This window comes from Methylomonas sp. LWB, from assembly GCF_001856095.1.
GTDB classification, from domain to species: domain Bacteria; phylum Pseudomonadota; class Gammaproteobacteria; order Methylococcales; family Methylomonadaceae; genus Methylomonas; species Methylomonas koyamae_A.
The window spans coordinates 57,672-115,342 of record NZ_MKMC01000009.1 but is presented as its reverse complement, the minus strand read 5'-3'; the positions used below and the strand labels follow the sequence as shown (position 1 = coordinate 115,342).

Below are 57,671 nucleotides of genomic sequence, written 5' to 3'. Positions count from 1 at the left end.
CACGACCGGTAACGACGGTACCGCGGCCTGAAATCGAGAAGACGTCTTCGATCGGCATCAAGAATTTGCCGTCGATCGCGCGCTCTGGTTCAGGGATATAGCTGTCCAGTGCTTCAACCAGCTTGACGACGGATTGCACGCCGATTTCGCTTTGATCGCCTTCCAACGCTTTCAGTGCGGAGCCGATAATGATAGGGGTGTCGTCGCCGGGGAATTCGTATTGATTCAACAGTTCGCGAATTTCCATTTCAACCAGCTCGATCAGTTCCGCGTCGTCGACCATGTCGGCTTTATTCAGGAACACCACGATGTACGGAACGCCGACCTGACGAGACAGCAGGATATGCTCGCGGGTTTGCGGCATCGGACCGTCGGCGGCCGAGCAAACTAAAATCGCGCCATCCATTTGAGCGGCGCCGGTAATCATGTTTTTGACGTAGTCGGCGTGACCCGGGCAGTCTACGTGTGCGTAGTGGCGTGACGCAGACTCGTATTCAACGTGCGAGGTCGAAATAGTAATACCGCGCGCACGCTCTTCTGGCGCATTGTCAATTTGATCGAAAGCTTTTGCTTCACCGCCTTGCAGTTCCGCCATTACTTTCGTCAACGCGGCGGTCAACGTGGTTTTTCCGTGGTCGACGTGACCAATCGTGCCCACGTTTACGTGCGGTTTCTTTCTTTCAAATTTTTCTTTTGCCATTGTAAAAACACCCTACACAAAACAATCAACCAAACTGGAGCTCATAACCGGATTTGAACCGGTGACCTCTTCCTTACCAAGGAAGTGCTCTACCTACTGAGCTATATGAGCAAAATAAACTTCCAGAAAATGGAGCGGGTGATGGGAATCGAACCCACGCAATCAGCTTGGAAGGCTGGAGTTCTACCATTGAACTACACCCGCGTAGCCTTCTAATTTCAAATGAAGTGGTGGAGGGGGGAGGATTCGAACCTCCGAAGGTAGAACCGGCAGATTTACAGTCTGATCCCTTTGGCCGCTCGGGAACCCCTCCTTTACTTAATCAGTCAATTATCCTCGTTTTAAACCTTTCCGTCAATATCTTTTTAAAGTCCGTAGACAAGCTCTTCACCATTAAGCGTCCCTTCTATTTTGACCGAGACAGCATCAAACAACATAGACTGCCTTGATAACACTTCCTTAGAAGGAGAGCTCAGCACATAATCAGCGACACGCTCTCCTATGTCTGGACGCCCAATGCCGAACCTCAACCTAGCAAACTCGTTTGAACCCAAATGCGCGATAATGTCGCGAAGCCCGTTGTGCCCCGAATGCCCGCCACCCTGCTTGGTTTTAACCACACCCATCGGCAACTCAAGGTCGTCGTGAGCAACCAGCATCGCTTCTCTCGCAAACTTGTAGTACTTTAAAACCTTTGTAACCGAGGACCCGCTTCTGTTCATAAACGTTTGAGGCTTTACCAACACCAGCATCTTATTGCCGATAACCAGCTCACCAATCTCCGCCTCAAACCCACTTACATTTCGCCAACGCCCACCAGAACCAAGCAATAGATGATCGAGAAACAAAAACCCGACATTATGCCGGGTTTTTTCATACTGCCGACCTGGATTACCCAAACCAACCAGCACCTTAATCATCAAAAAACACTGTTATTCCGATTCTTCACCAGAACGAGATTTGACGATTTGCGCAACGGGATGATCATGCTCGGCACCGTGCTGAAGGGCAGCAACCTCAACACCGTTAGGCAATTTGAGATCGGACAAGTGTACGGCCTCGCCAATTTCGACCTTAGCCAAATCGACCTCGATAAACTCAGGCAACGCCGCAGGCAAACAAAGCACCTCAACATCGACCATCGCATGAGTAACAACGCCGCCTTTTTTAACGCCAACGGAAACCGCCTCGTTGACAAAGTGCAACGGCACATGAACTTTCAACTTATGCGTTTCATCGATACGCATAAAATCCATGTGAAGAATTTGCGGCTTGGCAGGATGTCTTTGAATCTGCTTCAAAACGGCTTTTTCAGTTTTACCGTCGATTTTCACATCCAACACATGAGAGTAAACAGCCTCATGCTCCAAATGCTTAACAACTTCATTGTGATCCAGCACCAGCATTTGCGGGGAAGCACCAGCACCATAAATAATCGCCGGAACCTTACCGATGCGACGAACCCCTTTCGAAGCACTACTTCCAGCACTTGAGCGAGATTCCGCTACAAATTCAAATACGTTAGCCATTTATTTCTCCAAAAGCAGCACCCCAAAAGGCACTCGCCCAAAAACTAATAAAACCCTAATCCACATAAAGCGAACTAACCGACTCGCCTACGGCGATCCGCCTGATTGTTTCAGCCAGCATCTCCGCCACACTGAGCTGCCGAATCTTATCAACAGCCACCAACTCGTTACTTAACGGAATCGTGTCTGTTACAACCAACTCGTCCAAGACCGAATTTCTGACATTGTCTACAGCCGCCCCGGATAAAACCGGGTGGGTGCAATAGGCCACCACCTTATTCGCTCCGTGCTTTTTCAAAGCATCCGCAGCATGACAAAGAGTACCGGCCGTATCGACCAAATCATCGACCATCACGCAAGTGCGCCCTTCGACATCGCCGATAATATGCATGATTTCAGACACATTCGGCCTAGGCCTACGCTTATCGATGATGGCCAAATCCGCATCACCTAACCGTTTGGCTATAGCCCTCGCCCGAACAACCCCCCCAACATCTGGAGAGACAACAATCAAATTTTCGTACTCTTGCCGCCAAATATCACCCAGAAGAATGGGAGACGCATAGACGTTATCAACGGGAATTGCAAAAAAACCCATTATCTGATCGGCATGCAAATCCACCGTCAATGCTCGATCTGCTCCGGCATTACCTATCATGTCGGCAACCAGCCGAGCCGTGATAGGCACCCTAGCCGAGCGACTGCGACGGTCTTGTCTCGCATAACCGTAATAAGGCATTACCGCCGTAATTCTTGCCGCCGATGCCCTGCGCAAGGCATCGATCATCACCAACAACTCCATCAGGTTTTCGTTGGCTGGCGCGCAAGTAGGCTGGATTACAAAGACATCCCGCCCCCTTACGTTTTCTTCAATTTCTACAAAAATCTCACCATCGCTGAACCGGCCAACACTGGCCATGCCTAACCGCATATTAAGCTTCTTTACAATACCTTCGGACAACGCCTTGTTGGCATTACCGGAGAATACCATTACCGAAGCTTCGTGCATTGAAGCATACTCCCAAGAGGCTACATACGAGGATTATGGCTGGGCTGCAAGGATTCGAACCTTGGTATGCGAGGATCAAAACCTCGTGCCTTACCGCTTGGCGACAGCCCAAAAATTAGATTAAACAGATCCGTGTCCGAACATCTCATGAAGCGGGGATTTATTTACCCCCTTGGCCAAATAAACCGACCAATCACCCTTCAAAGCAGAATAAACCTTCTCAGCCGAAAACCTGCTTTCAAACCGCGCGAACACGCACGCGCCCGTACCAGTCAACTGAGATTCCGCATAACCCGATAAGGCGTCCAATGCATTCGCCACGGGCAGATACAACTCCCTAACCACAGTGAGACAGTCGTTTACGCTATCCCCTGCAATAAAGTCGCTCATTCTGATTGATTTACTATCTCGTGTCAACCGATCAGCTAAAAAAATTTCCTTCGTGTTCACGTGACAGTCCGGCTTAATGACCACAAACCAGGATTCGGGCAATGTCATTGGCGTTAAGACATCACCCACCCCTTCTCCCCATGCGGAATGCCCAGCAACAAATACCGGCACGTCAGCACCTAAACGCAACCCCAAACACATTAAAGTTTCGGTCGACAAATTCAGCCCCCACAAGGCATTCAGCACCACCAATGTCGTCGCTGCGTCCGAACTGCCTCCACCCAAACCGCCACCCATCGGCAACAGCTTGTCCACCTGAATTCTCACACCGAACTTGCATCCGGTATGATGCTTTAGCAACAAGGCAGCCCTGACGGTGAGATCGTCTTGCGCCGCCACGCCTGGAATCTCGGTAACCAATTCAACCACGTCTTCGTCAAGCGGATGAAATGTTAACCAATCGCACAAATCGATTAATTGAAATACGGTTTGCAGCAAGTGATAACCGTCAGGTCGCCGACCGGTAATTCTCAACATCAGGTTGAGTTTGGCCGGCGCCGGCCAACGCTCACCCCAACGATTTTCTTGAATTCTCGTCACGACAAATCCCACCGATCCACAAATAACTTTATTCGGGTTTTGTCCCGCTGCACACTCATTTTCCTCGGCAAAGCGACTCGCTCCACCTGAAGCATCTCTTGAAAAATCACTAACCACCCCAACTGAAAAAAACCGCTTGGCTGGACGGTAACCGTAGATTCCGGCTGACTCGCGCCCAACACCCAGAACCGCAACGCACTGATCGGCAGGGAAATACCCAGCCCTTCCTCTACCATCGAGTCAACATCCCCCCGAAGTTCGCGACGCGCCTCACCGTCATCGATCGCAACAACGTCGCCGCTCACGGAAATCCTAACGCGCCCTTGCGCCAATGGCCCAACCAATTCGATTTCATCGACTTGGTTGGAGTGACGCCAATTCACACTAGCCGAAACCGACTCCCGCTCGTCGACAAAGGACAAACGCCCCTCGAAATACCAACGATCTAAAGTTTGCGCCGCACCCGCGTCAGCCAGCCGGTATTCGAGAACCGGCCCCTCCGACAGCGTAGTGCAACCGGCCAGCAAACCGAGAACGACTAACCACCAAACACGCTGATTCACTACGGCGTAACCTGGAGAAACCGTTTCTTAAACTCAAGTAAATATTCGTCGTCGGGAAATTTCTTGTAAACGCCTTCAAAAAACTCCTTGGCCTCTTTTTGCTCACCCAACGACCACAACACCTCGGCGATATGAGCGGCTATTTCGTTTTCCGCCTGCTTTTCGTAAGCCTTACGCAAATAAATCAAGGCCTGTTCCGGCTTGCCCAATTTGAACTGTAACCATCCATAACTATCGATCACAACCGCCTCGTCCGGCTGCAAGGCCAGGGCCTTCTCCAAATATTTCTCAGCCTCGCTATAGCGATTTGTCCTGTCTGTTAATGTATAACCCAAGGCATTCAACGCCGCGATATCATCCGGTTTCTTTTCCAAGATCTTTAACAAATCAGCTTCCAGAACATCCAGCTTGTCCAAGCGCTCGGCAACCAGCGCTCTGGCATACAAGACCTCGCGATTGTCAGGCACTTCCTTGAGCGCCTCCGACAACACACCAAACGCTTCGGAGTAATTGCTTTGTTGATTGAAGAGCTCGGCTTTGGCCAGCAACACCCGCAAGCGCCGGTCTGGATACTTGGTCTCCATCCGCCCGATTCGGCTCTCGACTTCATCGAATCGTTTCTGCGCCATCAATAGCGACAAAGCCGCCATGTCGGCGTCAAATGCGTAATTACCCTCACCCACTTTGTCGAACCAGGCAATCGCCTTGTCGGGCCGCTGACGCTCTTGTTCTATCTTTCCCAGATAAAAACTGGCCTGACTTTCCCAATCCGGGTTACTCACGAGTTTTTCTAAATAATTTTCAGCTTTGTCCGATTGATTCTGTTGCAAGTAAATAACCGCCAGCATAAACAGCGTCTCAGGATCGTCAGGCTTATCCTCCAAAACGCTTTGGCATAATTTAATCGCTTCATCGAACCCGCCGGTGTTAATCAACACCTCCAGCAACATTTTCCGCAACTGCTTGTCGTCCGGCGCCTGTTTGACCGCCTTTTCCAAAAACTGCCGGGCTTTGGCCATGTCGCCGGCACGACCGGCTAATTGCGCTTGAAAAATGACTGCTTTATTCCAGTCGGGTTGCAACTCCAGGGCTCTATCGATTTTTTGCTGGGCCAATTCGTTATTCGGCAATAATGAAGCGAACACTGCCTGAACGAACAACAAGCCGGCTTGATCGGGTCGCTGCCTGGCCAATTCGTCCAAAACGTCGTATGCGAACTGTACCCGGCCTTCTTTTTCCAAAATCTTGGCCATTTCCAACATTCCGGCCTCGAAACCGGCCGGATCATCGTTCAGCATCGCATTCAGGTGATCGACAGCCGCACTGCGGTCGCCATTTTTTAACGCCAGCATCACCGCGAATTTTCGGGCACCGAGATTTTTTCCGTCTTTCTCCAGCCAGATCGACAAAGCCTCGCGCGTGCGCCGTTCGTCCTTTAGGAACAAACCGATTTTTACCGCTCGCTCGGCGATTCGCGGATCGTTGACGCGCTTGGCCGCTTGCAGATAGGCATCCATGGCCAAATCGTATTGATTGCGCTGACCGGCCATTTCCGCCGCCATCAGCAAGTACAAGACTTCCTCATCGATCACGGTATTGCGGTTGACTCTAAAATCCAAGCCCTCGGGCTTGACCGCCGCGGCCTCGTTTTCCGCCGGCTGTTCCGGCGCTAACGCGCACCCCGACAAAGCGGAAAGTATTGCGATGCCTATCCATTTATTCATGCAATCATTCGACCCGTTTTTTCAAGAAATATGGCGCCATAGATTACCAGAAAACCGCGCCGAAACGAGGCCGGCTTTGTTTGCATTTGGACAAAAACCGCGCAGTCCTTAAAATAAGATACTTTCAGTGTGCTATTGTTCGCAGCCGATGACATTTCTCGCCGTAGGCATTAACTACAACACCGCGCCGGTAGCCGTCCGGGAACGCCTGTCGTTCCCGACGGACGTCCTGGATTTCACGTTACGGAATCTGCGGAGTCTGCGGGAAATCAACGAGGCAGCCATTCTGTCGACCTGCAACCGTACCGAGTTTTACTGTCAAACCGACAACGATAGCCAAGCACCTTTAATCGAGTGGATCGCCGACACCAAGCAAATTCGGCCGGCGGAGTTTACGCCCTATCTGTACAGCTATAAAGACAGCGAAACCATACGCCACATGTTTCGCGTAGCCTGTGGCCTAGACTCGATGATACTCGGCGAGCCGCAAATTCTCGGCCAAATGAAAACCGCCTACCACGCGGCTTATCAGGCCGGCACGCTGGGCAGGAATCTGAGCAAGTTGTTTCATCACACATTTTCCGCAGCCAAGAAGGTTCGCACCGATACCGCGATCGGCTCCAGTCCGGTGTCGGTCGCGTTTGCCGCCGTGCAACTGGCACAGCAAATCTTCGATAAACTCAGCGAACAAACCGCACTGCTGATCGGCGCCGGCGAAACGATAGAATTGACCGCTAGGCATTTGTATCAGCACGGCATCGGCCGCGTCATCATCGCCAACCGGACCTACGATAAAGCCCATGCGTTGGCCATGCAATTCAACGGCTATGCGATCGCGCTATCGGAACTACCCGACCATCTGGCCGAAGCCGATATCGTCGTCTCATCCACCGCCAGCCAATTGCCGATTCTCGGCAAGGGCCGGGTCGAGAGCGCCATCAAAAAGCGCAAGCACAAGCCGATGTTCATGGTCGATCTCGCGGTACCCCGCGACATTGAAGCCGAAGTGGCGCAATTGCGCGACGTCTATTTGTACACCGTCGACGACCTGCAAAATACCGTCAACCAAAACATGGACTCGCGCCGCCGGGCCGCAGAGCAGGCCGAGGAAATCATCGACACCCAGGTCGAACACTTCCTGGCCTGGCTGCGTTCGCAAGGCGCCCAGGAAACCATTCGCGACTACCGCCGACAAGCTGAATTGGCGCGCGACGAAGCGTTACAAAAAGCCGTTCAGCAGCTCGGCAACGGCGCATCCGCCGAAGAAGTGTTACAGCGCCTGGCCCACACGCTGACCAATAAACTGATCCACACGCCCTGCGCGCAATTGCGCGAAGCCGGCGCCAACGAGCGCCACGATCTTATCGCCGCCTCGCGCGAAATTTTCAAATTACGTTAACTCTTGATGAAACCCTCGATACAAACCAAATTGGAAAACCTCGGCGAGCGCTTCGAGGAGATCACCGCACTGCTCACTCAACCGGAAGTGCAAAGCAACCAAAACCAATTCCGCAGCCTAAGCCAAGAATACGCCCAACTCGAACCCATCGTGGCCTGCTACAACGCTTATCGGGAAAACGAAGCTAATTTCGAATCGGCCAGGGAAATGGCCAAGGACAGCGACCCGGATTTACGGGAGATGGCCAAGGAGGAAATCGCCTCGACCGAACAACTGAGGGAACAACTCGAACAAGAACTGCAAATCCTGTTGCTACCCAAGGACCCCAACGACAACCGCAATATATTTCTCGAGGTTCGCGCCGGCACCGGCGGCGACGAAGCCGCGATCTTTTCCGGCGATCTGGCGCGCATGTACCAACGCTATGCCGAGCGCCAAGGTTGGAGCGTGGAAATCATCAACGAAAATCGCGGCGAGCACGGCGGCTATAAAGAGGTCATCCTGCGCGTAGCCGGCCAGAACGTGTATTCGCAATTGAAATTCGAGTCCGGCACCCATCGGGTGCAACGCGTGCCGGAAACCGAATCGCAAGGCCGGGTACACACATCGGCTTGCACCGTGGCGATCATGCCGGAAGTCGATAGCGTCGACGAAATCGAGATCAATCCGGCCGATTTGCGCATCGACACCTACCGTGCGTCGGGCGCCGGCGGTCAGCACGTCAACCGCACCGATTCGGCGATCCGGATCACTCATATTCCCACCGGCGTGGTGGTGGAATGCCAGGACGAACGTTCGCAACACAAAAACCGCGCCCGCGCGATGTCGGTACTGCAAGCGCGATTGCTGGCCGCCGAGCAGGAAAAGCAACACGCCGAGCAATCGGAAAGCCGCAAGCTGCAAGTCGGCAGCGGCGACCGTTCCGAGCGCATTCGCACTTACAATTATCCGCAAGGCCGACTCACCGACCACCGCATCAACCTGACCCTGTACAAACTCGAAGACATCATGGAAGGCGCCCTGGATCAAGTTATCCAACCCTTGATCCACGAACACCAAGCCGAACTGCTAACCCAACTGGGCAATGCTTGATAGTACCAAACCTGTCGTTGACCCCGGCGCTACCTCGATAGCAACGCTACTCGAGGCCGGCGAGCGGCAACTGACAAAAACCTCCCCGTCCGCGCGACTCGATGCCGAAGTGTTGTTGTGTCATTGCCTGAACAAACCCCGCTCATTTCTGCGCGCCTGGCCGGACCATCGCCCGGATTCGGAGCAAACCAATGAATTTCGGCAAATGCTCGCGCTGAGAAGCCAAGGCCATCCGGTCGCTTATCTACTCGGTCTGCGCGAATTCTGGTCGCGCGAATTTATCGTGACCCCGGACGTGCTGATTCCGCGCCCCGACAGCGAACTGTTGGTGGAACTCAGCCTCGCCGGGCTGGCAAGAGACCGGTCCGCCAAAATACTCGACCTCGGCACCGGCTCGGGAATACTGGCGATCACGCTCGCGGCGGAAAGGCCGTTGAGCACGGTTTTAGCCTGCGACAATTCCAGCCCGGCCTTGGCCGTCGCCGAACGCAACGCGGAACGACTCGCGGTCGACAATGTCCGCTTCGTTGTTTCGGATTGGTTTGCGCAAGTGCCGGAGCGAGACTTCGACCTGATCCTGAGCAATCCACCTTATATCGCCGCGGAAGATCCTCATTTGCAACAAGGCGATGTGCGTTTCGAACCGCGCTCGGCGCTGGTCAGCCAAAAACAGGGTTTGAGCGACATCGAGTCGATCGCCGAACAAGCCGGCCGGCATTTAAAGCCGGGCGGGCGTTTGTTGGTGGAACACGGCTACGACCAAACCGCGCCGGTCCAAGCCATTTTCGACAATCACGGTTACCGGACAGTCGCTACCCATCGCGACCTCGCCGGCAATCCCCGCGTTACTTCAGGCCTATGGCAACCCCTATGAACAGACCGGAAATCCAACTCCCACGCAAACTCACCAATCAACTGCTGCACTTGGCGCAACAGTCGCCCGAGGCGGAAGTTTGCGGTCTAATCGGCGCCGACGCGGACGGCAAACCCATTAGCTGCTACCCGATCGCCAACGATGCCGAAACACCCGGCACCCGCTTTTTGCTCGACAGCCGCCAACAAATTGCCGCGATGAAGCAGATGCGCGATAAAGGCGAAACACTATTCGCTATCTATCATTCTCATCCCAGCGCTCCGGCCGTCCCGTCGCCGGCCGACATCGAGCAAAGCGGATATCCGACGGCCTTGCAATTGATCGTTTCGTTGAATACCAAGGGCGTATTGGAATTGCGCGCTTTTCAAATTCACAACGGCGTCAGCCGGGAAGCGGTGCTGACGATGACCGAATCCTGAACGGATTATTTGCATTTCAGATTGTATTTCTGGACCCGATAGCGCAAGGTTTCGCGCGTCGTGCCCAACATGCGGGCCGCGGCGGTGACATTTTCGTCGGTCCGGTTCAACACTTCCTGGATCACGAATTTCTCGATGTCCTGCAAACTCAAGCTGCCATCCAGCGGCAAATAAATACCGTCGCCGCGCACGCCCGCCGATGTTTGACCGCCGAGATCCGGTAACTGCAACCATTGTTCCGGAAAATTCTCATCGCTGGCCAACAGCACGCAACGCTCCAACACGTTGCGCAATTCGCGGATATTGCCCGGCCAGTCGTAACGCTTGAGCGCCTGCCAGGCCGTTTCGGAAATATTGCGGACGTTTTTGGCCGACTTGCGATTACTGTCGGCGATGAATATCGGCACCAATTCGTCCAAGTCCTGTTTACGCTCGCGTAACGGCGGCACCCGCAGACTCATCACGTTCAGCCGGTGATACAAATCCCGCCGAAACTGCCCGTCCCTGACCTTTTCGGCCAAATCCAGATTGGTTGCGGCGATGATCTGCACGTCAATGTCGATTTCGGACTCGCCGCCCAAGCGACGAATCCGCAAGTCCTCGACGGCTTTCAACAGTTTGGTTTGCAGATCCAGATCCATCTCGCCGATCTCGTCCAGAAACAAGGTGCCGGTATGGGCCTGCTCGAACAGGCCGCGATGGCGCTTCTTGGCGCCGGTAAACGCGCCAGCCTCGTAGCCGAACAACTCCGATTCCAGTAATTCCCTGGGCAAGGCCGCGCAATTGATTTCGATCAACGGCGCGTGGGACCGCGCGCCGGCGCAATGCAGGATACGAGCAATCAAACCCTTGCCGGTACCGGTTTCGCCGCTGACGATCAGACTGGAAAACGGCACTTGGGCAATCTGCGTCATCATGCCGCGCAGCGCCACCGACGCCGGACTGCCGCCGATCAGCGCGTCGACGCTGTAGCGGCGCTGTTGGGCCGTCGCCTGCTGCAATACTCGGCGCTGTGCCCTGGCGCTACGGGCCGCGCCCTCGACCAACAAATTCAAGCGCTCCAATTCGCAGGGCTTTTCGACGAAATCGTAAGCCCCCAAACGCACCGCGCGTACCGAATCCGCGACGCTACCGTAACCGGTCAAAAACACCCATTCGCTGCTGCAAGCGTTTTTATCCTTGATCCGCTCCAGCAAATCCAGAGCGTTGCCGTCGGGCAGATTCATATCCGACAAAACCACGAGCGGATCGATGGCCTGTTTCAACAAATGCTCTTCGGCTTCGCGTATCGATTCGGTCACCGAAACTTCCCAGTTCTTCTTTCGGAAAAATCGGGCCAGCTCCGAGCCGAGCAGGGTTTCGTCCTCGATAATCAGCAACGTGTCGTTCATGTTCGGTCAGTGCTCCCAGGAGGCCAAATCTTCAATCGGTTCCAAATGGGTGTCGATGTCGATATTATCGAAGCAATCCATCAAACGGCTTTCGATTTCCTCCAGCAAATCGTGGCCTTGCTGGACGCTCCAACCACCCGGTACCAAAACGTGTACCGACATGAAACGCCGCGCTCCGGCGTAGCGGGTACGCAAGGCGTGGTAAGCGATACCGCGCTCGACCGCGTAATGCTCCAACACCTGAATAATTTCCCTGACTTCGTCAGGCGCCATCGCCGCGTCCATCAGCCCGGCAACCGTCCGAGTAATCAACTGAAATCCGGCCCAAACGATTTGCACGGCCACCAGAAACGCAATCAGCGGGTCGAGCACGTCCCACCCTGCGAGTCCCAGTTGGTGGGCCAGCGCCAGTTCGCGGTCGTAGCGATTGGCGACCGCGATCAGCGCAATGCCGCCTAAAATGCCGACCGTCGTCCAGACGTCGGTCATCAGATGCTTGCCGTCGGCCTCCAGAGTAATCGATTGACGTGAGCGCCCGACACCAATCAATATGCGCGCCACCGTCAGATTGATCAACGACGCGAACACCGACACCGCGATACCTAAGTCGAGCTGCTGCAAAGCTTGCGGATGCCAAAGCCGTTCCCAGGCGGAAAAAGCGATACTGCAAGCCGCCAACACAATCATGATGCCCTCGGCCCCGCTGGAAAAATACTCGATCTTTTCGTGGCCGTAAGCGTGGCTATCGTCCGGCGGCCGGGCCGATACGCTCAGCACGATCACCATGATGATCGCGGCGACCAAGTTAATCAGCGATTCCAACGCATCGGACAGTAAACCGACCGAATCGGTCAACCAGTAGGCGTAACTTTTCAGCGCTATCGTGCTCAGCGCGGCCGCTATCGATAGCCAGCCGTAAGCCGTCAGCGAATTGGATTGAGACATAGGCGGAAAAACCATGAAAAAAGGCCGACTAGTCTAGCAGTTGCCGGCCGCCAAGCCCAAGCCGATCTAAACGGTCACCGGCAAATTCAGGGTGACGCAAGCGTGACCGTCCGGGCTGTTGCGCAGATCCAGCCGGCCTTGCCTATCCTTGACGAAGCGTTGCACCATCGCCAAGCCCAAACCGCTGCCGCCGTCCTTCAGGCTGACGAAAGGGCGAATGCCGTGCCGCAGGAAATCGCCGCTAAAGCCCGGCCCGCTATCGCTCACCGTCAATAGCAAGCGCCCGTTTTCGACCCTGCCGGTGACTCTGACCGTACCGCTGTTGGGGCCTATCGCCTGTATCGAATTCAACAATAGATTGAGCAACACTTGCCGGAACTCGCTTTCCGGCAGAAACACATGAACATCGGCGTCGATTTCGCAATCGAATCCGATATTTTCCTGAGCCTGATACTTCAGCAAGGTCAGCAATTCGGCGACGACCGGCGCGACCGCTATCCGCTGCGCCGCCGCATCGTTACCGCGCGCCGAAGCCAGTAAATCGTTCAGATTGCGCGTCAGGCGTTGCACTTCGCGATAGACCAACTGCATGCGTTCCGCCAAATCGCCGTCGCGGCATTCCGCCAACATATTTTCCAGCGCCAGTTGGATGCTGGCCAACGGATTGCGCAACTCGTGGGCGGTGCTGGCCGCCAATTCGGCCAGCGCCGCCAAGCGCTCGGCCTTGGCCAATTGCTGACTGCGTTCGAGCAATGCGTGCGTGGTTTGGCGCACCCGATATTCCAGCGACGCGGTATGTTCCAAATGCTCTTGCTCCAATTCGACCAAGCGAGACACCAGATGGTTGTAGCGATCGAATAACGAATGCATCAACGGATCGGAGGTGGTCCGGGTGATCGGCTTCATTTCACCTTCGGCCAGACCGGACAACAAGGCTTTCAAAGCGTCCAACGGCTCCAAGACGTTGTTTCGGAAGAAGTAACTAACCACCCAAAGCAACAGGAAGGGCAAAATGACCGCCAGCTGCATTTCCAATTGGCCGTCGTCCTCGATGTTGATCAACAGCTTTTCTTCCTCCATGGCTTGCTTGTCCAACACCTGCTTGATGACTTGCAATGCCGTCAGCAAATTGGTGCGATCGCCTTGCACCGCCTTGGCGAATATGTCCTGCAATTGCTGCAAATCGACCGGGATCGCCGCGTCGTAATCTTGCAGACTATCCAACAGTTGCGCCTGAATCGCGGCTTTTTGGACCTTCTCGGCGTCGCTGACGCCTTCCTCGGCCGACAAGCTGAGTTGCAAATGCAATAGTTCGAATATCGTTTCTTCCAGATGCCGCCCGCGGCCAATGTCCTGCTCTATGGTATGAATGCGTTGATCGTTCACCCAGGTCAGCCGACCGATGGCGGCCAATTCGCCAACCACCAGGATGCCCAGCACGAAGCTGACGAAAATGACCGGACGGAACAGCAACTGGCGCATCGTGGGGTACATAAACAACTACCTTGCAGTCAATGAATGCCGGCAAATTTACCACGGTACTCGGTCTCACCCAACGCACCATAAAAAAACCGCCTCGTCCTTTTCAGGAATCGAGGCGGCTTTCGGTGATTAGCGGGCATCCTTGCCCAACGGAACGGCAACTACCAGTCAACTTGCGCGCGCAATTCAACCACGTCGAAGTTGGAACTGTTATAGGCGCGAGCACGAGCGTTCGCCGAGCCGTTTGCGGCGTTAATTACGCCGGCAGTGTCGATATTCAACGCATGGACAAAGTTAGCCATCATCCGAATATGCGAGTTCGGATACCAGTTAATACCGAACTTGGCGGTTTGCGCGCGACCGCCGTTGATGCTGCCGTCGATCAAGTTCAAATAATCGTAGCCGGCCGCCAGCTCCCAAGCGCCCCAGCCGCCGCGCGCGCTGAAGTTGCGGTTAGGCTTGATTCTATCCCAAGCGCCGGTAGACGTTTTGTACGCTCTCGATTCGCCGGTCAGGAAGTAGCTGGCGTAACCGTACCAACCGTTCAACATCTCGTCGTGATAACCTTTACCGGAAACGTTGGCCTGAATGTATTCGGCTTGTGCCGAGAACGGACCGTAGACCAACGCGGTTTCGCCGCCGAATCGCGCGATCCGTTGGGCGATTCTCGAACCATTAGTCGCCGTCAAATTGCCGGTGTTTAGAATGTAGGTTCTATCGACATTGGTGTTGATCTGGTTGCCGAAACTGATGCCGCCGTTGCTATACGTCCCGTTCGCCAGGAAATTATTATCGATCTGGCGCTCGGAACCCGACAAACCGACATGCAAAAATTTGGTTTTGTCTTCGAACCAAGGCAGACCGGTCACCCGGCCGGTAACGCCCCAACCAGTGTCGCCGGAACCGTTATTGCGGTTCGTGTTACCCATCGTATTCAAGGAACTGGTGCTGCTCGACGCGCCGCCAGAGCCGACCGATTCGGTCTGCAATGCCATATTCGCGGTCCAACGCGGTTCCGAGTAACCTAAACCCAAGCCGACTTTGTATGCGTTGTCGTTATCCGAAAACGTATTAACCACGTTATTACGCTCGATGAAGGTCAAATAGCGGTTGCTGGTGGCTTCTTCCATGCTGAACGGTTCTTTGAACTGACCAACTTTCACTTGAAACGGCGCGTAGCCGTTCCAAGTCAGGAAGGCATCGGTTAGACCACTCGCCACCGTACCGTTGCCGCGCGCAAAGTCGTATTCGAACTTGTAGCCGAAATCCTTGTAATAACTACCCTCGATACCGATCCTCGCGCGACGGATGCCGGCACCGTCGGCCAATTGATTAGTGGTACTCGCCCCGGTCGGATCGGCGATACCGTGGTTGCTCAAGCCCGAGACATTAGTTTGCGAATCCACTTGCATGCGGCCGTTGATCATCATTTCGAAATTGCCGTCCTTGCTTTCGAACTTGATGCCTTTTTCGTTGATTTGCAACTCGCCGTATTTCTCGTCCTTGACGTGTTCGTCCAACGCTTTCAATTCGTTGTTTTTCAATGCCAATTCTTCCTTAATGTGCGCGATCTCGGCTTTCTGTGCGCTCATCTCGGCTTTTTGGTTTGCACCGTCTTCCACTCGCTCGAACGAGCCCAGCTTGGCCCGGCCCGGACCCGGCTCGGCAAAAATCTGCTGGGTTTTTGTATCCACGTATAAGTCCAATGCCAGTGCTTGACCGGCCGTACCGGCGCCCAACACCGCCGCCACCGCCAAACCCAGTTTAGAAAACTTCATCTCGATGTCTCCGATATTTAATAAAATCAACACATTACCGAGCCGCTTTCGGCTGTTCGGCGAGTTGGGAGGCATTTTAGGCAGGCAATATGACAGCTTTGTGACAGCGTGACGGCAACGCAAAAAAACGTCGTGTTTTTGCGACAAGGTCCACGATGCCGAAAACTAATTCGAGTAGCTATTCGGAGGGCGTTTGGCGGAAGGCGGTTACCAAATGCCTGAAGTTAAACGGCGACAGTCCATGTAAGTCATTGGCTGAGCTGGCAATCCACGCCGCTGGCTGAGCGAAGTCGAAGCCGGCCATTTCGCTTCGACTCCGCTCAGCGAACGGCTTCTTGGACATCAAGGTGTATATCCCCCCGTTTCGAATTCTACTTTGTCGGATATGTTTAAGGCCGCCATGCCAGCCGGGAAACGGGTATCCAGTGCCCGGAAGTTAAACAGCGACCGTCCATGTCAGCCGCTGGCTGAGCGGGCAATGCAAGCCTGTGGCTGGGCGGACAATGTAGCCGGTGGCTAAGCGAGCAATGTAGCCGCTGGCTGAGCGGAGTCGAAGCCAGCCATTTCGCTTCGACTCCGCTCAGCGAACGGCTTCTTGGACATCAAGGTGTTTATCCCCCGTTCCCAATTCTACTTTGTCGGATATGTTCAAGGCCGTCATGCCGGCCGGGAAGCAGGCATCCAGCGCCACGGATGGTTGGCTTAAATCCGTCCATGGCGTCCGGCTCGGAATGGAACCCAAGCGGGTTGACTCCGCCGGCCACCCCACTCGTTATCCGCCCCGTATCGCTAGCGCATACCCGGCTTTTTGTCGCAGTTCCGACAAAGCAAGCCGAATAATCAAGCAATCGCCGAAGGGAATCGCCATTCGGCATACCGCTTTCAACCGAAGACCAAGCGCGCCCCTCAGTAAATTCAAGTGCTAGAGTCCAATAATCGACGACCTAACATCAGACAGCCGAACTGGCATCCAATTTGATAGCCAAATCGAGTGCCCTTAACGATTCCCCTCGGAACGAGACCATGACGATTTATGCGATAGGTAGTATCGACGGCCATTTCAGTGCTTTGCGCAAATGCTTGGAAGGCGTTGGCTTCGATCCCGCAACCGACCGCTTATGGCTGACCGGCAACCTGGTCGGCGCCGGGTTGGAATCGCTGGAGGTTCTGCGTTACGTCAAGGAACTGGGAAAAAGCGCGGTCTGCGTGCTGGGCAACCAAGATCTGGAATTATTGATGCAAGCCGCCGGCTTCTCGGCCGCTCAAGACAGCCACCGCGCGGTGCTGGAAGCCCCGGACCGCGACGAATTACTGAATTGGCTGCGCCGGCGAGGCCTGATCCACCACGACAGCAAGCTTAATTACACCCTGGTTCACAGCGGCATACCGGCCGAATGGACCCGTAGCCAGATGCTGACCTTTGCCTACGAAGTCGAGTCGGTACTGTCGCAAAGCAATTATCTGGCCTTTCTGGAGAACCGCAAACAGGATCAATCGCGCTGGCACGCCAAATTACGCGGTTGGAAACGTTTGAATTACATCGCCAACGCACTCACTCAAATGAAATATTGCACGGAACAGGGCAAGATGGATTTCCAAGCTCGCGGCCCGGTTTCCTCACAAGCCGCCGGCCTGATGCCATGGTACCGCTTGCCGGACCGGCCCACCGCCAGCCAACGCGTCGTGTTTGCCGACGACGCGGATTTTCAGGACGAGCCGTTTAGCGGCGCGGTGCCGCTGCCGGCCGTCGGCGCGCCTTCGGCATTGAGACCGTTGGATGCCGCGGCTTAGCAAGCTAACGCCGTCGCGGATTCCAGCCAAATACAGAAACGCCGATTCTGCTCACCAGCATCGGCACATTTTTGCGGTTCGCACCACGAAGCTTGAGTTTCCTGAATCGACTTTTTGGCTTGGCTCCCCGATAGTTGGCGCCCAAGACTCGCCATGACCCACAGATATTCCGGCGATTTTGAGTGGCGGAACTGCACTGGCAGGTTTCGATTGAAATGCTTGCCGGCTTAGCACTTGTAAGCGGTGACGTATTCATCCGCCTGCGCGAGCTACGCCCTCAAGCGGTTGCCGCACCGAACAGCAAACCGACGCCGGCGGTTACGATCATCGACAACATCCCCCAAAACGAAACCCGTCCGACCGCCAACCATACCGACGCTCCGCCGGCCCTCGCGGACAGTGCGCCCAACGACATCAGCGCCAGCAAGGAAATCGCCCCCACCGCACTAATCATGGGCAATGCATCCGATCCGCCGGCCGCCATCAGCCATCGGCTGACTGGAGCTAACGGCAAATGCGGGAAAATCATCGCCATCGAAAGCGGCAACAAAGCGCCCAGCGAAAATGTCAGAGCGGAGACGATACTCGCCTGCAAGGGCCGGGCGGTGGCGATATCCGTTAGACCCAGTTCATCCCGCGCGTGGGCCGCCAAAGCATCGTGCGCCATCAATTGTTCGGCCACTTGTCGAGCCAGTTCGGGTTGTAGCCCTCTACTCACGTAGATCGTTGTCAATTCGTTTAGCTCGTGATGGCGATTTTCCGCCAACTCCCGCGCTTCCCGCTTTAAATCCGCTTGTTCGGTATCGACTTGCGAGCTTACCGATACGTATTCGCCGGCCGCCATCGACATGGCGCCGGCCATCAGTCCGGCAACGCCACTGACCACTATCGATTGCGGGTCGGCATGGGAAGCCGCCACACCGATAATGAGGCTCGATACCGACACAATGCCGTCGTTGGCGCCTAACACCGCGGCCCGCAACTAGCCGATTCTCCCCGCATTGTGGAATTCCGAATGTTTCAACTTGACTCCTAGCCATCGACAATGTCGTAGCGGCGCTTGCGATTCTATTGATAAGTGTCATCGATGTCTTTTTTACCCGTCAGCATGGCTTTCACCAAGTTTTCTTTGTCGACGCGGCTGGAAACCACAACACCTAAAACATGCAATAACACCAGCAACAATGTCGAATTGGCAAAAAACTCGTGCAACTCTTCCCAAAACTCCTCGCTTTGCTGATCCTCCCGTTGCCTGACATCGGCGCTTACCGAGGATTTGCCGTCCTCATCGTCATCCTTAGCCTCGTCCGCCTTGGCGGCGGCAATAAATCGGAATGACGTTTCCGCGTGCCCTATCGATACCGCGAAAGGTCCTTTATTGTCCTCGACCGCGTATAACTTCATGCCGGTCAACGCGGTTCCGCTCAAACTTAAGAGCAAGGCGATCACCATCGCGCCGCCGGCCGGATTGTGGCCTATATAATGCTGCGGCTTTCCGGCGGCTAAGTTTTTCAGATAAGCGAATACCCTTCCCGGCGAGTAAACAAAACGGTTAAAGCGGGCGTACTTGCCGCCGATCAGCCCCCACGCCAATCGAAACAGCAGGTAGCCGGCAACGCTATAGCCGGCCCAAACGTGCACGGTCATAAGGTCGTCTTCGGTCAAATAGGCGGTAAAGAAGGCAAGCACCAAAGTCCAGTGTCCAATTCGAATCACCGGGTCCCATACGTTCACTACTTGTTTAGCGTTTCTCATGACATGTCTCCAACCGGATGTCCGATACGAATTAAGTTGGAACGAATAGTGGGTTAAACTGCGACTTTTAACATCCGTCATCCGACGGATAAGCGACGATCCGTGGCGTTAATCGACGATAACAAACGTTTCAGCCTGTGGGCCATAGCCGTCAGCCTGCTGGTGTTCGTGCTGATTGCTATCGATCTGTTCGGCGACTATCGCAATGGCGTGTCCTGGACGCACTTGCTGACCGAAGTGGTCATTTTGATGTTGTCGCTGGCGGGACTGGTCTACTTCGGCCGGCTAAGCTACCAACTCGCGCAGTCTAAAATTTCCGGACTGACCCAGGATTTGGCGCTAGCCGAACAACAGGCCCGGCAATGGCGGGAAACCAATCGCGAACTGGTCGCCGGTTTGGCTGCTCAAATTCAAAAGCAATTTGATCTTTGGCATTTGACGCCGGCGGAAGCGGAAGTCGGCTTGTTGATTTTGAAAGGCCTCGGTCTGAGCGATATCGCCGAGCTGCGGCGGACCAGCGAACGCACCATACGCGACCAAGCGCAAGCGGTTTATCGCAAGGCCGGGGTCGCCGGACGCAGCGAACTATCGGCCTTTTTTTTAGAAGACTTACTCCCGCCGCGATAAGCCGCCGACCTCCGCCACGCCGGGTAGCGGCAAGCAAACCTCGGACGATTTGTTCGCCTACAAGCCCGGCCCCGGACTAACGCCTCCGGCCGCTCATGCAATCCAAAGGTCGGTCGCGACGACCGGGCCATGATTGGCTACTAAAGCGATCGGAACCGCCGCCGTGCCACCGGTTCCGTCGGCATCGTAATACAACGTCCCGGAGGATGGATCGTATACCACCCTGTCACTGGCATCGTGGGCGTTAGCGCCCAGGTAAAACCGCTCGTCGTCCATCGCCAATCGACCTAAACCACCCATGTTCTTACAGACGGCATCGTCCAGTTGAATACGGTCGGTTCCGCTAGCGAAATCCAGCATGCTGTCGAGATTGGCCTTCGAAAACTTGGTATCAAAAACGAAGATGTCCTCGCCATCGCCGCCGATCAACACATCCTTACCTTTCAAACCGCGTAGCACGTCGTTGCCGCCGCCGCCGTCCAGGCGATTACCGACGTTGCCACCGCTTAGATAATCCGCTTGATCGCCGCCGATCAGGTTTTCTATTCCGACGAAACGGTCGTTGCCCACGCCGGTCGCTTGCGTGCCGCTGGTCAGCAAACTCACCGATACGGCACTACCGGCCTCGGCAAAGGTGACGGTATCGATACCGGCCCCGCCGTTAAACAGGTCGTCGCCCAAGCTACCGAGCAGCCAATCGTTGCCGGCTCCACCCAACAGGCTATCGTTGCCCAAACCGCCGTCCAGCGTGTCGTCGCCGGCGGCACCGGTCAGTACGTTGCCGCCGCTATTGCCGGTGATCGTATTCGCCAAGCTATTGCCTTTCCCGGCGATGGAGTTGGCGCCGGTCAGTGTGAGATTTTCCAAAAACTTGGTCAGCGTAAAGCTAACGCCGGCTTCCACGGTATCGACGCCCTGCCCGGCAAGTTCCACGATTTTGTCCTTGAGGTTATCGACGATATAGGTGTCGTTACCGGCCCCGCCGATCAGGTTGTCGGCGCCGGTCCCGCCGTCGAGCCAATCGTCGCCGGCCAAGCCGTTCAACGTATCGTTCCCCCCCAAGCCGAAGATCGCATCGGCCCGCTCCCCGCCAAAATAGCTTATCGCGTCATCGTTTCCGACCGTGGTGGCCACGGTATGGATGGTGATTTGAACCGGATTGCTGGTCTGCCCCTCGCCGTCGCTGATCCGAATCGTCAGAACCCGCGACTCCGGGTTATAGGAATTGGCTTGCGGGTCGTTTTGGTAGGCCAAGGCTTGGATTAAGGCCTCGATCGCGGCCGGCGTCGCATAATCGGTCGTAAAGTGGCAAACCAATCGCCCGCCGTGCGCCCCGTTCTCTATCGCATCCAACTCGGCAAATGCATGGCCTTCGAAGGACAGCGTCCGCCCGGACACTTCGATACCGCCCACGCCATCCACGAAAGACAGATTGTCGCTGTATAAGCCCGCGAAATAGGGATCGTAGGAAACCAGCAATTGCCCGCGCACCAAGTTATTGGTAATAGCATCGCTGACAACGACGTCGCCGTCCACGATTTGCGGCGTCCGGCTTTGGAACGGCCCGGCGAAGGTCGCATCGTCCACGCCCGACAGCACCGGCAATTGATTCACCGCGAACGTCAAATGACGGTCATCCTCGACAGTGGCTAGTGCGAGTACGTTTTTCCGCAATTCAGCGGCGACCGCAGCACTATCGCCGCCGTATTGCGAGTCGCCCCAGGTCACTACTGAGCCGTCCGCCCGCAACGCTGCAAACGCCACGCCACTGCTGACCAGTTGCACGACATCGACCGTGCCATCCAATGCGGCGCTCACCGTACGACTGTCTCCGCCGGTGAACGCATAGCCCCACGTCACCACCGAGCCATCGGCCCGCAACGCGGCAAAGGCGCCATTCGTGGCGCAAACGCTCACCACGTCGATAGTCCCGTCGATTTCGTCCGCCACGGCCGAGCTGTCGCCGCCGTATTCCGCATCGCCCCAAGTCACGACCGAACCGTCGGCACGCACCGCGGCAAACGCATTCTCGGTCGCATAGATTTCCGCCACGTCCACCGTGCCGTTCAGCGAGCTTGCCACGGAACGACTGTCGCCACCGTCGGATGCCCGTCCCCAGGTCACCACCGAACCGTCGGAACGCAATGCCGCGAACGCATACAACGAGGAAAAAATCCGCACCACGTCAACAGTGCCGTCCAATTGATCGGCAACCGCGCCGCTGTTACCGCCCCACGTCGATTCGCCCCAAGTCACCACCGAACCATCGGCGCGAATAGCGGCGAAGGATACGAAATTCGCCGCGATGCTCAGCACATCCAGCGAGCCATCGAGTTGACCGGCAACCGTGCTGGCATCGCCGCCGAACGGTGAAAATCCCCAAGTAACGACCGAGCCGTCGGCGCGAAGCGCGGCAAAAGCATAGCCGGTAGAAGAAATGTCCAGGACATCGACCGTACCGTCCAACTGACCGGCCACGCCGCTGCTATCGCCGGCATAATACGACGAACCCCAGGTCACCACCGACCCGTCGACACGTAAGGCGGCGAAATCCTGGCTGGTTGAAAACACTTGTTCCACATCGATCGTGCCGTCCAGTTGCGCCGCGATCGGGTCCGAACTGTTGAAAGCGGCGATGGAACCCCAGGTCACCAACGATCCGTCCGCGCGCAACGCCGCAAACGCGCCGAATTGGGTCGAGAACATTTGTAGCGCCGGCACGCTGCCGTCCAGCGCTTGCATCGCGTCGCGGTAATCGCCGAGGCTTGCGCCCCAAACCGACACGGAACCGTCCGCATGCAAGGCGGCGAAACTGGCGCCGGACGAATACACATGCACGACATCCTTCTCGCCGTTGAGCTGGCTAGCCATCTCCCCGGAATAATCCGTAGTCCCACCCCAGGTTATCACCGCACCATTCGTTTTAATCGCGGCAAAACTAAACGGATTTTGCCATGCACCGGCCGTGTGGCCTGGAAATAACCAGGTATTGGCATCATTGATATTGCTCAGCAAGCCGGAGTCAGACAGGCTGGGCGCCTGTGCCTCGGTCTCTCCTGCTTGCACTTCAAGCAGGCTGTTACCGCCCAAAGCCGACAGGCCGGTCATGTCCGCCGCCGTCAAGTCAGCTAACCGCCCGACAAACTGTCTAGCGTCGCCGCCGTTAAATTCGCTAGCTCCCAAAGACAAAGCAACCTCGCTGCCGCGCGAGTACGGACCGATCGCACTCAGCCGATCGTATCGAGCCAATGCCTTCGAAATTTGTTCCACCCCGTCGCTCGCGGCATCCAAAACAACGGTATCTATCATGCCCGCCAATTGCACGCACGGGGCTTGCCAACCGTCAATCCGCTCGTCGATAAAAGCAATTGGTTTAGCATCCGGATATTTAATGGCGGCGGTTTCCACGCACGGTCCTTTTTTTAGGTTTTAGGCTGAGGTTACTGGAATACGCGCTTCAATCCTGGCTTCGGCGCAACCAACACCACCCTTGCTCCGTGAACACCATAGGCCGCTTGCGAAGCCGCGAATCGAGATTAGATTCGAAACTGTGGCGTAACCAGGCAATAGTAAACGATAGCGCCGGTTGAATGCGAGTTAATAGGGCGGTCGTTATCGACTGTGGCATCGCCCTCCAAACGTAGTCTTTTCAATGGCGTTGCGGCCAAACGACATAACGACAACGAATCCCTCCGATGGGCTCGACCTTTTGATGGCAGATCATCCTTGAAGCAGGTCGTCGAAAAAATTCCAAAACTATTGTTGCTTGCGCGGCGCGAGATAACGTTATTTAAGGGCTAAATGAATAGATCGATCCGCTGGCGGATGCCCTATTCCGCGTCGCCCGATGTAATACCGAAGGTTTCATGCAACACGCCAAGCTCAATAACCGTAAAGTTTACAAGATAAATATTGACGCACTTTACATGCTAGAGCTAAGCTAACTACCAGCCAATTCAAGGAGGCTAACTTATGAATTCACGTTTCTTAAGCTTGTATCTGCTCTGCGCGATTGGCTGTACCGCGTCTTTTTCAACTTTTGCATCGCACACAGCTTGGACCGTATGGGAATCCATGAGCGTTGACAATGTCTCCGGCATCGCCAACGGCGAAATTTTTTTGGATGACAACCCGATTCTGATCACATTTACAGGTGAAGTGAACGGTGGAAGCCATCTTAATGGCGTATCGAACTATTGGCTCCCGCCGTCAACCTACACTAGTGGCGAAGTAGACAATCCTCCAGAGTACCAAGGCCGAATAGATTTCTGGGGAGGTAGCAATAACATCAACACAATCACGTTCTCCAAAACAGTTGCGAATCCGGTAATGGCGATCGTCAGCCTAGGTCAAATTTCCATTCCATCGTCTTTTGTATTCGACAAACCGTTCGTCCTGCTCAATCAAGGTAGCGGATTATTTGGCGGCAGCGACTCTTCCCTAACTCAACCTGCTGAAAATACACTGTATGGCCTGGAAGGGAACGGAATTATCCAATTTATCGGAAATTATACCGAGATCAGTTGGAGCAATCCCCTACATGAACAAGGCGTTGGGTGGACTGTCGGGGTAATTGCCACTCCGCTGCCAAATCCAGCGGCTTTAATGCTGTCGGGATTCGCACTAATAATTTTAATTCGTTCAAAGCCCTTCCTACCGGATCTGGCCAAAACCTAATCAAACTTGGTGACCGCGCATATTCCAGATAAACACGAACACTAACATCGCTTTGAAAACTGAAATTTAGCTGCACATCCAATGAATCCTACAAACGGAGTCCGTAATGAATCAACGCCTACTATCAGGTTTTCTCGGTTTCTTTTTATTTGGAGTCACCCCACTATCACTCGCCGCCACCTATAACCTGGTTTCTGACTTCGAGTTCCCAGATCAAAATGGTCCGTTCCAGTACGGGTACGCGGAAACCGCGACAAGCGCTTTTCAATTGCTCGACCAGCCAATGACCAGTTTGGAGGGTTTTAGCGGAGTCAATGGTTGGATTAGCTCGAACTATGCGAATCAGGAGCCGTTTCCGCAAGTTTCGGTAAATTCCACGGATTCAACCTACTACGCGGGGACCCATTACGTGGCACCTCACGCGGTCTACATGCATCCAGGCGGTTATTTTTCTCCCATCGACTTTGCGATATTGCGGTTTGTCGCGCCTTCTGACGGCAACTATCGAGTACAGGGGGAGTTTTTTAGCGTGGATTTCGGAACCAAGTCTGTCGGAGTAACCGTCAATTCGTCCGCCGGTAATTACAGCATGGAAGCGATACTGGGCGCTTATACCGGCTATTTGAACGGCACCCCGTTCCGCTTCGATTTTACTCGGGATTTAAACGCGGGCGATACCGTGGACTTTTCGGTTGGCCGTTACGACGTAAACCCTACCGGCGATCCCATCGGACTGCGCGGAACCATTTCAACAGTCCCGTTAATGCCGTCTGCAAGCTTATTCTTGTTCGGATTAGCGTCAATGAACGTAACGCGCTTAATAGGTGGTCGAACCCGACAATCAAACTTAACCGTTTTACCGGCAATGAGTTTGAGATAACAAGATCGCATCGGTATCTATCCGACACATCTTCCCACAAGAAAACACGAAACCCCGAAGATTTTGCGTCTTCGGGGTTCGTTGGTATCTCTCGGTATTTTGATTCTACGAATCAATAAAGGTCTTTACGACCGGGTGCAAAATATAAGTTGAAGACACTGTCGCAAACCTCCTCGTCATCTAGACAAATAAAGATCGTTAACGGAATCGCTGTATCGTTCTAGTCCCTTGGTTTTTAGTGTAGTTCAGTCTTGTCAAAAATCTACAAATTTCCGCGCGAAGCGATCACCCCCTTGCCCGATCAGTGCTTCGTATGGCATTGGTATTGGAAACGTAGGGTACGCACCGCATACCGCATGATCTCCGCCACCACGATGAGCTTCTAAAAGTACGCGGTGCGTACCCTACGGCCTTGACCGTTCATCCTGAACCTGTCCAAACCCTAGATGAAGGCACGCCCTCTGATAAAATCAAAGCCAACGGGTATTTAAATACCGGGTTAATAATTGATATCAGCAGCGGTTTTTACGCACCGAACGACCTACAAAGCCCATCAACGCGCTACCGAACAACCAAACCGCTCCGGGTACCGGCACGGCTGAGAATTGCTGAGCCTGATAGTTAAGCTCGGAATCGGCGAACGCAAACACATAAAACTGGTTGGTGCCGGCAACGTTAGGCAAAAAGTCGTTGTCGTTGGCGACGAACAAGGTGTGATACAGCACGCCGCCATCGGTAATGTCCCTACCGAAGGACACGCCTTCGAGTTTGGCCGGAATCTTGTCGCTGCTGATACCGTTGGCATTCAGGGATTTCACGACATCCAAGAACAGCGTCTTCGGCACCGCAGTGGCTTGTAAAGCGGCGGTACTACCTGAAAATGCGGAAATGTCGGTAGCCCCGCTAAGGTCGATTTTAAACAATTGCTTGACCGCCGCGCTGTCGCCATTGCCCAGGCCGCTACCGTCGCGCTCGTCCACCAAAAACTCGTGGTCGTTGATCGCAACGATTTCGCTGACGCCGGAACCCGTTGTCAATTGATAGGCATATTCATGGGTTGCGCCGGTGGCGATGTCGATGGTCACGATGCGGTCGATGCCGGACTTTTTGCCGTCCTGCAACAAAGGAGCCTGCATGATGCCGACCAAGGTTTTGCCGTCCGGGGTCAATGCTAGACCTTCCATGCCTTTGTTATCGACGCGGCCGCTGGTGTTGCTTTCTTCGGTTTTGCCAACCGGACTCAATTTCGCCACATCCAAATTGGCCGGCAGGTTGAAGACGCGAATGCGTTGGCCGGTCGCGCGGTCGAATTGATAAACATAAGGACCGTATTCATCGGAAATAAACACGCTTTTGCCGTCGTTGGAAACGCGAACGCCTTCCGGATCGAAGCGGGCGTTGCTGGCGTTGGCGGAAGAAGCATCGGGAATGCCGGTCAATGGATTGGCGGAACCGAAGTTATCCGATCTGCCGGTGAAATAGTAGGTGTTATTCGCCGCGTTCAGAGCCGGCGCGCCATTGCCGACCGGCGTGACACCGTCGATTTGCTTGCCGATGCCTGCGCCATAATTCAAAGCGGTGGCACTGGACAGCAATGTGGTCGATACCAATTTAGGCGACAAATTGTATGCCAAGCCGGTGCCGGAATGGTTGGCGCTCAAGTCCAAACTCAAGGTTTGAAATCTGGAAATGTACGAAACGGTATCGTCCAAACCGCTGTTGTACGCGACCGCATTCGGGCCGCGATCCGGCGTGGCGATGAAAATATTGCCGCCGGCATAAGCCAATCCGGAGCCTATGCCGCCCAAATAATTCGCGGCAACCCCGTTTTCCAGGGTGCCGGTCAAGCCCGATAAATCGGCGTTCAGGCCCGCACCGCTGCCGGACAGGCTGCCGATGGCGATCAGGTCGCCGGAAGCGATCGACGCACTGGCGGCGGTGGAAAAAGCGGCGGCCGCGATGGCGGCGGCTAATAATGACTTCGTTAACATCGGGGTCTCCGTTAGTGTCTTAGTGAGAGTTGCTCAGCATGGCAACTCGGCTATCGCGACAAAACGGACCCGTGGTTTTCCGTCCCCATCTCGCGATGGGTTTGGCTTTAACATCGAGCTATTTTGATAATTACATATTGCAAAGCGATGACAACAAGCCAACATCCGCCTCTACCTTTGATTCGTCGCCGATCGGTTCTGGCGGCCTCGGTGAAATCGAGGCGTATTCGATTGACGGGAGATTGGTTTGATCCTAAAAAGGGCAGTTGGTGTGTATTGCGGGCCGTTCGTGCTGAGCAACGTCGAAGCATGGACGGCTCGCAATACACTTGCCAAACGGGTGAATGAAAAATCCCGCGCGCCCTTCGACAAACTCAGGACGAACGGAATTTTTCATCGCCAAACTGCTCTTTTTAGGTTGATAGCCTCATTGGAATCGAGGTTTCGGCGTTCAGCCATCGGTTGCGGAGGGTTTCCGGCGACTTGAAAGTCATTTTGCCGACCGCCAACCGGGGTTTGATGATCGGATGCCCCCTCCATTTGCCGAAGGTTGGTTTGGTAGGCCTGCAAGCTCGATTACATCGAGACCACATTCGATTTGCGCGGCTTGGTTTTTGGCGGCGGGACGCTTACGTCGCAGCTCAATCCGTGAACCAGCGACAATATGCCGCACATAAAAAAGCCGGCATTACCGCCGGCTTTTTGAGGCGAGCAATGCGTAAGCCTAGGCTTTCATCAAACGGCGGCGTTGCACACCCAATACGCCCAACAAACCGGTCAGGAACGCCCACGCGGCGCCCGGCAACGGTACAGCGGCGGGCACGATGGGCGACACGCTCAAGCTACCGGCATACGTACCGCCATTAGAGGCCAACCCTTGCACTTTCAAGAAGTAATTGCCCGCGCCGATTACTGGGACGTTGTTCAACGTAATGGTATTGAACGTCGTCAACAATGCTTGATAAAACGACGGGAAACCGGGGATCGGCAAAGAAACCAAAGTCGGCGCGGACGCGCTCGAGAAAGAACTCAACGAACCGGTCGCAACGAGAGCAGCGGACGAATCCAGCAACTCGACGCTAGCGCTGGCGATGCCAGTGGTACTGGTCACCAACGGCGACGCAAAATCGCTAGTCAAGCTGACCACGGTTTGAATAGATTGAAAGCTCAAGGCGCCGGACAAGTTGTAGGCGCTATAGGCGTTGTCGATCGCAAAGCTGTAAACGTCCTGAAACGAACTATCCGCAACCGACTGGTTGATCACGGTTGCCGAGGCCGGCGTTAAAACGGTACTCGCTTGGACCGTCGATACGCTGGATGTGGATAGTACGACAAAGCCGGCCAGCAGAAGTGATTTTACGACTTGCATGAGATTTAACTCCTGAATGATTAAACTTGCGTCACAGTTTACGGAGTCGGTAAAGCAAGCAACATTAGACCAAAGTACATTCAGGTAAGCCACGTATTACAGGCCGAACCCACCTACCTGCGATCCGCGCAACCCAATCGCGGCCGGCCGACCCAGACCATGTCGAATTGCTTTTCGCGTTTGCCACGACATTAGCACCTCCTCCGCTATACTCCGTGTCGAGTCCACGGAATTCGTCATTTTTGAACAACGCCCAGCATTGTTTCGCGGCGTTTTCTGTCCAAAACATCTAACGCCCACTATTTCCCTAGGCTCATTTCAAAACGGCAAACGCCAAATTCTTTCTAAACTCGGAGGTTATGATGTCCAGCGAATTGATTAAAGGAGAACTACTCCCAGACCAACAAGAAGCCGTATTAAAACTGATAGGAGACATACAGGCCCAGCTACCGTTTTTAATCGACTTATCGATAGAAGATAGAAAGGGGCTGCCTAAAATGGGCGGCAAGAGCCGAGCCTTCGTCGATCAAGGCCTGGCATTGGCCACGCAAAACACAGGTATTCTGCCGCGTATCTTCGATCTGGACGAATACCGCGCCGATGTCGAAATGGTCAGAAATCTGGAACCCCTGATGATGGCTATGAGACAACTGATGAAAAAAATGAAAGATACTTTTTTAGCGGCGGGCAGCGACGCCTATACCCAAACGCTAGTTGTCTATCAGTCCGCCAAACTAGCCGGCAAGGACGGCTCCCTGGATGAGCATCTGGATAGTTTGGGCAAACGCTTTGCCCGCAAGACGCCAGGCTCGTCTTCCGACAACAATCCCAAGTAGCGATTAACACGCTTGCTTAACGGCCTTGCCGGGCGCAATGCTCCGGCAAAGCCAACCTGCTTAGCGAAGGTAACTTTGCCGCGGTCAAGAGCATTCCGGCTCCGGCGCGTCCGTACTTTGCCAAAAGGCTTTCAAAGCAAAACCCCAAACGCTCGAATCATAAGACCCAACGCTTTAGCGGCAACAATCAACGACGCCATTCGAACAGGCCGACATCCGTTAGCAGCAAGCAGGCGCTTACGCTGAACATTCCCGACCGGCCGATCAACACAGAGAATTCTCCTATGAACATCCAACGTTCCGCGATCAACATCGGTCGTCCTCGGATAAACAGCCGTCAATTCACTAACAACATACAACGCCCGCCAACAAGCAGTGGGGCACGCGTCGCGATCACGGAAGCCCCGCTGTCAAACAAAGATCGTCCAGTGTTCAAATTAAACGCCTGACTATCCAACAATCAATGCCGTCTGTTAAAACAAGAAGCCTGACTTCCAAAAACAGAGTGCTCGACATTCATCAGAGATCGTCGGCTGTCAGGAAGAAATGCTTGAGTGTTGAGCGCCGACGCTTTCGTGTTAAAGCGAACCTCTTGCCTGTCCAAACGGGTATCATGCCAAACTGATAAGCGTCCGAGCCTTCCATGGCACAACAGGAATCGCCTATTGATGCGGCCTTTCGATACTTTAAGTCTATTTTGTTCAAGATCAAACTGATCAGCAACCAATCAGAACAAGCCCCCTCTTGTTCGCAACTCCACGCCAGGACTAACTCAATATTAAGAGATCAATCAAGAAAGCACAGTCGTCTAGAGAATCCGTAACTCCGGGGCATACAAAAAGACCTAATGCTGAAATAATTTGATAGTATCTTGGCTTCAAGAACAGTAACTGGATACATCACTTATCTGCTGACCTAACCGCAAAATACTCTAACACACGTACTGTTGCCAGCCCCTAGACTTCCCAGGCTTCCTGTGCCAGAATCCACAGATATTTTTAATATAGATACCTAAAAATCTGGCTGCCTCTTAGCCAGCTCGTATAGTTTTGAAAGAATACTCAACAAATAAACCAAAATGAATATCACGAAATACAGAGGCGACATAGACGGCCTTAGAGCAATTGCGGTAGTATCCGTTATATTATTTCATTACAATGTCGGAAAGTACTTCTCAGGCGGATACGTTGGCGTCGATATATTCTTTGTAATATCCGGATATTTAATAACATCAATAATTTATAGCGACATCCTGCAAAACAACTATTCAATATTAGATTTTTATCATAGGCGCATCCGAAGGATATTCCCTGCTCTTTTCTTCGTATTCTTTTGCTGCATATTAGCTTCCTTCTTTCTTCAATTTCCATCAGAATCAGAGTACACCGGAAAAAGCATTGTATCGTCAATTTTCTTTGTTTCAAATATATTCTTCTCCGATCTAAATGGATACTTCGACCATAAAATGGAATCAAACCCGGTTCTGCACACATGGTCACTTTCAGTGGAAGAGCAATATTACGTATTTTTCCCACTACTAATATATCTAATACGAAACCTTAGCCTTTCAATTCAAAAAAAGATTATATTCATTACACTAATTTCTAGCCTTGTATATTCCGAGCACGCGGTAAACATTAATTCAGTTAACGCATTCTATTTAGTTCAGTCCCGTGCATGGGAGTTATTGATTGGCGCATCCCTTGGAATAGGAGCTTGGCCACGAATTCAGAACAAATGGCAAATTGAAGGATTATCATTACTGGGACTTGCCGCATTAGTATTCAGCATATCCACATACTCGAGAGAAACGGTATTCCCTGGAATATCCGCATTACCACCATGCCTGGGCACAGCACTGATCATATATACTGGCGGTCTAAGAGAAACGGTGGTGCGAAAAACGTTTTCTTTCAAAACCTTTCGTCTAATAGGAATAATCTCATATTCTCTTTATTTATGGCATTGGCCTGTTTTAGTATTTGTAAAACAAATCCACAAACCACAGAACTACTTGCAAAACGCACTTCTAATCACCGCTTGCTTAGCACTATCCGCCATCTCCTGGAAATACGTAGAACAACCATTCCGAAAGCCACCCTATAAGTTGAAAGCAAAACCCACGATTGCTCTTGCACTAGTTACAATGCTAGCATTTTCAATAACTTCTCTTTCTCTAAGCTCTGTTAGTGAAAAATATTACAACTACCCACAAAAAGTGTTTGATGTTCTTGCCGTCTTGGATTACGACGCGGACACCAATATGCGCGCAGGCAAATGCTTCCTAACATCAAACTACAATTCATTCGACAAATACAACATTAACGAGTGCTTAGCGATTTCCTCGAGCAAGAAAAATGTTCTTCTAATTGGCGACAGCCACGCCGCACACTTATGGCCAGGCTTAAACTCAACGTTTCCAGAAGTAAACTTTCTTCAGGCGACCGCATCGGGATGCAAACCCATACTAAATAGCACTGGAGAAAAGCGCTGCACTGACTTAATCACTTTTATATTCAATGAATACCTACCAAAACAACATTTTGACACCATTATAATTTCCGGGAGATGGCAAAAACAAGATAGTTCAGCAGTAATTGCCACCGCAGACTGGCTAACAAAGTTTTCGAACAAAGTGATTATTTCTGGACCAATCAACGAATATTATCAATCATTACCCAGAATATTAGCCAAAGCCTTGGCTAACAATGAAAACGAGTCAGAGTATTTAAATAAATATCGCAATACAAATCCAAAGGAAGTTGACAACGAGTTTTTGAGAGCCTCCTTACCAAGTGGCGTGAGCTACTTGTCGGTATATAAAATCATGAGCGAACCAACTTGGAAAGTTTGGGCACCCGACCAAATGCCCATGCAATTTGACTATGGGCATCTAACTAAACCAGGGGCTGAACTTTTAATAAAGTCATCAAATTTGGATGATTTATTTTGATAAAAATCGGGCTTCCTAAACACTTCTAAAAAACGGAACGGCCTAATTCAAGAAATAAACTCTGCCAATTTACTAATAACCTGAGCGCTAGTGCTTTTTATCGCATGCATTTTCAGTTGATCCTTACCTGTTTCAAAGCTCGCCGAAACAATGACTTACGATTGGCTTAGTTAGCAAACTCCCCTGCGTAGGATAAGCACAGTGTCGGCGCGCTTGAAGCATGACCTCGTTCGGCTCACGCACTCTCAATACTACAGGAACAAGGCTTGGCAACATTGATCTTCTATGCTATACAGACTCTCACCCATTCCTGTAACAATTCTAAAGTATCCTCGTATCCCAGGACGGAAACCCCCTCCCCAAATTCATTGTATTTTTTAACCGCTTGCAAGCCATGGTCGGCGAAACATAGGTATGCCAAGCCAGCTTTTAGGAGAAGTTTATGTCAATAAGACTGATAGTCAGTTTAGCCTCGCTTTGTTTCTGCTCGGTATCCCTAGCCAAGGATTTTTACGTCGCCAGGAACGGCGACGACAGGCTGGACGGATCGTCCAACACGGTAAATGCCTCCACCAAAACCGGACCGTTCAAAACCCTCGGCAAAGCCCAACAAACGATACGCGACCTGAAAGCCGCCGGCAATCTGACCGAAGCGGTGACAGTACATATAGGCGCTGGCATCTACCAACTGAAAGCCCCGTTGGAGTTTACCGAGGCCGATTCAGGAGAAGCCGGTAAGGACATTACTTGGCTAGGCGAAAAAGGCGCCACGCTGATTACCGGCGGCCTACTGTTAACAGGCTGTCAAGCTTACGACGCCGAAAATCCCGAACAAATCCTCAGTTGCCCTCTGGACTCCACAATCACCGATAGCATAAGCGCCGAAGACAACAGCCGCATCAAGGGCAACGGCCCGGCGTTCGAAATGTTTTTGAACGAATACCGCATGCAACCGGCCCGCTATCCGGATTTCGGCTGGCTTTATATCAAAACCCCGTTGGACGCCAAAACCCAGTTCAGCGTTTACCAGAAACTGCCAACCTTCTCCGGAGACCTGAGCAATGCGCAAGTGCATATTTTTCCCAGCAACGATTACTTCGATCAATACTTGGGGGTAAAAAATCTAGATCAGGCCAACAATAAGATCACCTTATCTTCGGATAGCAGCAACGAATTAGCCGAAGGCCGACGTTTTTATCTGCAGAACGCCAAGGAATTTCTGACCACCCCTGGCGAATGGTTTTACGACAAAGATAACGCCCAACTATTATTCATTCCACCCTACGATTCCGTCCCGAAATCGCCGGTTATTTCGTCGACAAAAAACCTAATTAATCTGGCAGGCGCAAGCCATATACGCTTCGAAAACTTGACATTCAGACACAGCACCGGGAACGCGATCACTATCGTAAACTCCGATAGCTTGGCCTTCGACAGCCTGGAAATCAACAATGTTGGCGGCAAAGGCATTTCAGCAGACGACCAAACGGTTGTGGATGATAACAATACCAATATCAAAATATCCAATAGCGCCATTCATCACGCCGGAACGGGCGCTATTACGCTTACCGGCGGCGACAGACCAACGTTGCAAGCGTCCGGCAACAGTATTTATAACAACAAAATTTACAATTACACTACCAACCTAATGATATACGGCGTGGAAATAGGAGGCGTTGCAACTCATGTCTCTCACAACTTAATTGCACAAGGACTAAGCGGCGGCATACGTTTTACCGGCAACGACCACGTAATCGAAAAAAACGAAATCTATTCGATCTGCCAAAACAGCAACGATTGCGGAGCCATATACGCTGGGCGCGACTGGACATTTCGAGGCAATATCATCCGCTATAACTACATCCATGATTCTTATGGTTACGGGTTGACAAATGTGGATATTGCTAACAACATAATTCAGTATACCTACACCGGGGCTAGAGGCGTATACTTGGACGACGGCCTGAGCGGCACTCATGTGTTAGGCAACTTATTGGTAAACGCCGGAAACGCGGCAATTCAATTCGGCAATGGCCGGGATACAATTATTGAAAATAATATTATCAAGACCAATAAGCAAGGCTTATGGGCGACGATGTACAGCCCATATTACAATTGGGATTGGAATCGGGCTTCTTTGTTAACCATGCCGATTGACAGTGAATTGTGGAAGGCAAAATATCCTGAACTCACTCAACCAATGGCCCACGACACTTGGTTAGAGGGTAATACGATACAACGCAATGTCGTAATTTCAACAGCTTACAAGGGATATTCGCTAAGATACCAGCTCCCTGCACAAAGCAACGTAATTGATCATAATCTGGTATGGCACGCGAGCAGCGACATTAGGGTGGATTATAGAATTCCAGATACCGGGGCGTTTAAAGGTGGTGCACTTTGGAGCGACTGGATCGCCCAAGGGTTGGAAACCGATAGCTTAAACGAAGACCCTTGCCTAACCATCGTAGGCAGCACGGTTCGACTGACCTGCGACAACTCGCCGATTACCCGACTGGGCATCAAAAACCTCCCATCCGATATGGGCTTGGCAAAATAAGCTTGAAAAACTGAAGACTGCGGGTTTTAAGCGCCCGACACGCGAGAACCCTCAGTCCCAGGAACTGCCGCCCTTGTGATCACAAGGGCGCGACAGGGAAATAGTTAGTCAAGAATATCTGCCTCTTGCCTTGGTACCACGAAGTTAAGCATTACTCCCTTTTCAACTATCAGATTTCTCGACCGCGCCACGAAGCGAATCCAGCCACGCACCGTGAACGCCAACAAGGCGATAGGCTTTTCCAGGTAACGTTTCTAACCTACGATTTACTCTGAAAGCCTCCGGACGCCGCCACCCAATCCGGTATTGGAAGGCTGTCAATCGCGGCTAAAGCCGCTCCCACGCCACTGACGTTTATTTACCGGGGTGATGCAGCATTTTCATGATCGTCACTCTGAAAGTCACCGAACGGCCGCAGTAGCTCATCCAGTGTCGGAAGCCTGTCAATCGCGGCTAAAGCCGCTCCCACGCCACTGACTTTTATTTACCGAGGGAATGCAGCGTTTTCATGATCGTAACTCTGAAAGTCACCGAACGGCCGGTAGCCCATCCAGTGTCGGAAGGCTGTCAATCGTGGCTAAAGCCGCGCCCACGCCACTGACTTTCATTTGCCGGGGGAATGCAGCGTTTTCATGACCGTTAGGTCCATGGAACGGCTCTCACCCCAGGGGCTATATACTACACTGGTACTCAACATCGCGGCCCAAGCCCTCTCCTAGCAGATTGTTTTTTCTTGCGGAGTACGGTTTCATCAAAATTGTTAGACACAGGACAACGCATTATGAAATTTCCGATCCTTAGCTTGACCACCACGGCATTCATCGTTTTCATCACACCAGCCGCGGCCTTGGACTACTTTGTCGGCCAGAATGGAAACGATGCTTGGTCTGGAACTCGCCAGTTTCCCAATGAATCCGGAAACGACGGCCCTTTCAAAACCCTGGAACGGGCGCAGCAAGCAATCCGGACTGCTAAACAAAGCCGGGGACTCGACGAGACCATTCAAGTCAATATCGCCGGCGGCACCTATTATCTGAACCATGCCTTGTTATTTAGCGAAGCCGATTCCGGCACTCTGGAGCACAAAATCGTCTGGCAAGCTCAACCCGGTGCGGAAACTATATTGAGCGGTGGACAAGCCATTCAATGCAAACCGGACACAGACAAGCAGTGGCACTGTCCGTTTTCAAAAGTACCTGTCAAAACCGACTCGATCGATAAAAACCGCCTCCAAGGCAATGCTCCTGCTTTCGATGTCTATGTCAACGAGACGCGCATGACGCTGGCACGCTGGCCGGATCAGGAGTGGGCACACATCAAATTACCACTCGATGACAAAAGCAATTTTAGCGTGATGGAATCCATCCCACCGCTGGGCGAAGACGTCGGCGATGCTCAATTACATATTTTCCCCGGCAACGATTGGTTCGATCAATATGTTGGCGTCGAAACCATCGATAGCACGGCAAACGCCATCAAAACCGCGAGTCCCTTGAAATATAAGCTGCAATCCGGCAGGCGTTTTTATCTGCGCAACTTGCGCGCACTACTGAATATGCCAGGCGAATGGTATTACGACCGCCAAGCCAAAGAGGTCATTCTAATTCCGCCGGAAAAGGGTGGCATAAACAGCAGCCCCAACACCGCGATAGTTAGTGTTTTACCGAATTTGCTTATTGCCGATCATATAGCCAATGTCAGCTTCAAAGGATTAAAGTTCAAACATAGCGACGACACGGCCGTGATTGTCAAGAATGCCTCGAATGTGCTTTTCGATGGCGAGGAAATTAGTCAGACCGGCAGCAAAGGCCTGGAGATTAAAAATGGCCAACGCGTAACCCTGGCGAATAGTACGATTCACGATACCGGAACTCAAGGCGTCGTGATATCTGGCGGGGATAGAACTTTATTGCAATCATCCCGGCATTTGGTCAGAAACAACCACATCCACCATACCGGCCAGACTCTTTTAATGAGCCGTCCCGCCATCGAAATTAGCGGAGTCGGCATTGTCGTACAAAATAACCTTCTCGAATTTGGCGCTAGTAATGCGCTTATACTTAACGGCAACGAGCATTTAATAGAAAAAAACGAAATCCACGATTTCTGCCTACAAGCGGCCGATTGCGGGGCCATCTATTCGGGCCGGGACTGGTCGGCCCGAGGCAATATCATCCGCTACAATTACCTTCACGAGGTAATTGGTTACGGTATGAAGAGCGTGGATACTGCCAACAATCAGGCTGTTTACCAATCTCCGAATTATTCCATGGGCGTGTATTTGGATGACGGTGCCAGCGGTTTCGACGTCAGCGGCAATATTTTGAAAAATGCAGGCTCTGTGGCTGTCCACATACACGGAGGACGAGACAATAAAATTCACGACAACCTAATCGTCACCGACGATTCGGCAATTTGGGTTTCGCAAATGGCTGAAACCTTCAATTGGAGTGAAAATCAAAAGAAATTGGATACATCGCCCTACAAAACGGCGCGCTGGCAACAAAATTACCCTGAGTTGGCCGCACCGATGACAAACAAAACCTGGCCTGAAGGAAACCGGATAGAGCGCAATGTCGTGGTCAGCAGCAAATCAGATGGCCAAATCTTCCGATACTGGTTACCCTCTATTGGTACCGTGATAGGCAATAATATTGTATGGTCTACCGTCGGCAAGGTCGCTCTAAATTACTTTTTTAGCGAACAAGGCATGAAAAAATCGACCATCAATTGGCAAGACTGGGTTAACCTAGGAGTCGAAAAAGATAGTTCGATCGCCGACCCATGCGTCAGTATTGTTGACAAACAAGCAGTCTTTTGTCCAGAATCGCCGGTAAAGCACATCGGCTTTCAAACTATTCCGGCTGATATTGGCTTGATTAAATAATACCGTGAAAATTGACCTTATATTCCGCGTTCCAAGATTTGAGGCAATTTAATTGATGCTACACAATTATTCAGCAATCGGAAGAAGTTAGTTTGCTCTTGATGGTGAGGATATTTGTACTAGGCCCCGAATAGTTACGAATATGTTGTAATGCGGGTGCGGCTTCCGCCGCGACAGAACGCGCTCAATCAGGGCTGAAGCCCCTCCCACGACGCTGTTTTTCATTTTCCGGGGCGAAAGATTTTTTATGTCGTAAAAGCCCCCTCTCCTTGCGGGAGAGGGAAAATCCAAGGTAAGACATTGATTTTATTCTCCCTCACCCTGCCCTCTCCCGCAGGGAGAGGGTTCTGTTTCGACTTTTACGACTCTCTCCTCAAAGGAGAGGTGCTTGGGGTTGAGCGGAAATTGCAAGATAACACATTGTGATTCTTATACCCCTCGCCCAGCCCTCTCCCGCAAAGAGAGGGTTCTGTTTCGACTTGTACGACAGCCTCTGTAGGGGTGTATCCGTGGTGAAAACCGCTTCGTGACTATAAATTAATTCCTCGGCCAATAACGATCGACTAATTCCCGCGTCGAGCGAATATTGCCTTTGCTGGACGCACCAAAGACAATCGATTCGATATTCGGCTGGGCACAGACCCATTCGATAGCCTCGTTGGCTGGGATGGCGCCGGAGGCGAATACCGACATTGCGATGGCTCGGAATTTTTTCTCTTTCAAGGCGGTTTCGTAGGCCTCGAATCCGCCGGACATCCTGAATCCTACTTTATTAATATTCGCGCAAACGATGGGATTCTCGATGCCCAGTTCTTCCAATACGTCCAACAGCCTCGGCATATTCATCGTAATAAAACCAGGCTCAGCACCGTATCGCGCTTTTACGTGATTGGCAAAAATACGGAAAGCTTCGTTAAAGCCCAGACCCAACAAAAAGTCGACGACCACGTTCTGCAAGAAAATGACCGGTGTTTGCAAACCGGCGAACATTTTCATCTCGGCATCTATCAGCAAGGTGGTGATGCCTTCGATGTCTTTTTTTGCCAACGACATGCCGCCACGCATCGCCGAATCCAAGAAACCTTCTTCCGGCAAGAAGTGTTTAATCGCCCCCAACAAACCGTGATCGGTCATTGCGTTGGCGTATTTATGCGCATAAGGCATACAAGGGTAAAATTTATAATCGGCGTAACGAGTCGGGTTGGCGCGCATGTGGTCACAAACCAAGGCAATCCGCTCGTGCGTGGTGCACATAAAGGTTTTGATGCCTTCGTCGTAGGCATTGTCCAATACCTCGATCACGGCGTTGATGTCCTGAAAGCGCATGGCTTGCGCTCGCGCCTTCTCTTCCGACATATGATTGACGCCAAAAAATTGATTGTCGCCAAAAAGTAATTGGTCCATCTAATCTACTCCAGCCCCTTCATGGGGTAACTGTTAAAAACGGGTAAATTCGGCAAAGGCTAAAAGCGGGCAAATTCCCTGGTTACTACCCGCTCCCCCTCGTTCTGCGGAGATTTAAGACGAGGAAAACAGACGCACAGTTCGCTACCCTCTTTTCTACCCCCAATACCGTTTAGTTAAGGCTTAACGGTTCGCCCTGAGCGAACTCGAAGGGCAGAGGTTAGTCGTTCATGGTTCGACTAGCTCACCACGAACGGCTAAGTTAACGTATACTGCCACAATCGCGGCTAAAGCCGCTCCTATAACGCCGCGCCCGCCCGCCTGGGCGATAACGATCACCACCGGCCTATCATCAATTGCTCAAGAACGAAAACAGCCCGCCTTTTTTAGGGGCGGCAACCGGCAAGGCTTCATCGTTTTTCACCGACGGCCCCTTTTCGGCATCGGCAATCATCATCGCGATCACTTTGTCGGTTTCGGCCGCGCTGGCAAACGAGTTGACGTTTTCGGCACGTCTTTCAGCGATACATTTAACGAAGTAATCCAATTGCGCGGAGTATTCCTCGCCGCGCACATAAAACCAGACTTCTTCCGTCAACGCGGTGGTGTTGTTGACATTCCAGCCTTGTTGGTAACCGGCCGGTATCGTGGCGGTATCGCGCAAATAAACTTGCAACTCCTGGCGGTCCGCGATGATCCTACCCTTGGCGCCCCAAATGCTGAATTTGGTGCTCATTTTGCGATAAGACTCGTCACTCCAGTTCACCGAGATTTGCGCATTCATGCCGCCGGGGTAATACAAAGTGCCGAAGACCTCGTCATCGGTCTCCTTAGAAAATACGCTGTTCAAGACACTGCCGCCAACGCCGAGCGGCATGCCGAGATACCAAGTCAGCAAATTCAGCGGATGCGCCGCATAATCGTACAGACAGCCGCCGCCAGCGGTGCGCTGAGTTCGCCACGAACTGCCTTTGGGACGCATCACGACCGGGCCGTAAGCCTCGGCCAAAACGTGGGAGATATCGCCGATCAAGTTCATGTCCAGCAAACGCTTGACCTCTTGAAACACGCCGACAAATCGGTAATGGTAGCCCACCTGATTGACCAAGCCTTTTTGCGCCGCGATACCGGCCAGTTCCTCGGATTCTTGCGGATTGAGACTGAACGGTTTTTCGCAAAATACATGCAAGCCTTTTTCCAATGCCTTGCGAACCATCGGGCCGTGCATGCTGGACGGCGTAGCAATCACCACCGCATCCAGTTCGGCATCCCGCAACATGACGTCGTAATCGCTGAACGTCGGCACCCCGGTATATTTATTTAACACGTCCAGGACATAGCCAGTCGCGTCGCAGATCGCCGTTACCTGCACATCGGGATGTGCATTAATAATCGCCAGATGCGACAACCCCATTTTTCCCAAACCTACAACAGCTACACGAACCACCGCATTACTCCTTTTCAATTAACTTTTGCTCGCTGAAACCGCCGCATTAAGCCAGCCGCGGCTGCCTCGGCGACGAATATAAACGACCACCAATAACGTTTAGCCCTTAATTTGGGCTGAATGATCAGCCTGAATACCCACTCCAATCCCAGCGCGCGTATCCATTCCGGCGCCCATGGCACCGCGCCGGAATGGTAATCGAAGGCCGCGCCGACCCCAACCATCCAGGGCGCGCGAACCCGGTGCAAATGCTTGGCGATCCAAGCTTCCTGCTTTACCAACCCCAAGCCGACCCAAACGATATCGGGTTTGGTCTCGTTAATCATGCGAACGACTTCCTCATCCTCTTCCGCGGTCAGTTCCCGAAACGGCGGGCAATAGGTGCCGACCACCTGCATTTGCGGAAATTGTTCTTTCAATTTCTCCGCCATTAAATCCGCGACGCCTTCCTTGCCGCCGTAATAAAAATGCCGCCACCCTCTGGACTGACCGTATTCACTGCAATCCAATTGCAAGATAGGGCCATTATAGCGGTTGATTTTCAAGTCCCAAAAATAACCGGCCGCGATGACGCCTACGCCGTCGCACAATGAAAAGTTAGCGTTTTGAATGAATTTTAAATGATCCGGGCGGCGCAAGGCGTGATACATCGATTCGGTATTGGTAATCGAGATGTATCGGCCGGTTTCGCCCTCTGAAATCGCCCTGGCCATTTCGGCCAAAACGTCTGCGTGGGGCCCGGTATAAACGGGCATTCCCATCAACCTGTCTGTAAAGGTTGTCACGACAAAATCCTCTGAATAAATAATTGAGTAACCGCTAGCACGATGGACACGGTTTTTACTCTTATGTCCAATGACCTCAAAGAACAGCCACGAGGAAGCGTTTTTATCCCTGCAAGATCGGCCTTTCCCAACTCGGCGCCAGGAAAGCCAGCCACAGAGAATTGGTTCTCGACAATGTGCCTTATTATACGGTTGCCGAACCCAGGACAATTGCCTTAAAAACAGTTTTCCGTTGAGCGCTCTCGGAAAACTGTAATACCCTGGGGAAACCTTACCCTATTTTTTACGCTCCATCGCCAAACAGCGCTCCATGCCATCGACAAAATGATCGATCATATTCGTCAACGTATAATGACGCGCGGCGGCCAACGCATTGGCGCGTATCCGCTGGTACGCTTCGGAATCCCCAAGCAGTGTCACAATGGCGTCGGCATAGGCATCCGAAGCGCCGTTAACAACCAATCCGTTCTCACCGTCCTTCAAATAAGCGATCTCGGGACTATGTCGCGCGTCGGACGTTGTTACCATCGGCAAACCGGCACAAAACGCATCCAATACGTGCAAGCCAACCAGGCCGGGATTCAATATTACGTCGGCCAGGCGATAATAGGCGGCTTTTTCTACCCCTTTTCGAACGCCCCGCCAATGCAACCATGGGCGACTTTCCGCTGCCGCCTGAATTCCCGCCGCGCTGGGTCCGTCGCCAATAATCACCACCTGAAAATCCGGAATCGACTCGCGAATCCGGTCGGCCGCGGCGACCAGATAGTCCAACCGCTTATCCGGATAAAGCGATCCGCAATACAATCCAACGCGACTGGTATCGCCAATACCCAACTCGGCCCGAACTTCACGCAATCTGTCGTCCGAAATCGCCGCCAAATCGGCTTCGAATCGTTCGTTGTCAATCGCATTGTCCAACACAGTGATGCGTTCGGCGGGATAACCATCCGCGATTAAAATATCCCTAGTCATGTCGGTGTAAGCAAACCACCAATCGACGCTATCGACCATGTATTGTTTCCATCTTTCCCTCAAACCGCTGGGTTTCGTGGTCTGGAAGTTACGTCCATGTCCCCAATAGGCTAGCTTCTTTTTATGAAATCCGCGCAGCAGCAACCAGGGGTAATTGGACACCAAACGATTTTCCTGCATCACTACCACAAGTTCCGCATCGCGATGCTCCGTCGGGTAGGGCTGCCAAAGAATATCCTTGCCGCCAATAGACACGTAACGATTAACGACGACGCTGGCCCAAGGCAAAGTGCCAACATCGCGTTTCTTTTCCTCCCGCTTGGTTGGCTGCCCGTGGACCAAATGCAAATCAATGCCTCGAGCGGCACTGGCCGAACGCAAGCCTTCAAATAATCCCAAGCGATAATGCAACAACCGATGTTGCAAAATGACGACTTTTTTCATGTCCTATCCAATCGATTAATCAAGTATTGAATTTTTTCCCGGTTCGATAACCCAATGCTCGTAACCTCTTTCCGATGATACGAAACGTCCGGAATTGATGGATGCTTCGTGCGTATCGATAGTTTCCTGATCTTTAAAGCGCACGCCCACCTTCTGAGCCGGATTACCTGCAACGATCTCATAAGGTCCCACGTCTTTCGTTACCACCGCCCCAGCCGCGACAATCGCACCGCGAGAAACCGTGACCCCGGACAGGACGATGGCGCCATAACCAATCCAAACGTCGGCACCGATTACCACTTTGTCGTTTCGATAAGGATTCGGTGATGATTTGCTGTCTATCCACGGAGAAAACCGAACAGGAATACCAACGCATCGAAAGTCGTGGTCCCGCCGCCCCACCAACGCAACCCGATTCGCAATTAAAACGTAGTCGCCAATATCCGCGTTGGTTTCCACCAACACATCCTTACCAATATAGACACCATTGCCAATAGTGATTTCATTCGGCGCCCAAAAACGACCGCGCGCGCCGATATGCAAATCGCTACCGACCCGACTAATCGACCTCGACCGCAATACTTTCAAGCGAGTCTGCACTCGCCTGCCGATTGCCCATAGTAATTTCAACATGTATTACTGATTACCAAAGAACTTCATAGTCAAATAATAGGTGCGAGCGAGCATTAAACTCCGCGTCAAACAACAGACCTGCTCATTAAAAAATACCTGAAATACCCGAACAACACACGAGCAATATCCAGAACAATATAAAACGGAAAGATAAATAACGGACAATTATTCCAACCATACCACCAGCGCGCCCGCAAATTAGCCGGAGATTTAATATTGGTTAGAAAGTTTAATAGTTTCTTGATTGAAAACCGGTCGCGCACAGCTGTCATTCCTGTCGCATCGATATACGAATACACTCGACAGCTTTGAAAAACATAGGCCTGGTACCCTGCCCGGCTAGCCTTGTGCCCGAAATCGTAATCAGCCGCATAATGAGGCAGCCGAACTTCGTCGTACAAGCCGATTTGGCGAAACGCTTCAACGGGTATCAAAGTCCCCCTTCCGGAAACCAAACTAACCTGCATCGCGTTTTCGTCACCCGGGCAATGATCTTGAGTGAAATATACCGCCCGGTCTTTAGCCCCCCACCAACTCTGCCGAAATCCCTCTCTAACTCTTTTACCGGTAGCAATGTCGTGAACCACTGATGTCAACAATGCGTGCGGGTATTTAGCCACTTGAGCGGCCATTTCAGCCAAATAATCCCCCGGCAACTCGGTATCGTTATTCAACGTCAACACACAGTCATCGGGCCCGGCATGCCGCAACACATACTCAACACAGAGATTTATGGCGCCAGTCCACCATAAACTGTTTTCTGCGCCTATAACAATGACCTCAGGAAAAGATGCTTTTATAAGATTAGTCGTATTATCCGTAGATCCGTGATCGCAAACAACTACGCGATAGCTTTTATAGACCTGGTCGTGAATCGACCTCAAGCAACTCAAAGTAAATTCAACTCGATTAAATACGGGAATACAAATCCAAATCATCATTACTTAATCTCGTTTTTTTCAGAATAATTTAGAAACCAAAATGACACCCCACAAAAAAACCATAAAACATACCCGCAAGTAGTCATTGTCGTATTCATTGCGGAAAACACAAGAAAAAACAACACAGAGCTAAAAATATAAACACCTTGCAACCGAAACGCATCTGATTTAACAAGCTTACGTGCCGCAAGCAAAGACCTAAATATAATAACAACCATTAAAAAAGTACCTAACAACCCAGCCCCCATTAGGGAGGAATAGATAAAATTGTGCGGATGATATATATTAAAATCTCTTGGGCTAGTATCCGCCCTTTTTATAACACCCGCCAACTCCGAGTACGCCAAACCTGTCAAAGGCCTTTTCTCTAACTCCTCCAAAACCACAACAATAACTCTGGCACGAACAATCGTTGTTTTTGTTGGTACAAAGGTTTGCTCAACGCGATCTAACAGTTTGTCCAACATATTAATCTTTGCAAACGATTGGAGAGCCATTAGCGTAATAACGACCATAATTGCAGACAACAATACCATGAAAAGGGTCTTTATCTTCTTCCCTTTAAACAAGGAGATTGAGATTACTGACAGACCTAACGCAATAAATGCAGACCGATGCCCAAGCATTAAAATCCCAGACATCGGTAAAAAAGCCAAATATTTTTTATACTCCCAACATATAAAAGCTACCACCCCAATACCTAAAAGTATTGCGCCATCACCATAACCTAACCTCAAGGTATCTTGGCTGTGAAGCGCCAACTCACTATCCACAGACCCATATAACAAAGGCTGATAGAGCGGGAACAGCAAAGCTAAACACCCAGTAAAAACCATTATTTTTTTGAACTGAGCTACATCTTTATACACAGCCAAAGGAAGAAAGAAATAAAATGCCTGAGTATCTGTCATAAACATTCTAATCAAGCTATCAATAGGCATGTTAGCCAAAAACCCGTTAATCAGCTTCCCCGCAAAGAACAACAAATACAACAAAACTATCCATATAGTTCTCCTAGCAAACTTTCCATACCCAGTCATTTCACCAAGGAAAGCCGCCCTTACTAGAAAAACCACCGAAAAACAAGCAGCCATAGCGTACAACAAATCAAGCGGAAATACGTTAACACTACCCAAAGAAACTTTTACTTTAGCCATAAAAGCTCTACTTGCAAGTCCGCTTATAAACAAATAAGATAATGCCAAATATGGGATCATAACAGGCCAAAGAGCCATGAAAAAGGCAACAATAAAAAAAACAGTAATTTCTAGCATAATTGTAATTCTACATTAGCATTAATCATCAACAAGACGACCTCACCCGTTTAACAATCGATCAATTAATGAGCGCGTGTATCATAAAGATATATGATACGATTAATCTTCTACCAACCCAATTAGTAGCTAACATCTTAATAATCAAAACTTAACCAGAAAACACAAAAAGCCATACAAGACCTAAACATTAAAACACTTTCCTGCTTCAAATCTAAAGAAAGACAACTGATTAGTAGCTAATACAAAACAGGCACAACCTTGAGCGCATAAATCCTTAAACGCTATAGGAATATCCTTAACAGTTCAACACAAAACTGACAACAGAATAAGAAATCCGCCATACTACGCAAACGAACCAGTTGCTGACCTTACTAAATTAGCCAAACTTTAGCGACCCAAGCTCGCGATATATCTCAATGGTTCTTTCCGCATTTATAGCCGAGTTATAGACTTTAACTGAATTTTCGAACATCTCAGCAATCTTATCCGAATTATCTAAAGACAAAGCCATTTGCAATTTCTCGGCCCAATCATCAACATTTCCAGATATCGCTAAGTATCCAGCTTTACCGTTTAAAACCATTTCTCGCGTACCGTCCAAATCACTAGTGACCACAAGCGTTTTCATTGCCCCAGCTTCCAGAATCGGTCTAGCGAAATGCGGCTCGGTAAACGGCGCGGCGACAACATCCACCTCGGCTATATAGTCTGCAATATCGAAAATGACTCCTGGGAAAAATACTCTATTCTGCAAGCCATGTTCATTTATGACCTCCTGAAGATCCAATCGCAGATTTTTTTTGCCGGTCAATTTACGCAAGATCCGCTTAAATCTATTGACGTCCGGCTCTTTAGCGCCTTCGCCAAACAATACCAATATCGCATCGGAGTGCCGGTCGGCTATCGCTGCAAACGCCTTCAGCAGAGTCATCGCACCTTTAGCCGGCGTGTGCCAACCCAATATCCCGATAATTTTAGCGTTATCCGGCACACCGAGTTTTTGCCTTAAATGCGCCGGTTTGGTGTTGTGATAATCAAATTTATCAAAATTGACAAAGTTGGGAATTACCACACCTTTCCGTACCGGCCTGACCCTATTCAACTCAGAGTCGCATAACGATATCACTGCATCGGCGCAATATGCGATAATCTGTCTTATAATCGAATAGCGTATACGAAAATTTCCGTACTCCAAAAAATCCCGCATATGCCAGACCAGCGGAATTTTCTTCGACTTTACCGCAAGAGCTTCCGCAACCAAGACCGTCGAGTTCAAGTGCACAATATCCGGCATCTCTTTGACCAATATTTGTTGCATAGCCATATAGGCCGGTAGCAACTTGAAATAATGGCGAGCATAAGCTTTTAGATCGTGGTAGAACTTTGCTTTACTAGGATTTAGTGATTGACTTTCGATAGTGCAGTGGGGCAACTTGCCTAAACGCTTATCCACAACACATCGAATACCGGCATTTCGATAGAACTCCACCGCAGGCCCATCGACAATGAAGTAAACCACTATGTCATATTGTTTTTTTGTGTACTCCAGGAGGTAGAACAGGCTCATAGTAGCCCCTCCATTTGCACCGGTGTGATGAATATAAAGAATTTTTGTCAAGACTTAAGCTCCTTGATTAGGACAACAGGCATTATCCGCAAGAAAGCTCCAGTCAGCAGCGGGAAACTTTTTATTAGAATGTTTACTCTCCCAAATGCCTTCTAGCGTGGATAACAATATTTCCATTCTGTTGCGTTGCGTGTGGTGCTTCCTTACATATTCGGCGGCGCTTAACGCCAACGCTGTTCGTTGCTGCTCCGGTAAATTCAACAACCATTTTACTTTATCAACAGCCTCCTTCGATGTTTTAAAATAATGACAATGCACGCCATCTTTTAAGATTTTATCAAATTTTGGCGAATAACCGGAAACATATGGTATCCCCATCGCTATTGTATTAAATGGCCTATTGGAGTCGTAATACTCAATATCACTAAACTGAGGAATACCAATTGCTATCTCACATAAATTATATATATCTATTTGTTTGAAGAAATCAACAGGCCCTTTAGAACAACGAAACTTATCCCAGCCATTACCATACAAAGCAAACCGGTCTCCAAACTCTTCTTGCAATGTGTTAATTAAAATAGGCCTATTCCTAGCACCCGGAGCTGAAGCAAACGGCCTTCTAAACACCCATCTATTGGCCACCATAACTAAATCATATTCCTTGGACAGTTGTCGATTAACTGGTTTATTGAACGTAACATCATCATAAGCGGCAGGGAGTAAATAGACGTGCTTCGCTCCCTTCTTTGAAAGATAATCTGCCATTCGCCCCATCCCTTGGTTGAAACAAATATCGGTATATTTAATTAACGATAGCAAAGACTTAGGGTATGGCACCACCCAAAAATTTCCGAAAGGATCACCATTCTCATTGCATATTGCTGGTTTTGCGGGAAGCTTTAGTATCTTGGCCATTATTTTTTCATTTAGATGCCCTTCCCAAACACCATGCCAATATATTGCGTCCGCTTTAAAATCTTTCGCTAGCTCATACACACGTTCAGTCATGGCATCCCAACCGTGTTCGCGCCCGAAAATTCGATACGAAAAGATTTCCAGGGCTTCCAATCGGCCTTCCGAAAGCATGTCGGCGAAAATTTTTCGTCTAGCTCGTTGGTCCCCTTCAACTGACTCTACCGGCAAATACAACAATCTCAGTTTTTTCATAGAAAATATCTTTTTGGAAAAAATTTTTTTAACATTGCAGATTGTTTCAGTAAATACTTAACGGCAGGCAGGCGAAATGCAACATATCGACTCACCATTAAGCCAAGTCCAAAACCTATGATTGCGGATAGACCATCGATTGCCAACCGAAATATTTTGGGAATATTCTCGGGTATAAATTGGATAGAGGCATAAACCGTTACAATCGTTAAAGTTGCCATCGTTACTATACAAACCCCGGCCAGCAACGTTTCTTTAACCGAAATGCGTAATATCCGACTTAACTTTATAGTTACGACTATCAGCCTTACCCATTCAGTGATTACCAATGCCAATGCGATATCCACTACATCGCCGCTTGGAGCCAATACAAATAGCAAAAAGGAAATCAAGACCAACGCAAAAAACTGTACTTGCATTTTCACGCGCAGCTTATTCATCGAATTTAACGTAACACCCGCGACGTGGGAAATAAAGGACGGCCCAACCGATAACGACAGCATTTGCAAAATTGGAATTGCCTCCAGCCAGTTTTCTCCTAATAATACTTTTACAATATCATTGGCAGTTAAATAAATCGTCAAACTAACTGAAAAAGCGTAACTACCCACCAATAATATGCTTAATTGCAAGCTGTACTTCTGCTTTTCTCTTTGATTTCCTATAGAACTGACGATAGGAAATAGCGCCTTGGTTAGAATATTGGCGGGTTGTTGTACCGGCAAATTTGCCAATAAGTTAGCTCTACTGTAGTAGCCTGATATTTTCGCACCTAGTAGCTTACCAACCACCAAAGCATCAAGGCTGGCCGCCAGGAACTCCATGAAACCAATAACCGAATATCTTCCACCGTAGCTAAGAAAATGTCTACGCTGTGCAGGGGAATGCTTCAAGGACAGGGGAAATGGCATTGCCATATAACTCAACGCTGCAGTTACCGTTAGTTGGGTCATGACCGCACAGACTAACGCCCAAACTTCTAACCCAGAATACGCTGCGGTTATTCCAACTATGCCGTATCCGATAAGATAGGCAACAACGTCAATGATCGCTATCGAACGAAATGCCGTGTTGCGTTGCAATAAGCCTTGCGCAACCGCTGCAAAACCCGAAATCACAAAGTTTATCGACAACACGCGTATGACAGAAGCCAAACCCGGCATTTCATAAAATAATTCGAATACCGGCGCGGCCACTTGCACTAGAACGCAAAATGTAGCGGATATACCTAAGGAGATTGCCAGAGCCGCCGGTACATCCCCTTCATTCAGATCTCGCTTCTGAATGATTGCGGGTGCAGTCCCTATTTGCGCGAAAAAACTGAAAAATCGCAAACAAACGTTAGCAACAGCAACAACCCCGAAAGCAGACGGATCAAGAAGCCTAGCCATCACTGCCATAAATATCAATTGGAAAGCAGTTACAAAAACTGTCGATAAAGTCCCCCACGCGACACCGGAGGAAAGCTTTTTTATTTTAGTCACTGTTAGAATTTAGTTTAAATTCAGGATAGTTATTTGGCAAAACCTTTAACCAAGAACTCTACTGGCATTTTAGGCCGGGCCAGAACTAATAAAGCGACCGCATTCTTCCCATGATTCGTTTTATGATATTGGCCTTCTTTTTTTTCTCGGCGGGGTCATAAAACCCACGTTTGGCAAAATCCACGGTTAACTCGTGCGCTGCAAATAGCGGCTCAACAATATGTTTTTGCCATTTCCCTGCGACAACACCTGTTGCTTTGTAGGGCAACACGGCCGCACCGGGCTGTGTAAAAAAATCCCTATTTACGCATAAAATGATGTCATTTTTGCGACGCGCTCTAAACGACCCGAATATTTCAAATTGCCATGGATTCTCGTGGAGACGAATGTGGCTTTGCATTGTGCTTTTCCGCCAAAGACCTGCTTGCAATCCCAACAAATACCTGGAGCTTTTGCCCACTCGCCATAGCAATTTGTTTTCGGTTGGTTGCCAGGGACCAGAGCCGCCAAGCTCCATTAACCGGATGACATCGGCACGCCCTTCTCGCATCTCGTTTAAGAACTCGTGAATATATTCTTCTTTCACCGGCTCCTCTAAGAAATAATCTTCCTGAAAATACAATATATAGGGTGTGTCAATTTTATCCAAACAACGAGCAAGGCATTCACTCCAAGTTAGACGCCGAGTTTCGCCTTCCGCCACCTTTGAACACGATATATTAAGCCCATCGAATTCAAATCCCTTTAATTCCGTATTCAAAACAATCGGAAATTGGCAATTAGGCCAATAGCGTTTAAATAATGTAAAAAAAGGATCCCAACAATCTTCAAAGCTATCGGAAGTATTGACCAGCACAGTTAATTCTTTTTCCATTTCCAGTCCCAAGTTATCCACTTAATCAACTAATACCCAATTAATAAAAACCGTCAAAAATCGCTGAAATATTGAAACTTCAGAGAACCAAGCCTGCTATCTCTCTGCATTAAAACAGGCTTAGAGAAATCAAGAAAACCATCTCTTATACTTAACCGCCTAAATAGCCGGCATTCGTTAATGTAGCGGACTCTTTCACCAAGACCCCATAGCTAAACAGTAGACCTGCTGCTTAATTAAGCCATCAATATTATTTCACACAAAATAGATTAAACATCCGCTAAAATGTATCATCATTACCTCGAATGGTATTTAATTTAGATTCTAGAGATCCGATGCCTACCTTCTCGAACTACAAGCCATCTGAATCACGTATAATCATTGCAGCGTTTTTCCTAAGCGTTGTAACCATAGCGTTCTTTAACAATTACCCGCAATTTATATCCGAGCCCCCCGAGCTCTTAGAGAATCCTGGCTTTGAATTTGGCTTAGAGCGTTGGACTTACTCAAAGAAGGGAGTAGAGCTTTATTTTTCCGACCTCCCGAACAAAGTAAATCCGGATGATTTGGAACGCCGAGCACATGGTGCGACCGCCGTTTCCCTAACATCTAACGATTCCAACAGTTTTGTTTCCATCTATCAATTTATTACTCCAACGACTCCCGGTAGGTTGATCAAGCTCAACTCAACTTTGATGACCAATAATATCGTAAACGGCTCGGCGACTTGTAAAACGGCTCGTGTTGTATTATTGGCATTCGACCAGTCTGGCAAACCTCGATACGACCGCCCGCATGTTCTTATCAACTTACCGGAATCATCCGATTGGGCTCAATACGAGCGTATTTTTGAAATTAGCGCTGGCACTACAAAACTCCAAGTAGCCGCTCAACTGACTCACTGCCAGGGACAATTACTCGTTAAATCATTCAGCTTAAATCCAGTTGAATTGAATCCAACGTTTGTCCAATACAGATTGTGGTTATTATCCTTATGGCTTGGCTTCGGCGTTTGGATCACTGTAGAAGCTGTTCGAAGCCATATCGGCATTCGATCCGATTGGTTTTTAATATTTACAATACTCGGCATTCTATCCGGAGTATTAATGCCGGAATCACTTAAGGAAACACTTGGTCAATTAATTTGGCCGACTAAATCAATACTTCCAATCGAACATGAGGAACATTTAAGAACTTTTAAACTGTCTTTCGCCATTCCTGTAATTGACATTTACAAACTGGGGCATATCGTTACATTTACTTTTTTGCCAATCGCTGTTTGGGTTGGCAACCGATTTCGTAAACCAAAACCCCAACAAATCATGCAGATGCTAGTCTTTGCAATTTGTAGCGAAACGCTACAATTATTCACTGCAGGCCGAGGCCCGCAACTGGGCGATGTTTTCATCGACAGCTTTGGAATTTTGCTCGGGTTGGCAGTTACTATTTTCTGCCGCCGCCTTAATCTCATTTAGCGAGCCGCTTAATACGCCTGCTCCCCAACAAAGCCCTTGAAGACGGTCATGAACACAATTTTGATGTCCAGCCACAGCGACCATTGGCGGATGTATTCCAGATCGTAGTGAATGCGGGCCTGCATTTTGTCGATGGTTTCGGTTTCGCCCCGGCAGCCGCTGATTTGCGCCAAGCCGGTGATGCCGGGTTTCATTTTGTGGCGTAGCATGTAGCCCTGAATTTGCTTGCGGTAATATTCGTTATGGGCAATCGCGTGCGGGCGCGGGCCGACGACGGACATCGTGCCGCGCAGAACGTTAAGAAATTGCGGCAATTCGTCCAGCGATGTCCGCCGCAAAAACGCGCCCAGCGGCGTGACCCGACTGTCGTTGGCGGTGGCTTGCTTGACGGTGTCGCCGTTTTCGCACACCGACATCGAGCGGAATTTCCAGACTTCGATCGGCTCGCCCTTTACGCCGTAACGCAATTGTTTGAAGATGACGGGACCGGGCGAAGTGACCTTGACCGCGAGCGCAATCAGAAGCATCGGAATCGCGATCAGCGGCAAAATCAGCGCGCACAACACCAAGTCTTCCAGACGTTTGGCCATACCGTCCAACACCGAATTGAGCGGGGTGTCGAACACGCTGACTACCGGGATACCCTTGACGCTGCTGAGTTTGGATTGCATCAGGTTGAAGGTGAAAAAATCGGGAACGATATTCACCGACACCGTACTGTCGGCCAGTTCGCGGATCAACTGATTGATCCGTACTTCGGCGCGGAGCGGCAGGGTAATGTAGATATGGTCGATCTCGCCACGCTGACTGCGCTTTAACAATTCCTTGAAATCGCCGGTAATGTCGTCTTCTATCAACTCGCCTTGCTCGCGGCGTTGCGGGTTTTCGACGCGATCATCAAAGTAGCCGGCAAAATGGTAGCCCAACCAGGGCATTTCGGTCAGCGCGATATTCAAGCGCTTGCCGAGTGGATTGGCACCCAATATCGCGTAATAACGGACATTCAAGCCGTGCAAACGCAGAAACGACAATGTCGCTCGCCGGAGCGTGTGCACCAATATAATGCCCAACGGCACCAGCGGAAACCACAACTCGAGCACTTGCTTGGAGAATTCGAAATCCGGCTCCAGCAAGTACACGCCGCTGGACACCACCGCAAAGGAGCCTATCCACGACAGTAAAATCCGCAATGCATCGTCGAACATCGGGTCGCCGCGCCAACCGTGATAGATCTCTTGATGTTCGGCGAAGATACCGAACAACACGGTACAGGCGATGAAGAGGATCAAATACTCGCGCGTGAAAGGGATTTGATAGAGCTCCAGCGACGCAAACATCGACACAAAAATGATCCCGGTATCGATGGCGCGTTTAACCCCTTGCATTTCAGGCCGCAAGGGACGGATAAATCCTTTTGAGCGAAGTTGGTTCATATCCAGAAGTTATAGACTATTCGTTGAACATCCGATTGATCCGCGCTGATCCAATAATTTATCAGCACTTTATTTCAGCCCCATGAATCTAGGCTCCCTACCCGACTATCGATTCGGCCTTTCGGTGTTTTAAGTCGTTGCAAACACTGATAGGCCGCTTCTATAAGCCAGCCGTTCGATGCGGCGACTGGATTCAAACGTAACTGTCAGCAAAATGCACACCAGTTATCCCTGCTAGCCGGGAAGCCCCCGACGATTGCCATACCTCTAAACGCTGGTTCCACTCGTGGCCCACCGCAGCAATGTCAAGCGTGACCGAACACGCCATCCCGAGTGCGCCTTAAGGATACACCGATAAGCCAATCTTCATCAGGCACAACACGCGCTAAGTGCCCAGTGCCCGAGTTTTTTGCCGACCATCCATAGCGTTGCAACCGCACCATCTTGGTTCATCATCACGCCGACAAAGTCGCAAAACGCCTTTCGGCGATACCTTTAGCCTGCTAATCAATGCTTTACGACTCCCCGGCCCGAATGCGAGCATTCCCGCAGCCGTAAACAAACGGCCGATTTATACGCGAACGGCATTCCGATCTGTCGTTTTTAATGACATCCTAATGTTTTCGTCATCGGTTACCCCACTTTTCCAAGTTAATAATGATGCAAAAATCCATTCCGTGAAAGTTTTTCCAGGAAAAGTTCCGTCGCTTGTTCACGTCACGCTCGGAAAACGGTCACGAATTCGGCCTACACCGCCTTGGATAAATCGCAGGAAAGCCTCGCGCGGCTTAGTCATTTTGTTCCGCCCTTCCCGCGCGGACAGGGTGTTTGCGTGTTTATCCCCGCCCAGGCCTTTGACGGGCCAGCAAATGCTCCCAATTTAAATCCGGCTTGCGGTTAAAATCTCGCCGTTAACGTTAATTCGGACTTCTCATGTCAAATACCTTTATCTCTCAAAAAGCCATTCCTCCTCGCGAACGCCTGATCATGGCGCTGGACGTCGCCAGCATCGCCGAAGCCCAAGCTCTGGTCGAGGAACTGGGCGATTCCGTGGTGTTTTATAAAGTCGGTATGGAACTGTTTATGTCCGGCGACTATTTCGGCTTTATCGAATGGTTGAAGGCGCGCGACAAGAAAGTCTTCGTGGACCTCAAGTTTTTCGACATACCCGCCACCGTCGGGCGAGCGATCAAAGCCCTGAGCAGCAAGGGCGTGGACCTGGCAACGATACACGGCAACGATTCCATCATGGAAGCCGCGGCCGAAGCCAAGGGCAATCTGAAGGTCTTGGCGGTGACGGCGTTGACTAGCCTGGACCGGGGCGATTTGGACGACTTGGGCTTTCAATGCGATGTGCGCGAATTGGTGCTGTCGCGCGCCAAGCGGGCGCTGCAAATTGGTTGCGACGGCATCGTATCGTCGGGCTTGGAAGCGGAATTGATTCGCTCTCACTTGGGCGACAAGTTATTGGTGATTACGCCGGGCATACGGCCGGTCGACAACCGGGAAGACGACGACCAGAAACGGGCGGTCAGCGTCGAACAGGCCATCCAAAGCGGCGCCGATTATTTGGTGGTGGGCCGGCCGATCCGCGACGCCGCGGACCGCAAAGCCATGGCGGAAAAAATACAGCGGCAAATTGCGGCTCAGTTTGAATAAGCAGAGATGCAAACCGAGGTTTGCACTCCGGTAGGGTCTGTTCGAGTCGCTGTGCGGAGTGCAAATCTCGATTTGCCGTGTTCGCGGGTTGGCTGGCGTTTCGTTCGACGGCAAAAGACGGCATAATGGCCGGATTTTTTGATAGCCGCTTCCCATCCGCGCCATGAAACCAGCTCCCAATATCTATCTGATCGGCCTGATGGGTGTCGGTAAAACCACGATAGGCAAGCAGGTCGCGAAAGCGATGCAATGGCCGTTTTACGACAGCGACAAGGTCATAGAAGAAACCACCGGCACCGACATCCCGACCATCTTTGCCTACGAAGGCGAGGAAGGCTTTCGCAACCGGGAACAGGCGATGATTCGCCAATTGACCGGACTGGACGGCATCGTGATGGCAACCGGCGGCGGCTCGATACTGCGGCCGGAAAACCGCGAGGCCCTGAAAACCCGCGGCTTTGTCGTCTATCTGCATTGTTCGATCGACAAAATCCTGCACCGCACCAAACACGATACTCAGCGGCCGCTGCTGCGCACCGAGAATCCGCGCCAGCGTTTGCAGGAACTGTTTGCCATCCGCGATCCTCTGTACCGGGAATGCGCGGATTTTAGAATCGATTCCGGCATGTTGCCGGGCAAGACCGTCGTCAAAACCATTTTGCAGCAATATCAAGCCGCCCTGGAGAACCATGAAAGAGCTGCGAGTTGAACTCGACAAGCAACGAAGCTATCCGATTTATATCGGCGCCGGCCTGCTCGGCCAAGCCGAGCTGCTGACCCGGCACATCCGTTCCAAGCAGGTCGCGATCGTCAGCAACGACACGATCGCGCCGCTGTATCTGTCCAAGGTCTTAGCCGGGCTTGGCGATTACCAAACCGAAACGGTCATCTTGCCCGACGGCGAACAGTACAAAACCCTGCAATATCTGGAAAAGATTTTCGACAGGCTGCTGGCCAACAAATTTAGCCGCAATGCCACGCTAATCGCGCTGGGCGGCGGCGTCATCGGCGACATGGGCGGTTTCGCGGCGGCCTGCTACCAGCGCGGCATCGCCTTCATCCAGATTCCGACCACCTTGCTGGCGCAAGTCGATTCATCGGTCGGCGGCAAGACCGGCGTCAACCATCCGCTCGGCAAGAACATGATAGGCGCGTTCTATCAGCCGCAATGCGTGATCGCCGACGCCGACGTGCTCGATACCCTAGACGATCGCCAATTGTCGGCCGGCTTGGCCGAAGTGATCAAATACGGCTTGATCCGCGATCCGGAGTTGCTGGACTGGCTGGAAGCCAACATGCCGAAGTTGCTGGCCCGTGACAAAGCCGCCTTGGCTTATGCGATCGAACGCTCCTGCGCCAATAAGGCGGCGGTAGTCGGCGAAGACGAATTCGAAAACGGCGTACGGGCCACCTTGAACCTGGGCCACACCTTCGGCCACGCCATCGAAACCGGTTGCGGTTACGGCCAATATCTGCACGGCGAGGCGGTGGCGATAGGCACCGGCTTCGCGGCCGACTTGTCGCGCCGGCTGGGTTATCTGAGCGATGCCGATGTCGCGCGCGTGCTGGCCATTTTGCACGCCGCCGGCCTGCCGACCCGGCCGCCGACCGAGATGAGCACCGAGCAATATCTGGACTTGATGGCGGTGGACAAGAAAAACGTCGACGGCAAGATTCGGGTGATTTTGTTGGAAGCGCTCGGCAAGGCCTTGTTGCCGATCAGCGTGGAGAGAGCGCCGTTGCAGGCAACCTTGAACGCTTATGCCGGATAACGAAAATCTGACTTACAGCTACCAAAAGCGCACGCTGGATCATAGGCCCGAGCGCAGCCTATTGACGCCGGAGCGCGCCCAAAAGCTGGACTTGTTGGTGCATTTGCTGA

The 57,671-nt window shown here is 51.3% G+C and carries 45 protein-coding genes, 4 tRNA genes and 1 riboswitch (2 of these 50 cut by a window edge); of the genes, 17 read left to right on the top strand and 32 right to left on the bottom strand.

The window, feature by feature from the left end; all coding sequences use genetic code 11:
- The 11 genes from tuf to BJL95_RS04965 all read right to left on the bottom strand — a co-directional run.
- Positions 1-700 carry part of the coding region annotated (gene tuf / locus BJL95_RS05015) for an elongation factor Tu (protein WP_064027305.1) on the bottom strand (this coding region is incomplete at its 3' end). The annotated region extends 478 nt beyond the left edge of the window, so 700 of the 1,178 annotated nt are shown.
- 35 nt (positions 701-735) lie between these two features.
- A tRNA-Thr gene (locus BJL95_RS05010) sits at positions 736-811 on the bottom strand.
- A gap of 19 nt (positions 812-830) precedes the next feature.
- Positions 831-904: transfer RNA gene (locus BJL95_RS05005), tRNA-Gly, on the bottom strand.
- A gap of 24 nt (positions 905-928) precedes the next feature.
- Positions 929-1,013, bottom strand: a tRNA-Tyr gene (locus tag BJL95_RS05000).
- Positions 1,014-1,065: 52 nt separating this feature from the next.
- Positions 1,066-1,620, bottom strand: coding sequence for an aminoacyl-tRNA hydrolase (gene pth / locus BJL95_RS04995; RefSeq protein WP_064025748.1), 555 nt, complete (start codon positions 1,618-1,620; stop codon positions 1,066-1,068).
- A 12-nt stretch (positions 1,621-1,632) separates the two neighbouring features.
- The gene (locus tag BJL95_RS23635) at positions 1,633-2,229 is read right to left on the bottom strand and encodes a 50S ribosomal protein L25/general stress protein Ctc (RefSeq protein ID WP_082885371.1); all 597 of its coding nucleotides are present in this window, start codon (positions 2,227-2,229) and stop codon (positions 1,633-1,635) included.
- 55 nt (positions 2,230-2,284) lie between these two features.
- The gene (locus tag BJL95_RS04985; protein ID WP_064025744.1) at positions 2,285-3,238 is read right to left on the bottom strand and encodes a ribose-phosphate diphosphokinase; all 954 of its coding nucleotides are present in this window, start codon (positions 3,236-3,238) and stop codon (positions 2,285-2,287) included.
- 36 nt (positions 3,239-3,274) lie between these two features.
- Positions 3,275-3,349, bottom strand: a tRNA-Gln gene (locus tag BJL95_RS04980).
- A 9-nt stretch (positions 3,350-3,358) separates the two neighbouring features.
- Positions 3,359-4,228 carry a 4-(cytidine 5'-diphospho)-2-C-methyl-D-erythritol kinase gene (ispE, locus tag BJL95_RS04975; RefSeq protein WP_197471721.1) on the bottom strand — a complete coding sequence of 290 codons (870 nt, stop codon included), beginning with the start codon at positions 4,226-4,228 and terminating at the stop codon, positions 3,359-3,361.
- Complete coding sequence (lolB, locus tag BJL95_RS04970) at positions 4,225-4,791, bottom strand: lipoprotein insertase outer membrane protein LolB (protein WP_064025740.1); 567 nt, start codon at positions 4,789-4,791, stop codon at positions 4,225-4,227. Before lolB ends, ispE begins: the two co-directional genes overlap by 4 nt.
- A complete protein-coding gene (locus tag BJL95_RS04965; protein ID WP_071155968.1) occupies positions 4,791-6,515 on the bottom strand; it encodes a tetratricopeptide repeat protein in 1,725 nt (574 codons plus the stop codon). Before BJL95_RS04965 ends, lolB begins: the two co-directional genes overlap by 1 nt.
- A 148-nt stretch (positions 6,516-6,663) precedes the next feature.
- On the opposite strand from BJL95_RS04965, the gene hemA reads away from it, so the two are divergent.
- The 4 genes from hemA to BJL95_RS04945 are packed head-to-tail and all read left to right on the top strand — an operon-like array spanning position 6,664 to position 10,299.
- On the top strand, positions 6,664-7,914 hold the full coding sequence (gene hemA / locus BJL95_RS04960; RefSeq protein ID WP_071155966.1) for a glutamyl-tRNA reductase: 1,251 nt from the start codon (positions 6,664-6,666) through the stop codon (positions 7,912-7,914).
- A 6-nt stretch (positions 7,915-7,920) separates the two neighbouring features.
- The gene (prfA, locus tag BJL95_RS04955) at positions 7,921-9,006 is read left to right on the top strand and encodes a peptide chain release factor 1 (protein ID WP_064025734.1); all 1,086 of its coding nucleotides are present in this window, start codon (positions 7,921-7,923) and stop codon (positions 9,004-9,006) included.
- Entirely contained in the window at positions 8,999-9,880 is an 882-nt protein-coding gene (gene prmC, locus BJL95_RS04950; protein ID WP_071155964.1) for a peptide chain release factor N(5)-glutamine methyltransferase, read from the top strand. Before prfA ends, prmC begins: the two co-directional genes overlap by 8 nt.
- Positions 9,877-10,299 (top strand): M67 family metallopeptidase, encoded by a 423-nt coding sequence (locus tag BJL95_RS04945; RefSeq protein WP_071155962.1) that lies wholly within the window; start codon positions 9,877-9,879, stop codon positions 10,297-10,299. The genes prmC and BJL95_RS04945 overlap by 4 nt, the downstream gene beginning before the upstream one ends.
- 5 nt (positions 10,300-10,304) lie before the next feature.
- On the opposite strand, the gene BJL95_RS04940 is transcribed toward BJL95_RS04945, so the two are convergent.
- The 4 genes from BJL95_RS04940 to BJL95_RS04925 all read right to left on the bottom strand — a co-directional run bounded on the left by BJL95_RS04940 (position 10,305) and on the right by BJL95_RS04925 (position 15,895).
- Positions 10,305-11,690 (bottom strand): sigma-54 dependent transcriptional regulator, encoded by a 1,386-nt coding sequence (locus BJL95_RS04940; protein ID WP_064025728.1) that lies wholly within the window; start codon positions 11,688-11,690, stop codon positions 10,305-10,307.
- A gap of 6 nt (positions 11,691-11,696) precedes the next feature.
- The gene (locus BJL95_RS04935) at positions 11,697-12,635 is read right to left on the bottom strand and encodes a cation diffusion facilitator family transporter (protein WP_071155960.1); all 939 of its coding nucleotides are present in this window, start codon (positions 12,633-12,635) and stop codon (positions 11,697-11,699) included.
- A 66-nt stretch (positions 12,636-12,701) separates the two neighbouring features.
- Positions 12,702-14,129: an ATP-binding protein gene (locus BJL95_RS04930; protein WP_254786688.1), complete on the bottom strand. Its 1,428-nt coding sequence runs from the start codon at positions 14,127-14,129 to the stop codon at positions 12,702-12,704.
- A 149-nt stretch (positions 14,130-14,278) separates the two neighbouring features.
- Complete coding sequence (locus tag BJL95_RS04925) at positions 14,279-15,895, bottom strand: OprO/OprP family phosphate-selective porin (protein WP_071155956.1); 1,617 nt, start codon at positions 15,893-15,895, stop codon at positions 14,279-14,281.
- Between the two features lie 1,023 nt (positions 15,896-16,918).
- Between BJL95_RS04925 and BJL95_RS04920 the strand changes: the two genes are divergently transcribed.
- Entirely contained in the window at positions 16,919-17,686 is a 768-nt protein-coding gene (locus BJL95_RS04920) for a symmetrical bis(5'-nucleosyl)-tetraphosphatase (protein ID WP_071155954.1), read from the top strand.
- A gap of 277 nt (positions 17,687-17,963) precedes the next feature.
- Here the strand turns inward: BJL95_RS04920 and BJL95_RS04915 are convergent, their stop codons facing one another.
- Together BJL95_RS04915 and BJL95_RS04910 are read right to left on the bottom strand one after the other, a co-directional pair.
- A complete protein-coding gene (locus BJL95_RS04915; protein ID WP_254786687.1) occupies positions 17,964-18,668 on the bottom strand; it encodes a VIT family protein in 705 nt (234 codons plus the stop codon).
- An 86-nt stretch (positions 18,669-18,754) separates the two neighbouring features.
- Positions 18,755-19,441 (bottom strand): cytochrome b/b6 domain-containing protein, encoded by a 687-nt coding sequence (locus tag BJL95_RS04910; protein WP_071155952.1) that lies wholly within the window; start codon positions 19,439-19,441, stop codon positions 18,755-18,757.
- Positions 19,442-19,543: 102 nt separating this feature from the next.
- Here BJL95_RS04910 and BJL95_RS04905 point away from each other — a divergent pair, with 102 nt between their 5' ends.
- A complete protein-coding gene (locus BJL95_RS04905; RefSeq protein WP_139306136.1) occupies positions 19,544-20,068 on the top strand; it encodes a helix-turn-helix transcriptional regulator in 525 nt (174 codons plus the stop codon).
- A 93-nt stretch (positions 20,069-20,161) separates the two neighbouring features.
- Here the strand turns inward: BJL95_RS04905 and BJL95_RS04900 are convergent, their stop codons facing one another.
- On the bottom strand, positions 20,162-23,476 hold the full coding sequence (locus tag BJL95_RS04900; RefSeq protein WP_071155950.1) for a DUF4347 domain-containing protein: 3,315 nt from the start codon (positions 23,474-23,476) through the stop codon (positions 20,162-20,164).
- A 564-nt stretch (positions 23,477-24,040) separates the two neighbouring features.
- On the opposite strand from BJL95_RS04900, the gene BJL95_RS04895 reads away from it, so the two are divergent.
- The gene (locus tag BJL95_RS04895) at positions 24,041-24,745 is read left to right on the top strand and encodes a hypothetical protein (protein WP_139306135.1); all 705 of its coding nucleotides are present in this window, start codon (positions 24,041-24,043) and stop codon (positions 24,743-24,745) included.
- Positions 24,746-24,851: 106 nt separating this feature from the next.
- Complete coding sequence (locus BJL95_RS04890) at positions 24,852-25,625, top strand: hypothetical protein (RefSeq protein WP_071155946.1); 774 nt, start codon at positions 24,852-24,854, stop codon at positions 25,623-25,625.
- 512 nt (positions 25,626-26,137) lie between these two features.
- On the opposite strand, the gene BJL95_RS04885 is transcribed toward BJL95_RS04890, so the two are convergent.
- Positions 26,138-27,616 (bottom strand): esterase-like activity of phytase family protein, encoded by a 1,479-nt coding sequence (locus tag BJL95_RS04885; RefSeq protein ID WP_071155944.1) that lies wholly within the window; start codon positions 27,614-27,616, stop codon positions 26,138-26,140.
- Positions 27,617-27,653: 37 nt separating this feature from the next.
- A riboswitch (cyclic di-GMP riboswitch) is annotated at positions 27,654-27,732 on the bottom strand.
- 608 nt (positions 27,733-28,340) lie between these two features.
- Complete coding sequence (locus BJL95_RS04880) at positions 28,341-28,985, bottom strand: hypothetical protein (RefSeq protein ID WP_071155942.1); 645 nt, start codon at positions 28,983-28,985, stop codon at positions 28,341-28,343.
- 362 nt (positions 28,986-29,347) lie between these two features.
- On the opposite strand from BJL95_RS04880, the gene BJL95_RS04875 reads away from it, so the two are divergent.
- From BJL95_RS04875 to BJL95_RS04860, 4 genes are all read left to right on the top strand, one after another.
- Positions 29,348-29,821, top strand: a complete 474-nt coding sequence (locus BJL95_RS04875; protein ID WP_071155983.1) for a hypothetical protein — start codon at positions 29,348-29,350, stop codon at positions 29,819-29,821.
- 1,078 nt (positions 29,822-30,899) lie between these two features.
- Positions 30,900-32,774: an acyltransferase family protein gene (locus tag BJL95_RS04870; protein WP_083385658.1), complete on the top strand. Its 1,875-nt coding sequence runs from the start codon at positions 30,900-30,902 to the stop codon at positions 32,772-32,774.
- 655 nt (positions 32,775-33,429) lie between these two features.
- A complete protein-coding gene (locus BJL95_RS04865; protein WP_175463648.1) occupies positions 33,430-35,334 on the top strand; it encodes a right-handed parallel beta-helix repeat-containing protein in 1,905 nt (634 codons plus the stop codon).
- Positions 35,335-36,115: 781 nt separating this feature from the next.
- A complete protein-coding gene (locus BJL95_RS04860; RefSeq protein ID WP_071155938.1) occupies positions 36,116-38,221 on the top strand; it encodes a right-handed parallel beta-helix repeat-containing protein in 2,106 nt (701 codons plus the stop codon).
- Between the two features lie 537 nt (positions 38,222-38,758).
- Here BJL95_RS04860 and BJL95_RS04855 read toward each other — a convergent pair.
- The 11 genes from BJL95_RS04855 to BJL95_RS04805 all read right to left on the bottom strand — a co-directional run bounded on the left by BJL95_RS04855 (position 38,759) and on the right by BJL95_RS04805 (position 51,222).
- The gene (locus tag BJL95_RS04855) at positions 38,759-39,625 is read right to left on the bottom strand and encodes a hypothetical protein (RefSeq protein ID WP_071155936.1); all 867 of its coding nucleotides are present in this window, start codon (positions 39,623-39,625) and stop codon (positions 38,759-38,761) included.
- Positions 39,626-39,977: 352 nt separating this feature from the next.
- A complete protein-coding gene (locus tag BJL95_RS04850; protein ID WP_071155934.1) occupies positions 39,978-41,072 on the bottom strand; it encodes a Gfo/Idh/MocA family protein in 1,095 nt (364 codons plus the stop codon).
- A 14-nt stretch (positions 41,073-41,086) separates the two neighbouring features.
- The gene (locus BJL95_RS04845; RefSeq protein ID WP_139306134.1) at positions 41,087-41,857 is read right to left on the bottom strand and encodes a WecB/TagA/CpsF family glycosyltransferase; all 771 of its coding nucleotides are present in this window, start codon (positions 41,855-41,857) and stop codon (positions 41,087-41,089) included.
- A gap of 276 nt (positions 41,858-42,133) precedes the next feature.
- Positions 42,134-43,276 (bottom strand): glycosyltransferase family 4 protein, encoded by a 1,143-nt coding sequence (locus BJL95_RS04840; RefSeq protein ID WP_071155930.1) that lies wholly within the window; start codon positions 43,274-43,276, stop codon positions 42,134-42,136.
- Positions 43,277-43,291: 15 nt separating this feature from the next.
- Positions 43,292-43,909 carry a DapH/DapD/GlmU-related protein gene (locus tag BJL95_RS25435; protein WP_071155928.1) on the bottom strand — a complete coding sequence of 206 codons (618 nt, stop codon included), beginning with the start codon at positions 43,907-43,909 and terminating at the stop codon, positions 43,292-43,294.
- Positions 43,910-43,974: 65 nt separating this feature from the next.
- Positions 43,975-44,850 carry a glycosyltransferase family 2 protein gene (locus BJL95_RS04830; RefSeq protein WP_071155926.1) on the bottom strand — a complete coding sequence of 292 codons (876 nt, stop codon included), beginning with the start codon at positions 44,848-44,850 and terminating at the stop codon, positions 43,975-43,977.
- On the bottom strand, positions 44,850-46,124 hold the full coding sequence (locus BJL95_RS04825) for an O-antigen ligase (RefSeq protein WP_071155924.1): 1,275 nt from the start codon (positions 46,122-46,124) through the stop codon (positions 44,850-44,852). The genes BJL95_RS04830 and BJL95_RS04825 overlap by 1 nt, the downstream gene beginning before the upstream one ends.
- 379 nt (positions 46,125-46,503) lie before the next feature.
- Positions 46,504-47,745: a glycosyltransferase family 4 protein gene (locus BJL95_RS04820; protein WP_139306133.1), complete on the bottom strand. Its 1,242-nt coding sequence runs from the start codon at positions 47,743-47,745 to the stop codon at positions 46,504-46,506.
- Between the two features lie 3 nt (positions 47,746-47,748).
- Positions 47,749-48,864 carry a glycosyltransferase gene (locus BJL95_RS04815; protein WP_071155920.1) on the bottom strand — a complete coding sequence of 372 codons (1,116 nt, stop codon included), beginning with the start codon at positions 48,862-48,864 and terminating at the stop codon, positions 47,749-47,751.
- Positions 48,861-50,348: a lipopolysaccharide biosynthesis protein gene (locus tag BJL95_RS04810; protein WP_175463647.1), complete on the bottom strand. Its 1,488-nt coding sequence runs from the start codon at positions 50,346-50,348 to the stop codon at positions 48,861-48,863. Before BJL95_RS04810 ends, BJL95_RS04815 begins: the two co-directional genes overlap by 4 nt.
- 85 nt (positions 50,349-50,433) lie before the next feature.
- Positions 50,434-51,222 (bottom strand): hypothetical protein, encoded by a 789-nt coding sequence (locus BJL95_RS04805; protein ID WP_071155916.1) that lies wholly within the window; start codon positions 51,220-51,222, stop codon positions 50,434-50,436.
- Between the two features lie 335 nt (positions 51,223-51,557).
- Here BJL95_RS04805 and BJL95_RS04800 point away from each other — a divergent pair, with 335 nt between their 5' ends.
- Positions 51,558-52,697, top strand: coding sequence for a VanZ family protein (locus BJL95_RS04800; protein ID WP_071155914.1), 1,140 nt, complete (start codon positions 51,558-51,560; stop codon positions 52,695-52,697).
- Between the two features lie 8 nt (positions 52,698-52,705).
- Here the strand turns inward: BJL95_RS04800 and BJL95_RS04795 are convergent, their stop codons facing one another.
- Positions 52,706-54,082: an undecaprenyl-phosphate glucose phosphotransferase gene (locus BJL95_RS04795; protein ID WP_254786686.1), complete on the bottom strand. Its 1,377-nt coding sequence runs from the start codon at positions 54,080-54,082 to the stop codon at positions 52,706-52,708.
- Between the two features lie 981 nt (positions 54,083-55,063).
- Here BJL95_RS04795 and pyrF point away from each other — a divergent pair.
- From pyrF to BJL95_RS04775, 4 genes are all read left to right on the top strand, one after another.
- A complete protein-coding gene (gene pyrF, locus BJL95_RS04790; protein ID WP_071155910.1) occupies positions 55,064-55,789 on the top strand; it encodes an orotidine-5'-phosphate decarboxylase in 726 nt (241 codons plus the stop codon).
- Positions 55,790-55,952: 163 nt separating this feature from the next.
- Positions 55,953-56,498 carry a shikimate kinase gene (locus BJL95_RS04785; RefSeq protein ID WP_064024119.1) on the top strand — a complete coding sequence of 182 codons (546 nt, stop codon included), beginning with the start codon at positions 55,953-55,955 and terminating at the stop codon, positions 56,496-56,498.
- Entirely contained in the window at positions 56,479-57,561 is a 1,083-nt protein-coding gene (aroB, locus tag BJL95_RS04780; RefSeq protein ID WP_071155908.1) for a 3-dehydroquinate synthase, read from the top strand. Before BJL95_RS04785 ends, aroB begins: the two co-directional genes overlap by 20 nt.
- A protein-coding gene (locus BJL95_RS04775) for an SPOR domain-containing protein (protein WP_071155906.1) crosses the window boundary here: on the top strand, positions 57,551-57,671 show its beginning. 1,457 nt of this gene lie beyond the right edge of the window; the window shows 121 of its 1,578 coding nt (coding positions 1-121); the start codon lies at positions 57,551-57,553; the stop codon falls past the right edge of the window. The genes aroB and BJL95_RS04775 overlap by 11 nt, the downstream gene beginning before the upstream one ends.

Coding starts and splice junctions, on each gene's coding strand:
- BJL95_RS25435 (WP_071155928.1), bottom strand. CDS start 43,909: ATGTTGAAATTACTATGGGCAATCGGCAGGCGAGTGCAGACTCGCTTG.
- BJL95_RS04890 (WP_071155946.1), top strand. CDS start 24,852: ATGAATCAACGCCTACTATCAGGTTTTCTCGGTTTCTTTTTATTTGGA.
- BJL95_RS04945 (WP_071155962.1), top strand. CDS start 9,877: ATGAACAGACCGGAAATCCAACTCCCACGCAAACTCACCAATCAACTG.
- BJL95_RS04935 (WP_071155960.1), bottom strand. CDS start 12,635: ATGTCTCAATCCAATTCGCTGACGGCTTACGGCTGGCTATCGATAGCG.
- BJL95_RS04815 (WP_071155920.1), bottom strand. CDS start 48,864: ATGAAAAAACTGAGATTGTTGTATTTGCCGGTAGAGTCAGTTGAAGGG.
- BJL95_RS04860 (WP_071155938.1), top strand. CDS start 36,116: ATGAAATTTCCGATCCTTAGCTTGACCACCACGGCATTCATCGTTTTC.
- BJL95_RS04800 (WP_071155914.1), top strand. CDS start 51,558: ATGCCTACCTTCTCGAACTACAAGCCATCTGAATCACGTATAATCATT.
- BJL95_RS04805 (WP_071155916.1), bottom strand. CDS start 51,222: ATGGAAAAAGAATTAACTGTGCTGGTCAATACTTCCGATAGCTTTGAA.
- BJL95_RS04925 (WP_071155956.1), bottom strand. CDS start 15,895: ATGAAGTTTTCTAAACTGGGTTTGGCGGTGGCGGCGGTGTTGGGCGCC.
- BJL95_RS04855 (WP_071155936.1), bottom strand. CDS start 39,625: ATGGACCAATTACTTTTTGGCGACAATCAATTTTTTGGCGTCAATCAT.
- BJL95_RS04940 (WP_064025728.1), bottom strand. CDS start 11,690: ATGAACGACACGTTGCTGATTATCGAGGACGAAACCCTGCTCGGCTCG.
- prfA (WP_064025734.1), top strand. CDS start 7,921: ATGAAACCCTCGATACAAACCAAATTGGAAAACCTCGGCGAGCGCTTC.
- BJL95_RS04930 (WP_254786688.1), bottom strand. CDS start 14,129: ATGTACCCCACGATGCGCCAGTTGCTGTTCCGTCCGGTCATTTTCGTC.
- BJL95_RS04880 (WP_071155942.1), bottom strand. CDS start 28,985: ATGCAAGTCGTAAAATCACTTCTGCTGGCCGGCTTTGTCGTACTATCC.
- pth (WP_064025748.1), bottom strand. CDS start 1,620: ATGATTAAGGTGCTGGTTGGTTTGGGTAATCCAGGTCGGCAGTATGAA.
- BJL95_RS04920 (WP_071155954.1), top strand. CDS start 16,919: ATGACGATTTATGCGATAGGTAGTATCGACGGCCATTTCAGTGCTTTG.
- BJL95_RS04830 (WP_071155926.1), bottom strand. CDS start 44,850: ATGATGATTTGGATTTGTATTCCCGTATTTAATCGAGTTGAATTTACT.
- BJL95_RS04895 (WP_139306135.1), top strand. CDS start 24,041: ATGAATTCACGTTTCTTAAGCTTGTATCTGCTCTGCGCGATTGGCTGT.
- BJL95_RS04795 (WP_254786686.1), bottom strand. CDS start 54,082: ATGCAAGGGGTTAAACGCGCCATCGATACCGGGATCATTTTTGTGTCG.
- BJL95_RS04870 (WP_083385658.1), top strand. CDS start 30,900: ATGAATATCACGAAATACAGAGGCGACATAGACGGCCTTAGAGCAATT.
- BJL95_RS04910 (WP_071155952.1), bottom strand. CDS start 19,441: ATGAGAAACGCTAAACAAGTAGTGAACGTATGGGACCCGGTGATTCGA.
- BJL95_RS23635 (WP_082885371.1), bottom strand. CDS start 2,229: ATGGCTAACGTATTTGAATTTGTAGCGGAATCTCGCTCAAGTGCTGGA.
- BJL95_RS04840 (WP_071155930.1), bottom strand. CDS start 43,276: ATGAAAAAAGTCGTCATTTTGCAACATCGGTTGTTGCATTATCGCTTG.
- aroB (WP_071155908.1), top strand. CDS start 56,479: ATGAAAGAGCTGCGAGTTGAACTCGACAAGCAACGAAGCTATCCGATT.
- BJL95_RS04785 (WP_064024119.1), top strand. CDS start 55,953: ATGAAACCAGCTCCCAATATCTATCTGATCGGCCTGATGGGTGTCGGT.
- BJL95_RS04875 (WP_071155983.1), top strand. CDS start 29,348: ATGTCCAGCGAATTGATTAAAGGAGAACTACTCCCAGACCAACAAGAA.
- prmC (WP_071155964.1), top strand. CDS start 8,999: ATGCTTGATAGTACCAAACCTGTCGTTGACCCCGGCGCTACCTCGATA.
- BJL95_RS04885 (WP_071155944.1), bottom strand. CDS start 27,616: ATGTTAACGAAGTCATTATTAGCCGCCGCCATCGCGGCCGCCGCTTTT.
- BJL95_RS04825 (WP_071155924.1), bottom strand. CDS start 46,124: ATGCTAGAAATTACTGTTTTTTTTATTGTTGCCTTTTTCATGGCTCTT.
- hemA (WP_071155966.1), top strand. CDS start 6,664: ATGACATTTCTCGCCGTAGGCATTAACTACAACACCGCGCCGGTAGCC.
- BJL95_RS04965 (WP_071155968.1), bottom strand. CDS start 6,515: ATGAATAAATGGATAGGCATCGCAATACTTTCCGCTTTGTCGGGGTGC.
- pyrF (WP_071155910.1), top strand. CDS start 55,064: ATGTCAAATACCTTTATCTCTCAAAAAGCCATTCCTCCTCGCGAACGC.
- BJL95_RS04985 (WP_064025744.1), bottom strand. CDS start 3,238: ATGCACGAAGCTTCGGTAATGGTATTCTCCGGTAATGCCAACAAGGCG.